This window comes from bacterium, from assembly GCA_017744355.1.
In the GTDB taxonomy this organism is placed as follows: Bacteria; Cyanobacteriota; Sericytochromatia; order S15B-MN24; family UBA4093; genus JAGIBK01.
Window position 1 is genome coordinate 102,672 of sequence record JAGIBK010000002.1, and the last position, 57,255, is coordinate 159,926.

Consider the following 57,255-nt stretch of genomic DNA (forward strand, 5'->3'; position numbering starts at 1 on the left):
CATGATCGCCCGGCGTCTCGCGTCATCTCAGCGGAAGGCGAGCCTATTTGAACAGGCTCCCTACGGTGTTCTTGAAGTGGTTCGCGAAGTCCTGGGGGTTCTTCAACGCATCGCCTACCGAGGCGAAGCTCTTGCCGAGCATCTTGAGATCGAAAGGGAGAAGGTCATAGACCACGCGCTCGGCAGTCGATTTACCGCCGGCGACCAGTTCGAGATCCAGGTCCGAGAGTTCGTCCTCGCTCATCTTGGCGGGCAAAGGGACGAGGATGGCGTTGGCGGGGATCTCGACGGGCATCAGCTTGATGAACGAAGGGATCTGAATCCCGAGCACCCGCGAGGCCACCTCGTTCGGGTTGGCGATGAACTCGGCCTTGAGGGCCTCGTCCTGCATCAGGGCCGTCACCAGCTCGGCCTGTAACTGTTCCAGCGTCTTTTCTTGCGACATGGGCTGCGTTTCCTCCGGTCAAAGTGAAACCTGCCATCTTTGAGGCCATGCTCAATGATGATAGGTTTGGTGCGCATGCCAAGCCAGGTCGCTTACACCTTCGGTGTGAGGCTGCTGACGTTCAGGGCACTCGTTAGACGGCTTCGAGCATCAGGCCCGGCTCGATGCTCTGGAGCAGGTTCTCGATGCCCATCAGGGTGCCGGTCAAGGAGCTGGGGCAGCTGCCGCAGGCGCCCTGGTAGTGGACCTTGAGGATCTTGCCCGCAAGCTCGATCACTTCGAGCCCGCCGCCGTCGGCGGCGAGCGCCGGACGCACCTTGGTGTCCAGGACCTCGTTGATGCGGGCGAGGCGCGTCTCGTCCCCTTCGGCCACGATGGCCTGGCGCGTAGCGTTGCTGGCATCGCTCGGCGATCGCTCGGAGCCCGCCGCGCGGATGGGCACGGCCAGCTCGCGCATCAGCTCGGACCAAGAGGCCTTGCCGTCCTGGGTCACGGTCAGCCACTTGTCCTGGTAGAAGACGTTGATGACGTGCGGGATGGCGAAGAGCTCCGAGGCCAAAGGATCGTTCGCCGCGGCGTCGGCGTTGTCGTAGGAGCGGGCGACGCCCGTAGTCAGCGCTTCCTTGAGCACGAACTTGATGGCGTTCGGGTTGGGCGTGGGCTCGATTTCGGCGATCTTGGGCATGGGGCTATCCTTTTAGTGAGCGGGGTCGGCGCTGCCTTCGGTCGAGACGTTCTCGGCGTTCGCGAAGGCCGCATGCAGCGTGTGCCAGGGCAGGACCGCGCACTTGACCCGCGAGGGCAGGGTGGCGATGCCCGAGAAGACGGTGAGGCGACCCAGGTGGTGGCCCGGGGTCTCGGCGGTGATCTTGCCCGTGGCCAGATCCCGGAATTCCTGGATCAGGTTCTCGGCCTCTTCGACGGTCTTACCCTTGATGTTGGTCGTCATCATCGAGGCCGAGGCCTTGCAGATGGCGCACGAGTCGCCGGTGAAGGCGATCTTCTCGATGCGATCGCCTTCCACGTCGAGGGTGAGCGTGATGTGGTCGCCGCAGACCGGGTTGTGGCCCTCGGCCTTGCGGTTGGGGTTCTCCACCGCGCCGAAGTTGCGGGGCTTCTTGTTGTGCTCCAGGATCACTTCCTGGTAGAGCTGCTTCTGGTCGGCCATTACCCGAAAATCCTCTGAACGGTCTTGATGCCTTCGATCAAGGCATCGACTTCCTCTGGGGTGTTGTAGAAGGCCAAGGAGGCGCGTGTCGTGGCAGGCACCCCCATCCGGATCATGACCGGCTGGGCACAGTGGTGGCCGGCGCGCACGGCAACGCCCTCGGAGTCGAGGATGGTCCCCACGTCGTGCGGGTGGACGCCCTCGATCACAAAGGAGATGACCGCCGCCTTGTCCTTGGCCGTACCGACGATCCGCACCCCTTCGAGCTCGGCGAAGCGCTCGGTGGCGTACGCCAGGAGCTGGTGCTCGTAGGCGCCGATCTTGTCCATGCCGATGCCTTCGAGGTAGTCGATGGCAGCACCCAGGCCGATCATGGGGGCGATTGCAGGGGTGCCCGCCTCGAACTTGAAGGGGATTTCGTTGTAGGTGGTCTTCTCGAACGAGACGCTGAGGATCATGTCCCCGCCGCCCATGAAGGGCTGCATCTTCACGAGCAGCGCGGCCTTGCCGTAGAGGATGCCGCTGCCGGTAGGGCCGCACATCTTGTGGCCCGAGAAGACGTAGAAGTCCGCGTCCAGGTCCTGGACGTCCACCTTCATGTGGGGGACGGCCTGAGCGCCGTCCACCAGCACCACAGCACCCGCTTCGTGGGCCATGGCGACCATCTCCTTGACCGGGTTGACGGTGCCCAGCGCGTTGGAAACGTGGGTGACGGCCACGAGCTTGGTCTTGGGCCCCAGGAGCTTCTGGTACTCGTCGAGCAACAACTCGCCGGCATCGTTCATGGGGATGACCTTGAGGACGCACCCCTTCTCCTGGCAGAGCATCTGCCAGGGCACGATGTTGGCGTGGTGCTCCATGGCCGAGACCAGGATCTCGTCGCCCTCCTTGATGAAGAGGCGGCCATAGCCGTGCATGACCAGGTTCACGCCCTCGGTCGCACCGCGCACGAAGACGATCTCGCGTTCGTCCTTGGCGTTGATGAAGCGCTGGGCCTTGCCCCGCACCGCCTCGTACTCGGCCGAGGCGGCCTCGCTGAGGGTGTGGACGCCCCGGTGGACGTTCGAATGCTCGCTCGTGTGATAGCGGTTGAGCCGGTCGATCACGGGCTGGGGCATCTGGCTCGAGGCCCCGTTGTCCAGGTAGACGAGGGGCTTGCCGTTGACCTCGCGCTTCAGGATCGGGAAGTCGGCGCGCACGCGCGCGACGTCGAAGGGCGCATCCTGAAGCTTGCGGGTGGTCGTGGTGGTCATGGGCTTACCTATTCGCTTTGGCTCGCGAGGAGCTGCTCCTGCACGAGGGTGCGCAGTTGCTCCTTGATCGAGGGGATGGGCACGTGCTCGAAGACCTCGGCGGCAAAGGCGTACACCAGGAGGCTCCGGGCGTCCGATTCGCTGAGGCCGCGGCTCTGGAGGTAGAAGACCTCCTCGGGATCGAGCTGGCCGACGGTGGCGCCGTGGGCGCACTTCACGTCATCGGCGAAGATCTCGAGCTGGGGCTTGGCGTCCACCCGGGCCTTGGGCGACAACAGCAGATTGCGGCTCGACTGGGCCGAGTTGGTCTGCTGGGCGTCCTTGCGGACCAGGATCTTGCCGTTGAAGACCGCGCGGGCCTTGTCGGCCACGATGCACTTGTGGATCTGGTTGCTCGTGCCGTGGGGCATGGCGTGGTCCAGGGTGCTGTGGGTATCGCCGAGCTGTTCGCCCGAGAGCAGCAACAGGCCGTGCATGCTCACGTCGGTGCCTTCGGCGGTCTGGACTGCCTTGGGCTCGTAGCGCGAGAAGACGCCGCCGAGGCTGATGGCGTGCGCGGCGTAGACCGCATCGCGGGCAAGCGTCGCCACGCTGCGGCCCAGGTGGTGGGTCTGCCTGTTCTCCCGCTGGAGTCGGACGTGCTTGAGGCGCGCACCGGCGGCCACCGAGAACTCGGTCGCCGTGTTGGTGAAGGCGGCGCCGTCGCCGAGGGCGACGTAGTCCTCGATGAGGGTCGCCTCGCTCATGGTCTCGAGGGTCACCTTGACGCGGGGAGAAGCCATGACGGGCGTCTCCTGCGGGACGGTGACGAACAAGAGGTGGATGGGCGAGGGCGCAAGCTGCGCGCGGGGAATCCGGATCGCGGTCGAGGCCGTCGCGAAGAGGGCGTTCAGGGCGTCGAAGGCATCGCCCTCGGTCTCTTCCCAGGTCTCGGAGGCGAACTCGATGGTATGGCCCAGGGCGCTCACGTCCGAGAGGTGCGGCGCGTGCAGGCCGTTGACGAAGACCATGCGGCTCGCCCGGGCCTCGGGCAGGATGAAGGGGGCGATGTCCTCGAGGGTGACCTCGGGGGCCTGGGTGGCCGGGGCGAAGGTCGCCTGCTTGAGGGTGGCGAGGTTCGTGAAGCGCCACTCCTCATCCTTGATGGTGGGCAAGGTGAGGGCCGAGAGGCGCTCGGTCAGCTCGGGCTTCAGGGCGATCAGGCTCGCCAGGAAGGCGTCTTGGACGCGCCCCAGCGTTTCCGAGCCTTGGGCAGCGGTGGTCGGCATGGCCTATACCGTCGCCTTCTGCTCGTCGCGGACCCAGTCGTAGCCGCGGCTCTCGAGCTCGAGGGCGAGCTCCTTGCCGCCGGTCTTGATGACCTGGCCGTCGGCGAACACGTGGACGAAGTCGGGCTCCACGTAGTTGAGCAGGCGCTGGTAGTGGGTGACCATCAGGACGGCGTTCTTCTCGTTGGAGAGCTGGTTGATGCCGTTCGAGACGATGCGCAGCGCGTCGATGTCGAGGCCCGAGTCGGTCTCGTCGAGGATGGCGAGCGTCGGCTCGAGCACCGCCATCTGGAGGATCTCGTTGCGCTTCTTCTCACCGCCCGAGAAGCCCTCGTTGACCGAGCGATCGAGGAACCCGGGGTCCATCTCGACGACCTTGATCTTCTCGCGGATGAAGTCGTCGAACTCGAGCGGATCCAGCTCGTCCTGGCCGCGGCTCTCGGCCACGGTGTTGTAGGCCAGGCGCAGGAAGGCGGCGTTCGAGACGCCCGGGATCTCGACCGGGTACTGGAACGACAGGAAGAGGCCCGCCTTGGCGCGCTCGTCGGCTTCGAGTTCGAGCAGGTTCTTGCCGCGGAAGAGGACCGTGCCGCCGGTGATCTCGTAGTCGGGGTGGCCCGCGAGCACCTTGGAGAGGGTGCTCTTGCCCGAGCCGTTCGGGCCCATGATCGCATGGACCTCGCCCTCGCGGATCGTCAGGTTGACGCCCTTGAGGATCTCGACCCCGGCCACGTTGGCCGTCAGGTCACGGACTTCGAGAATGACGTTGCTGTTGGGGACGATCATCCGACGCTACCTTCCAATTTGAGGCCCAGCAGCTTGGTCGCCTCGACGGCGAACTCCATGGGCAACTGGGTGAACACATCCTTGCAGAAGCCATTGATGATCATCGAGATGGCCTCTTCGGAACCGATGCCGCGCTGGGCGAAGTAGAAGAGCTGCTCCTCGCCGATCTTGGAGGTCGAGGCCTCGTGCTCCACCTTGCCCGTATGGTTCTGGACGTCGATATAGGGGAAGGTGTTGGCCTGGCACTCGTCGCCGATCAGCATCGAGTCGCACTGCGAGTAGTTGCGGGCACCCGAGGCGCCCGGGGCGATCTTGACCAGCCCGCGATAGCTGTTGTTGGACTTGCCGGCCGAGATGCCCTTGGAGATGATGGTGCTGCGGGTGTTCTTGCCGATGTGGAGCATCTTGGTGCCCGTGTCGGCCTGCTGCATGTGGTTGGTGAGCGCCACCGAGTAGAACTCGCCGACCGACCCTTCGCCCAAAAGCACGCAGCTCGGGTACTTCCAGGTGATGGCCGAGCCGGTCTCCACCTGGGTCCACGAGATCTTGGAGTTCTTGCCCTTGCACAGGCCGCGCTTGGTCACGAAGTTGTAGATGCCGCCGACGCCCTCTTCGTCACCCGCGTACCAGTTCTGCACGGTCGAGTACTTGATGTAGCTGTCGTCGAGCGCCACCAGCTCGACCACCGCCGCATGCAGCTGGTTGGTGTCGAACTTGGGGGCGGTGCAGCCTTCCAGGTAGCTGACTTCGGAGCCCTCTTCGCAGACGATGAGGGTCCGCTCGAACTGGCCCGACTCCTCGTTGTTGATGCGGAAGTAGGTGGACAGCTCCATGGGGCAGACGGTGTTCTTCGGGATGAAGACGAACGAGCCGTCGGTGAAGACCGCCGAGTTGAGCGCGGCGAAGAAGTTGTCGGTGTAGGGAACCACCGAGCCCAGGTACTTCTTGACCAGCTCGGGGTACTCCTGGACGGCCTCGGAGAAGGAGCAGAAGATGACGCCCGCTTCCTTGAGCTTCTCCTTGAAGGTGGTGGTGACCGAGACGCTGTCGAAGACCACGTCCACCGCCACGTTGGCGAGCTGCTTCTGCTCGGAGAGGGGAATCCCCAGCTTCTCGAAGGTGCGGACCAGCTCGGGGTCCACCTCGTCCATGCTGTTGAGCTTCTTCTTCTGCTTGGGGGCCGAGTAGTAGACGATGTCCTGATAGTCGATCGGACCGTACTCGAAGGTGGTCCAGTGGGGCTCGGTCATGGTCAGCCAGTGGCGGTACGCCTTGAGGCGGAACTCGAGCAGCCACTCGGGCTCGTTCTTCTTGGCCGAGATGGTGCGGATGACGTCTTCGTTCAGCCCCTTGGGCAGCGAGTCGGTCTCGATCTCGGTGACGAAGCCGTGCTTGTAAGGCTGATTGACGACGGCCTGAACGCTCATGAATTGCTCCTGAGTAAGAGGGTGAGCGAAATAAGACTAAAACGGTCTGATTTATCTTCTTTGAAGATACGCTTCCGAAGGGCTGGTGTCAAGCTGTATGGAGTCCTCCGGCGGGGTCGCAATGAGGCTCTATCGCTCACTTTCCGGGTAATCTTGCTTGCACGGCAAGGGCCCCGATCCACCGATCGGGGCCCTTCTCGTTGTGATGCCTAGCGCCCTTGGGCGATCAGGCGGGTGGCCTGCGCGGGCGGGGCGATCGCCGTCCGTGCGGTCCTGGGCTGCTCGGCTTGGCCGTCCTTGAAGAAGGCGATCGCATCGAGCAACTGCTGGGCCTGGGACTGGAGGTCGCCGGCGGCCTGGGCGATCTGGCTGGTGGCCGAGACGGACTCCTGGGTCGAGCTGGAGATGTCTTCGACGGCGCGCAGGATCATGTCGCCGCCCTTGCGCTGCTCGACGGTGGCATTCGAGACCTGTAGGGTCATGCGGTTCATGGCCTCGACGGAGCGCATGATCTGCTGAGAGGCGTTGGCCTGCTCGCGCGTGGCGATGGCGGTCTGGTCGGTGAGGGTGCTCATGTTGCCCACGGCCAGCGAGATCTGGCCCGCAGCGTGCGACTGCTCCTGGGTGGCCTGGGTGATGTGGGTCATGTGCGCGCCCACCCGGCCGATGGAGGCGACGATGGCTTCGAGCGAGTCCCCGGCGGTCGCCGCCAGGCGGCTGCCCGTCTGGATGGCTTCGTCACCTTGCTTGGTCGAGGCGATCGCCTGGGCGGTCTCGTGCTGGATCCCCTTGATGAGGCTTGCGATCTCGCCGGTGGCGCGGGCCGAGCGCTCGGCGAGCTTGCGGACCTCGTCGGCGACCACCGCGAAGCCGCGGCCGTGCTCCCCGGCGCGGGCCGCTTCGATGGCGGCGTTGAGGGCCAGGAGGTTGGTCTGCTCGGCGATGTCGTCGATCACTTCGATGATGTTGCCGATTTCGCTGGAGCTCTTGCCGAGCTCTTCGATCACGTGGAGCACCTCGTGCATGGTCTGCTGGATCTGGGTCATGCCCGTCACGGTCTGCTGGACCGACTGCGCGCCGCTCTGGGCGAGGCGGTTGGCTTCGTTGGCCTCCTGGTTGGCCTCGCTTACGCGGACGGCGACCTGCTGGATGCTCTGGGTCATCTCCTCGATCGAGGCCGAGGTCTCGGCGACGGCCGAGGCCAAATCGTCGGCGTTGCCCGCCACCTGCTGGACGCTCGCGGCCATCTCCTCGATCGAGCTGGAGGTGCTCGCCACGTTGTCGCTAAGGGTCTGGGCGTTGCCTGCAACCTGCTGGATGTTGGCCGCGATCTCCTCCATGGAGCTCGAAGTCTGCTCGGTGGCGGCCGCCTGGGCCTGCGAGGTCTTGGAGAGCTCTTCGGCGCCCGAGCTGATCTGGTCACTGCCGGCGGCCACCGACTGGGCACTTGCGCGCACGCCGCCGATGACCTGGCGGAGGTTCTCGATCATCGCGCGGAAGCTCTGGGCCATGTCGCCCAACTCGTCATTGCTCTTGATGTCGAGGCGCTGGTCCAGGTCGCCGTGGGCGATGCCTTCGGCCGCGTGGGCGACGGCGGTGAGGCCCTTCGAGAGCTGCCGGGAGATGAAGAGGGCGATGCCGGTGCCGAGGGCGATGGCGACGAGCAAGAGGGCGATGACGAGAAACTTGGCTTCGGCGAAGGTCTTCGCCGCGTCGTCGCGGGCTTTCTCGGCGAGGCGCTCCTTGCGCTTGGCGAGCTCGGTCATGTTGTCGTCGATGCGATCGACGATGGGCCGCATCTTGAGGCCGAGCTGGGTGGCCTCGGCGTCCCGGTTGGCCCGCGTGAGCGTATGGGCTTGGGACAAGTAGGGTTCGAGCTCGCGGACGAGCTCGACGGTCTCGCTTTGGATCCGGCGTGCCTCGTCGGTCACGATCAAGGACCGGTACTGCGTCAGCAGCTCCTTGAGGCGCGAGAGGTAGGTGTCCGACCGGGTGATGCGCTTCTCGATATCGGTCGCGTCATCCGAGAGGATGGCGTTCTTCTCGGAGCGGTCCAGGTAGATCAAGTTGAGGTTCGCTTCCTTGATGACCGAGAGGCCCATGGCCTGCCGCTCGTACATGTCGATCAAGAGGTCATTGACGGCGTTGAGCTTCGCGAGCGAGGCGAGCCCGACGATGGCCGTCAGCGCCAGGATGATGCCGAACCCGGACAGCAGCTTCGTGCCGATCTTCAATCGCATGGTGTCTCCTGAGGAAAGGGGGGCGGGAGGTAAGCTTGCTGTCAAGCAAGCGAGCAATGATTCTTATAGCAAATGGGCTCAAAGGCCCAATAGGGCAGAAGGTCCCGGGCCCCATAGGGCAGAAAGTCCCTACTTATGCGCCAAACCCCCTCTCGTACCTGACGAGAGGGGGGCATTGTACGAAAAGGCCCCTCGCGAGTTGCTCGCGAGGGGCCGAAGAAGCGGGTTCGTTAGATCTTGGGGACCAGGGCGAGACGGACGTGACCCTGCTTGATGTACTCGTAGGGCATGTAGAAGTAACCGCCGTCGGCCCAGTCCGAACCCCACGAGTTGCGGACGATGAGGACCTTCTTCTCGTTGTCGTAGCCGGCGGCGATGACCGCGTGGCCGCCCTGGAACTCATCCTTGCTGGTGGGCATCGGGAGCATGCCGTTCTTGCCGGTCTTGCCGATGCTGCTGTAGACGCGCATCGCGAGCACCACGGGCACCCCGTCCGCCAGGCCATTGCGGATGGCGCTGAGCTTGGTCACGCTCTTGTAGCCGGTCATGATGCGGTTCTTCTTGCCCTTGGTCTCGAGGGCGCTACCGGGCTGGCGCTCGAGGAACTCCTTGCGGGCGGCATCGTTCTTCTGCTTGGCGGCTTCGAGGTAGGGGAAGTCCTTCTCGGGGATGCTGCCGTAAGCGTCGAGCATCTTCATCGCGAATTCGGTGGGCACCCCGGTGTCCTGACCCTTGCCGCCGGTCTGGCGACGCGCCTGGTACCAGAGGTAAGCGGGAGCCTGGGCTTCGTAGCGGCCCTGCTTCTTGAGCAGGAACTCCTGCAGGCCCTTGATGGTGGCGAACGAGGTGCACGAACCGAACTGGCCCTGGTTGCCGACGGGGCTGAAGCCCGAGCGCAGGTCGACCTTGGAGGGCAGCGCCGCCTGGGTGGTGAAGGCTTCGTCCATCTCGACGCCGGGGTCGTTGGAGATGTCGGCGCCAAGCTGGTACTTCTTGGCCTTGGCGAGGGCGTCGACCTCGTCGCTACCGTTCTGGACCGAGAAGCCGGGGACGGTCGCGCAGCCGGCGAGGAGGAAGAGGCTCAGCAGGCTGCCGGCGGTCATCTTCGAGATCGTGCGCTTCATCATTGGGTTTCGTCCTTTCGATCCAGCCAGGGTTCGCTTGAGGGTTCAGATACTGTTATTTAGGTCCCGGGGGGAGGAAAGTTGCCCAAGGTTAGGTTAAATCAACGTCATGCTTTCGTTAGCTTAATCGGGCGGTGCCGACGGCTTATGGCATGCCCATGAAAGCGAGGCCGGGATCGATCCGGAAGATGCCGCCGACGCCGTACATCACGCCCTTGAAGGAAGCCACGCTCTTGGGGGATTCCTTGTCGAGGGTCGAGATGATCTGTTCGCTGGCCTTCTTCGGGAGGTTGCCGCCGAGTAGCTTCACCAGGAAGCTGCTGGAGTTGGCCTTGACCGTGCTGGCCGGCTGGGTGACCCAGACGATCCCCTCGCCGTCCATGCGGACCTGGAATTCGAAGGAGATCGCGATGTCCTGCCCCATTTGCTGGACCGTGCCGCTCACGACGATCTGCCCGGTCTGGGGCTGTGCCTGCAAGCGGAGTCCCTCGGGGAGGTTGGGCGTCACGTTCTTGGCGAACTCGCTGGTCACCATGGCGATGACCTGGCGTCGCATCTTTGCGCGCTCAGCCTCGAGGTTGGGGTCGGCGTTGGCCATGGTCCGCTGCGAGAGGTACTCGTCGATGATCTGGGCGGCGGTCTGGGGATAGGTCCGTTTGACCCAGAGGACGAAGGGGTTCTTGGCGAGATCGTCCTCCGCGCCGGTGCTCGCGCTCGCGTTCGCAGGGGGAACCGTCGACTGGTACTGCTTGGCGGTGCTCGCCGCAGTCGGTCTCTTGGCCGAACTGGTCGGCGGGGCACCGCAGCCGGCCAGCAGCGAGCCGGCGACCAGCAGCGCGAAGAGATGGCGAGTGTTGATGGCGAGTCTTCGCATGGTGTTCCCTCTCGGCCGACCATGGCATGTCCATGGGGCCTTGTAGGTATCATCACCAGCAGGCGAGAAATCTGAGTAAAGAGCTGCTTAAGAAATGATAAAAGTATGCCGATCAGGCCTGGCGCACCTGATCGCTGTCCGACGGCACGGGCGCCAGACGCCAGATCTCGGGGCGTAGCACGACGAGCCCGCCGGTGACCGCGAGGCTCCCGAGGGCCATGGTGGCCCCCGCCCAGCCGGTGCCGAACTGCGTGGCGATCGCGCCGACCAGCAGGGTGCCGAGCGGGATGAAGCCCCGGTCCATGAGGGCGATGCTCAGGATCCGGCCGCGCAGCGCATCGGGGATTGCCGCCTGGAGGGCGATCCGGCTCGTGGTGCGGTAGGTCTGGCTGGTGAGCCCCACCAGGAACATGGCGATCGCCGCGGGGACCCATCCCTTCGAGACCATGAAGAGGCCGAGCGAGAGGCCGAAACCCAGGAGCGAGACGATGAGCCACTTGCCGGCTGCCTGTTGGTCGCGAAGGAAGGCGAGCCTTCCCGAGCCCACCAGCGAGCCCACCGCCGAGACGGTGAGCAATCCGCCGAAGGCGGTCGGGCCCAGGCCCGTCAGGTCTCGCACGAACAGGGGCAGCATGGCGGTATAGGGGAAGCCGAAGACCATCGGGGCGATCGCAAGGATCAAGAGCGACTGTACCGTGGGCTGGGCGCGCACGAAGGCGAGGGCCTCCGCCATGGCGCCCTTGCTCTTGGTCGTGCGTGCGGTCTGAGGTGTGGCAGGGACGAAGGCCAGGCTCGCCAGCGCCACGAGGCTGCTGGCGGCGTTCAGGGCGAAGAGCCAGAGCGCCGGGGCGACAGCGAGCACGGCGCCAGCGATCGCAGGGCCGATCACTCGCGCGAGGTTCATCTGGGCCGCGTTGAGGGCGACGGCCTGCGCCTGGCGATCGCTGGGGGCGAGGTTCGGCAAGAGGGCGTTGCGCACGGGCGCGTCCATGGCGCTCAGGCAGGCGCGTACCGTCACCACCAGGGCGAAGGCCCAGAAGGCCGCGTGCTGGTGGATCATGAGCCCAAGCAGGACGGTGAGCGCCGCGCTGAGCACCTGGATCAGCATCAGCAGCCGTCGGCGGTCGTAGCGATCGGCCAGCACCCCAGCGGGCACGCTGAGGGCGAAGACGGGTGCCAGGCGGCAGACGTTGATCAGCGCCAGGTGCAGGGCGGAGTCGGTGAGCTGGAGGGTGGCCCAGTTGAGGGCCACCAGATCGAGCCAGTCGCCGATCCGTCCGACCAGGCTACCTGCCATGAAGGCGTGGTAGCCGCGGGCGTCAGCGGTCGAAGTCGGCGAGAGGGTTGGGGACGCTGACATAGCAGTAGCCTTCATGGTCGGGGCGCAGGCGCATGGTGGCGAGGGCCTTGTGGGCAACCACGCTTCGGTAGAGGGCCGCGCGGTCGGCTCGGACGGCCGGCGCGTCCTCGGGGGTGCGTTCGAGGGTGGCGAGCACCTGCGTGGTCACCTCGTGGACGACGCGCCAGAGGCGCGCTTCGCAGACGCCTGTGTGGGTGGCGAGCAGCAGCGCGATCTCTGCCAGGTGGTTCTGGTAGACGGTATTGAAGAGCTTGTTCTGCATCTCGCGCGCCTCGCGCGCCACCGTCACCGAGTCCGGGTAGAGGTCCGCCGTCAGGCCGTGCCGCGCGAGGCGCGGCGCGTAGAGCCGCAGGCCCCCCCAATCCCGGAACAGCATCCTGACCGGCCGGCCGCCCCTGAAGACCGGCACGCTGTTCTGTAGGTGCCCCTCCAGGCCGATGCCGTAACGGACCATGCAGGTAAGGTAACCGGGAAGGCAGACTTTCGCGTACTCGGCCATGAAGGCGATGGCCGCCTGATCCAGGCTGTCTGCGCCGGTGGTCGCGGCGAAGGCGCGCAGGATCTCGACGAGGACGGGCTCGCCGTTCAGGGGGGACTCGGCGTAGAGGGCCGAGCCGACCACGGCGATCTCACCCGGCGCGAGGAGGGCCTCCACCTCCTCGCGCCAGATGGCCGAGAGGTTGCGCAGCTTGAGGGTGCGCCGCTCGGGTGATGCTTCGCGCGGATCAGGCCGGAAGCTGACGCCTGCCGCCTCGCAGACAGGGACGAAATACTCGGCGATGGCGGGCTCCTTTTCGAGGATCGTGCGGATCAGCCGGGTGAGGCGCGGGGCGTTCTGGGTGCTCTGGACCGAGATCGAGCGCACCGTCGAGGTCATCTGGCTGTTGACCGCGACCTTGAGGGCGTAGGCCCTCGGGGCCTCGCAGGGTACGACCGTCCGGAAGGAGGTGGTGGCCCAGGCGGGGATGCGCGCCTGGGTAAGCAGGATCACACGCCCTGCCTCCAGGTCGTCGCCGTAGATCGCCTCCAGGGAGTGCTCGGCTTGCCATGGGTGGACGGGGACGAGCACGACATCGGCAGGCGCGAGCCCGTGCGTTTCGAGCTCGTCCCGGACCGCCGCCTCGAGTCCCGGGTGGCCCGCGTAGAGCAGCGCCTCGGGCGTGCCGCCGTCGAGGGTCGCCCATGCGGCGTGCTCGCGTCGGACGGCCGCCAGCCTGAGGGTGGGGGCGCCTTCGAACTCGGGCGAATAGCGCAGGACGTCCTCCGGGGCCATGTCCAGCTTGGTCTTGGCGCTGGGGTGCAGGTTGTGGCCCTCGACGCAGAGCTGCTCGAAGAAGAGGCTCGCGTTGAAGCCGGGTTCGGCGGCTTTGCGAGCCTGGACGTAGCCGAGGGTGTCGCGGGCCCCGAACGAGGCCTCCTGGATGGCTTTCTTGCGCGTTTCCCAGTGGGCGTAGGCGAGCGCCTGGTTGGCGCTCGCGTTTTCGAGCTCGCGGGCGAAGCCTTCCCAGTCTAGCTCGGGGGCCTGCGCGTGCGCAGCGACGGCTTCGAGCAGGGTACGGGCGTCGGGGTAGCGCTCGGCGAGCCGCTCATCCACCTCCACGCGGCCGAACCCGTGCTGTTCGGCGAGCGGCAGCCCAAGCTCCGCGGTGCCCGGGACCTCTTCTCGGACCAGGGCGGCGGCAAGGCGCAGGAGGGTCTTGCGACGTGCCTGCGGCAGAGCGGCCAGATAGGCGTCCTGGAGCTTGGGAGGCAGGGCGGCGCGGATCCGCGCCTCATCGGCCGAAAGGCCTGCGAGCGTAGTGATCTGCTCGATCATGCGCCCATCTCGCAGGCGTGCAGCGGGTTCGGCACCGGGGCGAAGGTGTAGCGGGTCACGTCACCCAAGAGTCGCATGGTCGCCATGGCCTTGAGGTCGACGGTGGGGGCGAAGAGGGCGGCCTCGTCGTCGGCGGCCTGTGCGGCGATCGCAGGATCCTCTTTGAGCGTGGCGAAGACCGCGCGGCAGACCGCGGCCACCGGCTGCCAGAGCGCCTCCTCGCTCACCCCTAGCGCGCGGTGGAGGGTCGCGATCACCTCGCCCAGGTGGTTCTGGAAGACGGGGTAGGTCAGCTTGTTTCGAAGGTCCTCCACGTCGGCGGTGACGGTCGCCGATCCGGGGTGGAAGGCGACCGATAGCCCCAGGCGTTCGAGCCGTTCGAGCAGCACCCGCACCCCGCCGAAGTCCCGCATGACAAGCCGAACGGGCGCGCCGTCCTTGAGGACCATCACGCTGTTCTGGAGGTGGCCCTCAAGGCTCACCCCGTAGCGGCTCAAGAGGGTCAAGAAGCCCGGGAGGGCGATCTCGGCGTAGCGCTGCACGAAGGCGATCGCCGCCACTTCGAGGCCCGTGAGTCCCTGGGCCCGGGCGACGGCCTCGACGGCCTCGACCACCACGGGCCGCGCCGAGAGGGGAGAGTGTGCAAGCAGGCTGGAGCCCGCCATGGCGATCTCGCCCGGACCCACGTGGTTCTCGGGGTTCTCCCGGAAGAGGGCGGCGAGGTTCTTGCTCGTCGTGTGGCGCGCCTCGTCCGAGAGGGCCGGATCGTGGTAGCAGATCCCGGCTGTTTCCTCGAGCACCACGAAGTCGCCTCCGAAGCCGCTCTCACGTTCTAGAATCGCCCCGAGCAGGGCCGAGAGGGCCGGGCCGTTGTGGATCGACTGGGGGGTGATGATCCGGACGGCGCCGGTGGTCTGGACGTTGACGCAGGTCTTGAGGTGGTGCTTGCCCTCGCCCCGGCGCTGGATGGGGGAGAGCGAGCGGAAGGACATGAGTGCCCGGGTGGGGATGGCGGGGATGTCGAGGGTGACGACGGCCTTCGAGGCGATGGCCTCGGCGTACAGGGCGCTCAGGGTCCGCTCATGCTGCCATGGATGCACGGGGATCAGCGCGTAGGCCTTGGGATCGAGGCCCTGCTCTGCTAGGGTGGCTTCGGCCGCCCGGACGTGTTCGGGCCACTCGGCGGCGAGCAGATCGGCGGGAGTCTTGCCCCTGGCGGTGGTCACGCAACTGCGGTCCTGCCGGACGGCCACCAGCCGCACGAGCGGCTCGGCCCCCCACTCGGGCGAGTACGTGATGACCTCGTCCGGCGTCAGTCCCATCTTGATCTTGGCGCCCGGATGCAGGGGGTGTCCGTCCACCACCCACTGCTCGAAGAAGGCGAGGGGGTTGAAGGTGGTGTCGAGCGCCTGTCGAGCATCGGCGAAGCGCAGGGAGTCGTGGATGCCGAGGGCCGAGGCTTCGGCTTCGAGGGCCCGGCGGCGCTCGGCGGCGCCGACGAGCGCCAGGGCGTAGTTGGCGGCGCTGTTCGCCAGCTCCTGCGAAAAGCGGATGAAGCGGTGCTCGTCGCTCGGCTCGCGCAGGATCGGCCGGACCAGCGTGAGGAGGGCCTCGGGGGTGTCGACGGTTTTTCGGCCCGAGGGGGAAAGGTGCGTAATGGCGCCTTCCAGGTCGAAGCGCCCCAGGCTCAGTCGGCGTGCGAGAGGTGCTTCGATCCACTGCGCGTCGTCCAGCGCGATGACCAGGCGCGCGTCCGCCTCGAAGTGAACCCGCGCGGGCGACACCAGCTGCTCGCGCACCAGGGCCTGCAGCAGGCGCTGTAGGATCCCCTGGCGCCCGACGGGCACCTGCGCGAGGAACGCCGGCGCCAGCGCGGGGCGGTGGGCGCACAGGTGGTCGAGGATGGCTTGCTCTTCACCCGACAGGGCGAAGTGCGGAGCGATCGTGAGTGCGTCGAGCATGGGCTTCAACTCCTGGCCCCGGGTCGGGGTGTTGCGATTATTGGCCGGAACGCTGCGAGCGGCTGCGTTCGCCTCATAGAAGAAGGAGGCCGATTTTCGTCAGGGACGTCGGCTGCATCTTTCGATGTGGCTAGCTTCCGACGGGCTGGGGTGCTTGCCGAGCAGCAGCCGTGCGCCGACGGGCGCGCCACTTCCCGAAAAACATCAGGGTGCCGGTCAGGCAGAGCACGGCGGGGAGCGGGCTGACGACCAGCGCCACCAGCCGGCCGATGGGGCCTGCGATCTCGCCGGTGTGGAGGGCGTAGTTGTAGGCGTAGAAGAGTTTCCAAGCAAGCGGCGCCTTGGCCGGATCGAGCACGCCCACGACTCGCGCGTCCTGCGCGTCCACGTAGACCCAGGTGTTGCCGTTCGGGTGAACGTCGCCCGGTTGCTTCATGATGACCCGGATGACCCCGCCCTTGCCTTTCGGGTAGCGGATCGAGGTAGGGCTGGCCCCGGGGAAGGTCGTCGCGGCGGCGTCGAGCACCGCCGCGACCGGTGCACCCGGGCCGAGTGCCTTAGCGGTGGCCTTGGGGGCTTCGGGCATGGGGCCCTGGTGGCCGGTCGCCCAGGCGTAGAAGGCCACGAAGCGGTCCTGATGGACGAAGGCGGCGCCGGTCCAGCTTGCGATCATCAGGAAGACGGCGGAGTAGAGGCCGAGCACCAGGTGCCACTCGCGGCTCACCCGCTGGTAAGGAGCCCCCGGCGGCAGCGCGACCTTGAATTTGGCCTGGGTGAGGCGCCGGGGCAGCCACAGGATCAGGCCGCTCGCGCTGAGGAAGAAGAGGGCGATCGAGGCCCACTCGACGATCTGGTTGCCCGTCTCACCGGCGAGCAGGTGCCGGTGCAGGTCGAGCACCCAGCCCATCAGATGGCCGTTGGTCGTGCGCTCACCCAACACCGTCCCCGTACCGGGATCGATGAAGACCTGGCGATCGCCCTTGAACTGGACGACGAGCGGGTCCGCCGCCGTCTTGGGAAGGTTGATGCGGGTGAGGGGTAGCTCCGGGTGCCGGGCGGCCGCCGTGGCGACCAGGTCCGGGGTGGGCTTGGGGGCAACCTGCGCGCTGACCTGGTACAGCCCAGGGTTGAGGGCCCGGTCGAGCTCGGCCCGGTAGACCAGGGCCGTCCCCGTCAGGCTCAGGACGGTGATGAACAGGCCGCAGACGAGGCCGAGCCAGAGGTGGAGGCGCAGAAGCCAGGGGCGCAGGGTCATTTTCAGCCCAACCCCACCTGTTGCTCGATCCCCTTGATCTGGGCGTTGAGGGCGAGCATCCGCGAGGCGGCGTCCTTGATGCGATCGCCGATCTCGAGCACCGCTTCCAGGTGGTGCGGCTCGTAGTGCCAGGCGTCGCATGCGAGCAGCCCGCGTCCGCAGGCGATGATGTTCAGCAGTTGGTACTCGTAGGCCTTGTTGAGGTCGACGAGGCGTGAAAGGCCGGGGGCGGTGGTCTCCTGCATGGCGGCATCCTCCCAGGGAAAGGGCAAGCGGTTCAATTTGATGATATTGCTAATCATTCTCAATTGCAAGTTCTGCGTTTAGCGAACCCTTGCCATGGTGCTTGCGCCTCAGGCGGTGGCGGGTTGGACCCGGCGCGTGCCCCACCACCACAGCCCCAGGGCCGCGATCGCAGGCAGCAGGGGCGCGAGCAGGAAGGGCGAGAGGCCCAGGGCCGCCGCGCGCGAGAGGGCGAAGGGGCCGGCGACGCTGCCCAGCGAGAAGACCGCGTAGAAGACCCCGAAGGCGCTGCCCCGCTTGCCATCGGGGGTTGCGGCCACCAGGGCCGCGAGCGAGGCCGGGAAGACCAGCCCGAAGCCCATTCCGTACACGGCCATGGCCGCGATCATCAGGGGGAGGCGGTCGAAGACGGACAGCAGCCCGCAGCCGACCCCCAGCAGGATCGCGCCGAGGGCCATGGTCCGGGGGGCGCCGAGCCGGCGCGAGAGGGTGCCCAGGGGCGAGACGAAGACGGCGATCGCCATGACGGCGAAGGTGCTGAACAGGGCCCCGGTCATGGCCCCTTTGAGGCCCAGCGCTTTGACGTGGGGCGGAAGGGCGAAGACGAGCCCCCCGTTCATGTACATGAGGAGGAAGGCGCCCAGATAGGCGATGAAGAGGCGGCGATCGCCAAGCAGCGCGACCAGGTCCTTGAGGCCCACGTCGTCCTCTGCCTCGGCCGTGCCTGCCTTGCGCAGGCCGACGGCGAGCACCAAGCCCAAGAGGGCGAGGAAGCCGCCGATGGCGCCGTAGGCCCCCGCGTGCCCCAGGACATCCGCGAGCCCTCCTGCCACGGGCGGCCCGATCATGGCCGAGAGGCCGATGGTGACCCCGGACTGGGCCATGCCCTTGCCGCGCTGCTCATCCGAGAGGTGCAGGCTCAAGAGGGCGTAGGCGGCGGGGGTGACCACCGAGAAGGCCAGGCCGTTGAGCATCAAGAGGGCGACGAGCGGGCCGATGCCGGTGACGGTGCTGCACAGGCCGATGGCCAGGGCGCCGACGAGGATGCCCGCGACCAGGACTTTCACCTTGTTGAAGCGATCCACCACCAGGCCGGAGAAGAGGTTGCCCCCCAGGTTGGCGATCGAGTAGGCGGAGACGGCGAGGGCCACCAAGCCGAGCGAGGGGCTGAGGCTCCGGGCGAAGACCGGGGTCAGGGCGACCTGCAAGAAGAGGTTGAGGAAGCTCGCGACGATGGCCAGGTAGATGAAGGGCAGGGGGGATCGGATAAGCGCCTCGCTTTCTCGCGGATGGATCGTTATCAGTATACCGCTAACCTGCCCCTGGAGCGGGTATCCCCCTTACACATCGCTTTCGAGCAAGGTGCGCGTGCGATCGACCGCCTCGCGCAGGCCGATGAGCGTCACCACGTCCCCGCATTCGAGCACGGTCTTGCCGCGCGGCACGCTGACGGCCCCCGCCCGACGGACCAGCGCCACCAGGCAATCCTTGGGCAGCTCCAGCTCGCGCAGCGAGAGGCCCGCGATCCGGGGATTGCCCACGGCGATTTCGACGACGCGATCCGCCTGGTCCGAGCCGCGCAGCAAGGGCAGCAGGCTCGGGCGCAGCAGCAGGCCGGTCATGGCATCCACCGTGGCCTCCTCGATCGAGAGGGGGCTGATGCCGCTCTCCTGGAACGCAGGCAGGTGCCGGGCCTCGTTGACCAGGGCGAGCAGGGAGACGGCAGGGGCCCGGGCCTTGAGGCCCTGAGCGACGAGCAGGTTCCGCGCGTCGCTCTCAGTCGCCACCACGACGGCCTTGCAGTTGGCAAGCTCGGTGGCGAGGGCCTCGTGCTTTTCAGGATCGCCATGGCTTGCGCTCAGGCCCGCCTCGCGGGCGTCCTGCGCCTCCTGGCGCTCGGATGCGATCAGGTGGACGGCCTCGCCCTCCTTCTGGAGCCTGAGGGCGAGCTTTCGGGCGACGGAGCTGCCGCCCACGATGAGGAGCTTCTTGGGCATGACGTTCAGGCGGGCGGCGATCCAGCCCGCGCATCCTCCTTCGATCAGCACGGTCAACAAGACGGTCAAGAAGACCAGGGCCCCCAGGGGCTCGGCACCGGCCATGCCCCACGCCTTCAGCTCGAGGGCCATCAGTGAGGCCATCGATGCGGCGACGATTCCGCGCGGCCCCAGCCATGCGATGAAGGCCCGCTCGCGCCAGCTCAGGGCGCTGGGCCAGGTCGCGAGCATCACCGCCACGGGCCGGACCACGAACATGAGGGCGAAGACGGTGGCCAGTCCGCCCCAGCCGAGGGCGACCAGGTTGGAGATGGGCATCCCCGCGGCCAGCAGGATGAAGACGAGGTTGAGCGCGACCAGCGTCAGGTCCCCCTTGAAGCGCCGGACGCTCTCTTCGCTGGGCAGGCCCATGCTGCCCACCATCAGCCCCGCGACGGCCACGGCTGCGATCCCCGACTCGTGAGCGAGGGCCTCGGCCACCGAGAAGGCGAGCAGCACCGCCGCGAGCACGCTGAGCCGGACGAGCTCCGCCGAGAGGTCGCCGCGACCGAGCCCACGCTTGAGGAGCCAGGCCGTGAGAGCGCCGACCGTGCCGCCGCAGGCCAGGTTGAGACCGAGCTGCATGAGCCCCTCGGCCACCCCGCCGGCAGAGCCCGTCAGAAAGCTGAAGACCGATGCCGTCAGCAGGACCCCGACTGCGTCCACCAGCACGCTCTCGGCCTCGAGGATGGTCTTGAGGCGCGGCAGGATCGCAAGCCGCTTGATGATCGGCGAGATGACCGTCGGGCCGGTCACGCTCACGATCGCCCCGAACAGGAAGGCGATCTTCCAGGGCAGGCCCGCCAGGAAGTGCGCAGCCGTCGCCGCAAGCCCCATGGTCACGACCGGTCCGATGGTGATGAGGCCGAGCACGGCCCGCGAGCTGTGCCGTAGCTGGCGCAGGTCGATGTGCAGGGCCCCTTCGAAGACGATGATGGCGACCGCGCAGGAGACCAAGAGACGCAACCCCTTGCCGTAGACCGTAGGGTCCACGAGCCCCAGCCCCGAGGTCCCGAGCCCCATGCCTGCGGCCAAGAGCAAGATGAGGGCGGGGATTCGCAGCCGCTGGGCGACGATCTGGGCCACGGCCCCGGTCGTTAGCACGATGGCGACGCTCAAGAGGGGGACCAGCGCGGGGAAGTGGGAAAGCCATGGCGTCAGCATGCGGGCCCCTCCGGCGAAGAGAGCAGCCGATCGACCAGCATCTGCTGGAAGACGTTGAGGGGGCGCTTCTCTGGCCGCAACAGGTAGTAGGGGAGGCTCAGCTTGAGCCCATCGAGCCGCACGACCTTGAGGCGCCCGGCTTCGAGCTCCACTTCGAGGCTGAGCAAGGGCACGATCCCCGCCCCGAGCCCCGCCATGACCGCGTGCTTGATCCCTTCGCTGCTGCTCAGCTCGAAGCGTGCGGAAAGGCGATCGGGTGCGAAGCCGGCTGCGGCGAGTTGCTGAGCGTAGCCCCGGCGCAGGGCGGCGTCGGGTTGCCGCAAGATGAGCGCCTCGCCGGCGAGCTCGTCCGGGTGGATGGTGCCGCGCTCGGCCCACGGGTGAGAGGGCGGAGCGATCACCACCAGCTCGTCCTCGAAGCAGCGCTCGGCGTGCCAGCCGCTTAGCTGCCCAGGTGCGGGCGGCGTCTCGACCACGGCCAGATCCAGCGCGCCCGTGCGCAGCCGGGGCCAGAGGCTCTCCCCTTCCATGACGTGAAGGCTGCTCTTGAGGGCCGGGTGGCGCTGGGTGAGTTCGCCCAGGATGCGCGGCAGGAGGTAAACCCCGGGAGTGGGCTCGGCGCCGAGCAACATCGAGCCCTGGGGGACGCCACGAAAGGCGTCGAGGGCATCGCTGACCCGGCGCGCCTCGCCGAGCAGGTGCTGGGCGTGGGGCACGAGGGCCTCGCCTGCTGGAGTGAGCGCGAGCCCGCGCCCGCGCCGTGCGAAGAGCGCAAGCCCCAGGTCCTCTTCCAGCTCGTGGATCTGCTGGCTGATCGCCGGTTGGGAGAGGCGCAGGCGCCGCGCGGCCTGGGTGTAGTTGAGGGTTTCGGCGGCGACGACGAAGGTGCGAAGCCGCTCCAGATCCAGCGGGGTGGCGAGTGGGTCATTGTAATTGCTTATTGAATTCATGAGATACCATCACTTTTTCTTATTTATACCCAAATCCCAGGCAGCTCGCCAGCTAGCCAGGGCCTCAGGCAACCGATTGACGATGGGGTGAGTGATTCGTAAAATTTCGTAATATTCGTTTGAAAGAAGGAGTCGCCATGTCGTCGCAGTTGGAAACCAAGCAAGGGGTCGAAGCCGGGTTCGTGACCTATCCCGGTACCAAGGGCCAGCTCCAGGGCTATCTGGCGCGCCCGAGCGGCAGCAAGTCTTATCCCGGCGTGATTTTGGTGCAGGAGTGGTGGGGGATCGAGCCCCACATTAAGCAATTGACCGAGCGCCTCGCCCGCGAGGGCTTCGTGGTGCTCGCGCCGGACCTGTATCACGGCCGGGTGGCTAAGGAGCCGAGCGATGCCGAGAAGGAAATGATGGCGCTCAACAAGCAGGCGGCCGTCCAGGAGATCACCCGCGCGATCGCCTATCTCCAGGGGCGCGACGACGTGAGTCCCAAGAAGCTCGGCATGACCGGCTTCTGCATGGGGGGCTTCCTCACCTGGCTCACGGCCGAGGCGACCAACGGTCAGCTGGCGGCGATCGCGCCCTTCTACGCGGGCTTCTACGAGCCGACCGTCGAGGACATCCGGCGGGTCTCGGCGCCGGTGCTCGCAGTCTGGGGCTCCGAGGACGCCTCGATCCCCGCCGAGGCGCGGGACCACATCGTGAACCTGCTCGAGCAAGAGGGCAAGACCTTCAAGGCCTTGGTGCTCGATGCGCCGCACGCCTTCATGAACGACACGCGGCCCCGCTACCGCAAGCAAGCCGCCGACGAGGCCTGGAAGGAGCTCCTCGCCTGGTTTGGTCACTACCTGCGCGCCTAGCGTTGCTCGCCATTTACCCTCGCCCGCTTCATTTTCGAGGCGGGCGTTTGAGGGTAGAAGCAGGCTAGCGGGATAATTTGGACGACGTAGCCATCAACGCAGCCCTTCGAGGAGGTGTCCCGCCGCTTCGAAAGGACCCTGCATGCTCCGAAAGATCCAGTCGAGCCTCGCGCTGAAGGTCACCTTCGCGCTGATCTCGGCCCTCGTCGTTCTGCTGGGTGGCTTCGCCGCCGTGATCATCCACCACACGGCGAGCACCATCCAGGCCAACCTCATCAACAAGGGCCGGGGCCTCGCGCGCGAGGGCGCCACCGTCACCGCCCAGCTCCTCGACGACGGAATCCGCGCCAAGGCCCTGACCATGGACGACGCCTTCGACGAGCACTACGTCGCGATCCCGGGCGTCGAGCCCAAGAAGTACCGCACGCGCTTCGACGCGTTCACCGACAAGGCCTTCCTGGCCTTCGAGGACACCTTCGTCAAGGACGAGGACATCCTCTTTGCTGCCGCAGCCGACCGCAACGGCTACATCCCCACCCACAACTCCAAGTTCGCCAAGCCCCTGACCGGAGATCCCGAGCAGGACAAAGTGGGCAACCGCACCAAGCGCCTCTTCAACGATCCGGTGGGCCTCAAGGCGGCCCAAAATACCCGCGAGGAGGTCCTCGTCCAGCTCTACCGGCGCGACACCGGCGAACTCATGTGGGACGTCTCCTCGCCCATCACGGTGCAAGGCCGCCACTGGGGCGCCTTCCGGGTGGGCTTCTCCAAGGCGCGGGTCGATGCCCTCATCAACGCCTTCATCTGGCAGATGGTGCTCGCTTCGGGCGTCATCCTGGTGGTGCTGAGCCTCTTGGTCTACTTCCTGCTGAGGCGATCGCTCGCGCCCCTCGGCGACATGGCCCGGGCCCTCGAAGGCATCGCCGTCGGCGAGCTGGATCAGCGCGTCGTGGTCGCGCGGCAGGACGAGATCGGCCGCATGGCCCAGGATTTCACCCGGATGGTCGCCTACCTCAACGAGGTCGCGGGCGTCGCTCAGGCGCTGAGCCGGGGCGACCTGAGCCGTAGCGTCGTGCCCAAGAGCGAGCGCGACCAGTTCGGCATGGCCATCTCCGCGATGGTCTCCGAGCTGCGAACCATCATCTTTCAGGTGCGCCACGCCGCTCACACCGTGGCTCAGGGGGCCGACGTGGCCAAGGGAGCGCTCTCCGAGGCTTCTGGTGCCATGGGCGAGATGTCGGGCAGCATCCGCCACGTCTCGGGCAACGCGCACGAGCTCGTGGCCTTCGTGGGCGAGGCGTCGTCCTCCATCGAGGAGATGATGGCCTCGATCCGCACGGTCGCAGGTAATACCGACAACCTGGAGGCCGCCGTCAACCAGACCTCGGCGAGCATCGAGCAGATGGCCTCCTCGATCCAGCAGGTCGCCCTCAACGTCAAGCAGGCCAATCAGGTCGCCGAGCAATCCGCCGAGGCCGCCGAGGGTGGCCGCCGGGCGGTGGGGCGCACCATCGACGGCATGAGCCGCGTCAACCAGGTCATGCACGAGGTGATCGTCTCGATCGAGAAGCTCGGCAAGAGCTCGACCGAGATCGGGGCCATCATCGCGGTGATCGATGACATCGCCGAGCAGACGAATCTACTGGCGCTCAACGCCGCCATCGAGGCAGCCCGCGCAGGCGAGCACGGCCGCGGCTTCGCGGTGGTCGCCGACGAGGTCCGCAAACTTGCCGAGCGCTCGGCCAAGGCCACCGGCGAGATCGCAGGCCTCATCAAGGGCATCCAGCGCGAGACCGACGATGCCGTCCGTTCGGCTCAGCACGGCGACGAGGCCTTGCAGGAGGGGACCCGGCTTGCGCAGGTGGCGGGCGAGACCCTGGAGGGGATGGTCGCCTCGGTCCGGGAGGTGTCCGAGCTCATGGCCCAGATCGCCCAGGCGACCGACGAGCAGAACCATGCAGCCGAGCAGATCACCGTGGCCGTCTCCAGCATGAACGCCCTGACCGCCGAGGTCACGGCCGCTACTCGCGAGCAGGCGATCGGCTCCGAGCAGATCGTCAAGGTGGTGGACGGCATGCACCGCCAGACCCAGGAGGTCTCCCAGGCGACCGCCGAGCAGATGAAGGCCGGCGACCAGGTCTTGCGCTCGGTCGAGCACATCCACCAGCTCTCGACCGGTCTGCACGGGGAGGCGCAAGCCTTGATCGAAGCGGTGGCCTTCTTCCAAGAGGGCGAGCCGGAGATCAGGCAACTGGTGGCCAAGGCGTAGCAAAAGGGGGCCGGGCGAATCTCGCCCGGCCCCCTTTCTTGAATGGATGCGCTAGCGCACGGCGTGCGCGGCTTCCTTGAGCACCTCGGAGAGGGTGGGGTGCGCGTGCATGGTGCGGGCGATATCCTCGGCGCTGCCGCCGAACTCCATCACCGAGACCGCCTCGGCAAGCAGTTCCGAGACGTTGGGGCCGATCATGTGGACGCCGAGGACCTTGTCGGTCTTGGCGTCGGCGATCACCTTGATGAACCCGCGGGTGTCGTTGTGACCCAGGGCGCGGCCGTTGAAGGCGAACTGGTAGCTGCCCTTCTTGTAGGCAGCCCCTTCGGCCTTGAGCTGCTCTTCGGTCTTACCGACCCACGCGATCTCGGGCGAGGTGTAGATCACCCAGGGGATCGCGTCGTAGTTGACGCTGCCAGCCTGGCCCGCCAGGCGCTCGACCAGCGCCACCGCCTCGGACTCGGCCTTGTGGGCGAGCATGGCCCCACCGATCACGTCGCCGATGGCGTAGATGCCGTCCAGGTTGGTGCGGTACTCCTGGGTCGCCACGAAGCCGCGCTCGTCGAGCTTGAGGCCGACGGCCTCGGCGCCGAGGCCCTTGGTGTTGGGCACGCGGCCGATCGAGACGATCAGCTTGTCGCACTCGAGGGTCTTCTGCTCGCCGTTCTCGGTGTAGCTCACCTTCACGCCGTTGCCCGAGGCGTCCACCTTGTCGATGGAGACGCCCAGATGCATGTCGAGACCCTGGCTGGTGAACTGCTTGAGGGCTTCCTTGGCCACCTGAGCATCGGCGGCGGCGAGGAAGGCGGGGGCGGCTTCCAGGATGGTCACCTGAGCGCCGAGGCGACGCCAGACGCTGCCCAGCTCGAGGCCGATGACGCCCGCGCCGATGACGCCGAGCTTCTTGGGCACTTCGCTGAAGGAGAGCGCACCCGCGTTCTCGACGATCTTGTCGCCGTCGAAGGGGGCGATGGGCAGGGCGCGGGGCGAGGAGCCGGTCGCAACGATTACGTTCTTGGCGCCGATCTCCTGATCGCCCACCGCGATCACCCAATGGTCGCCGTCCTTGCGGACCAGGCGGCCGAGGCTATGGAACGAGGTGACCTTGGCCTTGCGGAACATGCCGGCGATACCGCCCGAGAGCTTGGCGACGACCGATTCCTTGCGCGCGAGCATCTTGGTGACGTCGATCGAGGCGCCGGTGACGGAGATGCCGTGGTCGCCCAGGTCGTGTTGGATCTGCTCGTAGCGCTCGGAGGTATCGAGGAGGGCCTTGGAGGGGATGCAGCCCACGTTGAGGCAGGTGCCGCCGAGGCTGGGCTTGCCTTCCTTGTTCGAGCCGTCGTCGATGCAGGCGGTCTTGAAGCCGAGCTCGCCCGCGCGAATGGCCGCCACGTACCCGCCGGGGCCGCCGCCAATGACCACTACGTCGAAAATGTCCACGATGAAATTCCTCTTGTCGATGGGGTTGAAAAGGGCGTTCCCCCCTCGCCCCGAAGGGTGAGGGGGGAATTGAGGTTAGATCTTGAGCAGCAGACGGGCAGGATCCTCGAGCAGATTCTTGATCGTGACGAGGAACTGGACCGCCTCCTTGCCGTCGATGATGCGGTGATCGTACGACAGCGCCAGGTACATCATCGGGCGGATCACCACCTGGCCGTTCTCGGCCACGGGGCGCTCGATGATGTTGTGCATCCCGAGAATCGCGCTCTGGGGCTGGTTGACGATCGGCGTCGAGAGCATCGAGCCGAAGGTGCCGCCGTTGGTGATCGAGAAGGTGCCGCCCGTCATGTCGTCGAGGGTCAGCTTACCGGCGCGGGCCTTGTCGGCGAAGGCGCCGATCGCCTTCTCGATGTCGGCGAGGCTCATGCCGTCGGTGTCGCGCAGGATGGGCACGACCAGGCCGCGCTCGGAGGCCACCGCGATGCCGATGTCGAAGAAGCCGTGGTAGACGATGTCGTTGCCTTCGATCGAGGCGTTGATGACCGGGAACTGCTTGAGGGCCTCGGTCACCGCCGCCACGAAGAAGCTCATGAAGCCCAGCTTGATGCCGTACTTCTTGACGAACTGGTCCTGGTACTTCTTGCGAAGGTCCATGACCGGCTTCATGTTGACCTCGTTGAAGGTCGTCAGCAGCGCGGCGGTGTTCTGGACCTCCTTGAGGCGCTGGGCGATGCGGGCGCGGATGCGGGTCATGGGCACGCGCTGGCTGGGGCGCAGGCCCGCCGGCACGGCCACGGGAGCCGCGGGGACCACGGCGGCCTTGGGGGCCTCCACGTGGGCGATGACGTCGCCCTTGGTCACGCGACCGTCCTTGCCGGTGCCAGCGATCGCCTGGGCGTTGACGCCCGTCTCGGCGACCATCTTGCGGACGGCAGGGCTCAGCTCGGTGCTGACGGCCGGCGCGCCGGCAGCAGCCGGAGCAGCGCTCGCAGCAGGAGCCGCGGGAGCCTCGGCGGCGGCAGGGGCGCCAGCGGCAGCCTTCGCCTCGGTGTCGATGACCGCGAGCAGGTCGTTGGTCTCGACGGTATCGCCTTCCTTCTTGAGGATCTGGGTGATCACGCCATCCTGCTGGGCGGTCACTTCGAGCACGACCTTGTCGGTCTCGATGCCGATCAGCATGTCACCGCGCGAGACGTGATCGCCGACCTTCTTGTTCCAGTCGAGCAGGGTCCCTTCGCTGACCGATTCCGAGAATACGGGAACTTTGACCTCTAGAAGCATGATGTCTCCTGATGCTAGACCGAAGCCTTCGCGCCGAGCTGAGCGACCGGCTCGGGCATGAGGGCCTGGTTGATGATGGCTTGTTGCTGCTCGACGTGCTTGGAAGCGTAGCCGACCGCGGGCGAGGCCGAGCAGGGCCGGCTCGCGCAGGTCAGGGTCTGGCCCTGGGCCAGGCACGAACGCAGGTTGTCCTGGAACGAGTACCAAGCGCCCTGGTTGAGGGGCTCTTCCTGGGCCCAGACGACCGGAGCGTTGGGATACTTGGCGAGCTCGGCCTTGATCTGGGCTTCGGGGAAGGGGTACAGCTGCTCGAGGCGGATCAGCGCGACGTTGTTGAGGCCGTGCTGCTCGCGGGCCTCGACCAGCTCCCAGTACAGCTTGCCGCTGCACAGCACGACCCGGTTGATGCCGGTCGAGGGGCGATCGTCGCCGATCACTTCCTGGAAGCGGCCGGTGGCGAGCTCGTCGAGGGTCGAGACCGAGAGCTTGTGCCGGAGCATGCTCTTGGGCGACATGATGATGAGCGGCTTGCGGTAGGGGCGCAGCATCTGACGGCGCAGCATGTGGTACATCTGGGCCGGGGTGCTGGGCACGCAGACCTGGATGTTGTCCTCGGCGCAGAGCTGCATGTAGCGCTCGAGACGCGCCGACGAGTGCTCGGGACCCTGGCCCTCGTACCCGTGCGGCAGCATCATGACGAGGCCCGAGAGGCGCTGCCACTTGGTCTCGCCCGCGCTGATGAACTGGTCGATGACCGCCTGGGCGCCGTTGGCGAAGTCGCCGTACTGGGCCTCCCAGATGACCAGGGCATCGGGCTCGGTGCTGGTGTAGCCGTATTCGAAGGCGAGCACCGCTTCCTCGGACAGGGTCGAGTCGATGACCTCGAAACGCGCCTGACCGGAGCTGAGGTGCTGCAGGGGCACGTAGAGGTCGCCCTCGGGGATGGTCGTACCGCTGGTCTCGTGCAGCACCGCATGGCGGTGGAAGAACGTGCCGCGGCCGCTGTCCTGGCCGCTGATGCGGATCGGGTACCCGGCGGTGAGCAGGGTCGCGTAGGCGAGGTTCTCGGCCATACCCCAGTCGAGCGGGACCTTGCCTGCGAGCATGTCGCGGCGGCTCTGGATGATGCGGTCCACCCGCGAGTGCAGCTTGAAGCCCTCGGGGATGGTCGTGAGGCGATCGCCCAGGCGCTTGAGGTTGTCGAGGCTGGTGCCCGTGTCACCGGCAGCCGTCCAGGTCTGACCCACGTAGGGCTTCCAGTCGGCGGCGCGCTTCCAGGAGATGGTCGACTCGGTCGCCTCGGCGACGCGCTCGCCACGATCCAGCGCATCCCGGTAGGCGTCGGAGAGCGTCTTGGCCTCGCCGGCCTTGAGGCTGCCCTCGGCTTCGAGGCGCTTGACGTAGGTCGAGAGCACGCCGGGGTGCTTGTCGATGAGCTGGTACATCATCGGCTGAGTGGCGCGGGGCTCGTCCGACTCGTTGTGGCCGTAACGCCGCCAGCAGACCAGGTCGATGAAGACGTCCTTCTGGAAGGCGTTGCGGTAGTCGAGGGCGAGCTCCATGGCGAAGGCCGCCGCCTCGGGGTCGTCCCCGTTGACGTGGAAGACCGGCGCGTCGATGAACTTCGCGATATCGGTGCAGTACCGGCTGGAGCGGGCATCGCGCGGATCGCTGATGCTGAAGCCCACCTGGTTATTGATCACCACGTGGAGGCTGCCGCCGGTGGCGTAGCCACGCAGCTGCGAGAGGTTGAGGGTCTCTGCCACGACGCCCTGGCCGGCCACCGCCGCATCACCGTGGATGAGGATGGGCAGCACGCGGGTGCGCTGGGTGTCACCGAGGCGGTCTTCGCGAGCGCGGACCGAACCCTCGACCACCGGGCCGATGATTTCGAGGTGAGAGGGGTTGAAGGCCAGCGAGAGGTGGACCTCACCGCCCTCGGTCTTGATGTCCGAGGAGAAACCCAGGTGGTACTTGACGTCACCCGAGAAGGCGGGGGCGTAGACCTTCTTGCCTTCGAACTCGGCGAACAGCTCGCTCGCCTTCTTGCCGAAGATGTTGATCAGGACGTTGAGGCGGCCGCGGTGGGCCATGCCGATCACGACCTCCTTGGTGCCGGTCTTGCCGGCGTGGTGGAGGCCCCGATCGAGCAGCGGGATGAGCGAGTCGCCCCCTTCGAGGGAGAAGCGCTTCTGGCCGACGTAGCGCATGTGGAGGTACTTTTCGAGGCCTTCGGCCGCGACGACCTTGTCCAGGATGGCGCGCTTGGTCTTGGCATCGTAGTGGCCCTTGCCACCGGCCTGCTCGATCCGCTGCTGGAGCCACTCGCGCTCGACGCGGGGCAGGTAGCGGTACTCAAAGCCGATGGGGCCGCAGTAGGTCTCGCGCTGGATGGCGAGCACCTCGCGCAGGGTGCCCTTCAGGTCGCCGTTGGTGACGGGGCTATCGAGCACGGCCTCGCTCAGGCCGTAGTACGAGAGCTCCAGCTCGGGCACGGGGGCCTTGGGGCGCAGGGGCAGCGGGTTGAAGTTCGCCGCCAGGTGCCCCAGGTTGCGGTAGGCGTTGATCAGGGCGCTGACGCCGTGCGGCAGCGGCTCGCACTCGGTCGCCACGACTTGGCGGCGGGGCCCTTGCTGGGCCATTTCAGCAAAAGAGCGCTGAATCGCCGAGTGAGCGGTATCAGGGCCGCTTCCAGGGGTCTTCAGCGCATCGAAGTACTGGCGCCATTCGGGGTCGATCGAGGCGGGGTCGTGAAGGTAGTCCTCGTAGAGGCCTTCAAGGAATCCGGCGTTACCGCCGAACATCAGGGTTTGGTCGGACGGAGTGGTGTCGTTCGATTGCATCTCTCTCACACGAGGCAGGCTGATAGTGGGGACATTGCCGCGATCCGCGGTAGAAGGGCGAGAACAACGCCCAGTCCTGCCTCTTTTCCTCATTCCTCTTTCCATTCTACGCCACGCGAGCGATTCGTGGTATCCCCATGGCGCGATCCTTGACGGTAAAAAGCGAACGACCGTATACTACCCCCTCGTTCCGTCCGAGATCGGGGGAAGACCGGTGTGATTCCGGCGCTGTCCCGCAACGGTATGGGGTCCTGCCCCGAGCCCGATTACCCGATCCCGGCGTCTAGTCCGTCCTGCTCTTCGAGGCAAAGAGCCAGCACGATCGGCGTTTCGGCCTTTCTCTCGTGTTGCTTTTTGCCCTCATCTCGAATGAGGGCTTTTTTCATGCGCATTCGCCGCTGGGCGCTCTTGCCCTGCGTCATGCTGGTCGCCATGCCGGCCCTGGCCGCCGAAACGCTCGAACTGACACCGGTGACGGTGCGCGCGGCGCGTCCGCGCTTCCCCGAGCAGCCCCAGGCCGTCACGCTCATCGACAGGGCCAAGATCGAGGCCTCTGGCGCAAGTAATCTGGCCCAACTGCTGCGCCACGAGGGAGGCCTCTCGATTCGCGAATACGGCCCCGTTGGCCAGCTTTCGACCGCCACCATGCGCGGGTCGCTCGGCGAGGGCGTTCTGGTTCTCCGAGATGGGATCAAGCTCAACAGTCCGACCCTGGGGGGCGCGGATCTCTCGACCATCCCCCTGATCGGAGTGGAACGGGTTGAGATCCTCTCAGGCGGGGCTTCCGGCCTGTTCGGCTCCGAGGCGGTGGGTGGGGTCATCAACTTGATCTCCGGCCAGGCCCCGTCAAGCCGTCTGGAGGCAGGCGCCGGCAGCTGGGGACAGCGCTTCGTGCGGGCCGAGACCGGTGGGGTTGTCGGCGACACCACCCTCAGGGCTGCGATCAACCGGCAGGGTGCCGACAACGCCTACCCGTACTATGACGCGATCCGACGCGAGGAGAAGAGTCGCCTGAATGCCGGGCTCGATGCGCTCGGTGTTTCGATCGGGGCGAGGCACAATTGGCTGGATGATGTCCTGAGCGCCGACCTGTCTCTCTCGGACCAGCAGAAGGGGGTCCCGGGTCCCATCAACGTGCCTTCCGCCAAGGCTGCTCAGCGCGATCAAGACGCGCTGGCCGCCATTCGCTGGGAGCGTTTCTGGCAGGACGGCCCCCGGCAGCTCACATCCCTCTCGCATCGTCACAACCTCCTGGACTACAGCGATCCGCTCGCGGGGGGAGGCATGGACTCAGAGACGATCGTGGACACGACCGATCTGCAGACGCAACTTGAGTGGACGGGAGAATTCAACGTCGCAAGCTGGGGACTCGGGGTGACCCAGGATGCGCTGGGCAGCAGCAACCTCGGCGCTCGCGCGCGCACCTCGCTGGTCACTTTCGTGCACGACACCTGGTCCATCAGCGATCGCTTCACCTTGCATGGGAACTTGCGCCTCGATCACAACTCCACCTTCGGCCTGAACACCAGTCCTCGCGTGGGAGGCACTTTCGCACTCTCGAGTGACGCGCGTTTGCGTTTCGCGGCAGGGCAGGCTTACCGGGCGCCCACCTTCAACGACCTCTACTGGCCGTCCGGCGGCAATCCAACGCTGCGCCCCGAGATCACCCGACTCTTCGAGGTGGGGGCGGACCTCGCCCGCGGCAAGGCCCTCTCGGGGGCCGTGACCGCCTTTCTCAATCAGGGCACGGACACGATCATGTGGCTGCCGGGGGCCAACGGGATGTGGAGCCCGAGCAACATCGGGCGGACCGAGACCCTGGGCCTCGAGTTGAAGGCGGCGCTCAGTCCCCTGGATGCCTTGAAATTCGAGGGCAGCGGGACCTGGCTCTCAGCGCGGGACCTCGCAACGGCGGGGGCAGGCGCAGGCAAGTTCCTGATGTATCGCCCGGACCTCTTCGGCCGCCTGGAAGCGACCTGGCGCCCATTCGAGCCCCTCGCGCTGAGCGCCGGCTGGGATTACACGGGCAAGCGCTATACCACCGCCGCGAACACCGAGTTCCTGGAGCCCGTTGGCCTGTGGTCTGCCCGGGCGAGCTACGCCGCGACGCGGCACGACACGCTGAGCGTCCGGGGCGAGAACCTTTCGAACGCTTATTACGAACTGCAACCCAACTACCCGATGCCCGGGGCCAGCGTTATGGCTTCATGGGCGCATTCTTTCTAAGAGAGGAATCAATGAAGAAGATCGTCGCGTTTGCCGCGCTTTCCCTGGCGCTGGCGGCTTGCACTGCCCCCAAGCCCAACGAGGTCCCCGTCACGACGGCTCCTGTGACCCAGAAGGGCTTCTACATGTTCGTCATGAACGGTCTTGGGAAGACCATCGACCGCGTCAACCTCAAGACCCGCGAAGTCACCCTGGGCGTCTTGAAGACCGGCGAGGTGCCGAACCAGCTATTTACCGTGGGGGAGAGCACCTACCTCGTCAACGCCCAGGACGCCACCATCGATGTCTTAGACCTCAAGGGAGGCTCCAAGAAGGACACGATGGTGCTTCGAGTGGGCAGTTGGCCCCAGTGGTTGGCCTTTGGCGCTGATGGCAAGGGCGTGGTCGCTCACTATAACGCCTTCGGGAGCAAGGAGCTGGCCTGGATGGATTTCGGCGCCAAGACCCTCGAGGCGACGGCCAGCGCTGCCGAGCTGGCCTGGACCTCCACCGGGTGCGTGATCGCGAACGGAAAGGTCTACGCTCCCGCCAAGGTTGCCGAATGGGGGCAGCCGAGCACCTCATCCGGCTGCTACGTCTTCGACTACGCGACGCATGCGCTCTTGAAGACCATCTCGCTCGAAGCGACGGATGACCCCACCGAGATCTCGCTGAGCCCGAACGGGAAGGTGGAGCTCGGCGTCAATACGGGAGTCGTCGTCATCGATCCGGCTACTGATGCCGTCGTGAAGCGCCTCGATTTCAAAACCCCCGTCACCACCATGCGCTATGCCAGCGCGACCAAGGCGTATGCCACGACCGAAAAGGGGCTCGTGAGCTACAATCCCACGACCTATGAGATCCTTCGCGACAAGGATCATGCCATCGCGTCGGTCGCGTCGATGTTCGGTTCGTTCCGGATTTTCAATAACGCGGCCTACATCCCCAACATGGCCTCTAACTCGATCCAGGTCATCGACCTGCTCACCGAAACCGCCTCGGGTTCCGACATCCCGGTAGGCTCTGGCCCTCAGGATGTGGCGTTCGTGACGGTCGACGAGTAAGCCCTCGTGAAAATAGGCGCTGCTTTTGCGGCGCCTATTTTTGTGAACCCCTTCTATTTATTTCGTAACGATGCTTTACTAAGCTATATTGATGTAATCGAGCGAATGCTTTGCATTCCAGCCTGCTAGTCCCCCTGCTCGCGCAGCGTTGCGCCAACCCATGACCGAGGCAGACGACGTTGACTGGCCTTGACTCACGCGAACCGGCCCGAGAGCTTCCCGCCGCGTTATACCGGTATTGGCCGGTCGTGCTGGTTGCGTGCCTCGGGCTGGCCGTCTCGATCGCGGCCTATTTCGGGGTGCGCGAGCGCGAGCAGGAGCGCCAACGCCACCGTCTCGAACAGCAATCGAGCGGAGTCGCCACCAGCCTCATCAGCAATCTGACCGATTACCTGGAGGTGCTCCACTCCGTTCGGGCCTTCTACGATGCGAACCCCAGGGTCGATCGCGCACAGTTTCGGACCTTCGCCACCACCACCTTGGCCCGTCACCCCGGGATCAAGGCCCTCGAATGGGTGCCCCGGGTGCCTGGGGCCGAGCGTCAGGCCTTCGAAGCGCGGGCCCGGGCGGAGGGCCTCGCCGCCTTCCGGATCACCGAGCGGGATGCTGCGGGGCGCCTGGTGCCAGCCGCCGAGCGCAGCGAGTACTATCCGGTCTACTTCGTCGAGCCCCAGGCCGAGAACGCGCAGGCCTTGGGCCATTCGCCCCAGATCGCGACGCGTCAGCAGGCCCTTGCCCAGGCGCGCGACGCCGGCAATGTGGTTGCAACCGAACGTTTCTCCTTGATCCAAGATCGCTCGAACGGGGCTGGAGTGGTCGCCTTCTTGCCCGTCTATCGCGGCGGCGGCGTCCCCGATACGATCGCCGAGCGCCGCGAGCGCTTGATGGGCTTCGTGGAAGGCGTGTTCCGGGTCGACGACATCGTGACCGCCACCCTGCGGGGAGTAGAGCCGAAGGCCCTCAACTTTCACCTCTACGACGACTCCGCTGCAGACCCGGCGCGCTTCTTGGTCGGCTACGCGGACGGACGCCCGCTGCGCGCCCCTGCCACCGTGAGCGCCAAGCCCTGGTCGCTCGGCTTCGACTTCGGGAGCAGGCGCTGGTCGTTCATGTTCTACCCGGCGTTCGGCGCCGTGGCCGGGGGCCTCTTCCCGTGGACGGTCCTGCTCGCGGGCTTCCTCTTCACGGGCTTGAGCGGCGGCTATCTCTTCAGCCTCCTGAGCCGGAAGGCGGACATCGAGCGTGAGGTCATCGAACGGACCACCGAGAACCAGCGCGCCTTTGAGGAGATCTCCCGGCGCACCCTGGAGCTGCAGCAGGCTCAGGAGCTCGATCGCCTCAAGACCAACTTCGTCAGCGCCGTCTCCCACGACCTGCGCGCGCCGTTGACCTCGATCCTGGGCTACGCGGAGTTTCTGGAAGAAGAGATCGGGGGCCCCTTGAGCCCCGCGCAGCGCGGCTTCGTGGAGCAGATCGGCAAGGGGACGCACCGCATGGAGCACCTGCTGGACGACTTGCTGGACTTTGCGCGGATCGACGCGGGCACCTTCGTGCTGCGCGTGCAGCCGGTGGATCTCGGCGCGCAGATCCGCGAGATCGCCGAAAGCCTCACGCCCCAGCTGGCCGACGCGCACCTGGCCCTGGAGGTCGCGGTGCCCCCGACGCCCTTGCTCGCGGCCCTCGACGCGCAGCGCATCGAGCGGGTGTTCATCAACCTCCTGAACAACGCCATCAAGTTCACCCCGGCCGAGGGGACCATCCGGGTCCGAGCCATGCGCTCACCCGATGGGCTACGCTGCGAGGTGGAGGACACGGGGATCGGGATCGCCCCCGAGGACTTGCCACGCCTGTTCCAGCCCTTCTCCCAGATCGAGAATGGCCTGCACCGTGGCGGCGCAGGCCTCGGCCTGAGCATCAGCAAGACGATCGTCGAGGCCCACGGCGGCTCGATCGAGGTCAGCAGCAAGCCCGGCCAGGGCAGCCTCTTCGTGCTGCGCTTCCCCGAAACGGCCGAGAGGGCGGCCGAAACCACCCTCTCGAACTGAACCTGGTTTTGTTCGCTACGCTTAGCGCTTGGTGCTGCCGGCCGGGAGGCTCAGCTGCGGAACGCGCTTGAGCGCGGGGGCCGTACCGCTGTTATCGCTGACAAAGAACGCGACGGTCTCTTCCAGGATCTGCGCCTGCTGCCGCAGGTCGGTCGCCGCGCTGGAGACCTCCTCGGTGGCGGCAGAAGCCTGCTGAGAGCTGCGGTTGAGGCTCTCGACGGCCAGCACGACTTGGTCGGCGCCCTGGCGCTGCTCGCTGGTGGCGTAGGTGACCGTGTGGGTCAGCTCGTTCATCTCAGCCACCGCGCCGGTCACCTGGTCGTTGATACCGGCCATCTGCTCGGCCGCAGCCACGATCTGGGAGCTGGCCCGGGCCTGTTCGTTGGTCGCCGCCGAGACCTCGCTCAAGAGGCTCGAGACCTGGTGCGAGGCGTCCTTGATCTTGGCGAGCGCCTCGCTGGTGTGGCTCGCGAGCTGCATGCCCTCGCTGACCTTGGCGGCGCCCTGCTCGGTGGCGCCCACCGCCTGGGTGGTCTCCTTCTGGATGCCCTTGATGAGGTCCCCGATCTCGCGGGTGGCCTTGGCCGACCGTTCGGCGAGCTTGCGGACCTCGTCGGCGACCACCGCGAAGCCGCGGCCCGCCTCACCCGCACGGGCCGCCTCGATGGCAGCGTTGAGCGCGAGCAGGTTGGTTTGCTCGGCGATGTCGTCGATCACCTCGATGATCGCCCCGATCTCGCCCGAGCGCTGGTCGAGCATCCGGATGGTGTCGAGGATCCCTGCCATGGTCTCGTTGATGGCCTGCATGCCGCCGATGGTCTTGGCGACCGCGGCCTCGCCGGCGTTTGCCGCCTCGCTGCTCTGGAAGGCGACCTGGTTGGCGTGACCCACGTTGCCGGCCACCTGCTGGATGCTCGCGGCGAGCTCCGAGATGGAGCTCGAGGTCTGGGTGACGGCCGCGGCGAGCTCGTCCGACTGTCCACGCACCAGGTTCACCTTGGTGCCGAGACGCTGGACGCTGTTGTCCACCGACTGGAGGTTGGCGGCCATCTCCTCCATCGCCGCGGAGGTCTCCTCGGCGCTCGAGGCCTGGACCGAGGTGGTTTCGCCGAGGCGGGCGCTGGCTGAGTCGATCTGGACGGCACCGGCGCTGACCGAACCCGCGGCGGTGCGCACGCGGTCCACCACCTCGCGCAGGTTGGTGACCATTTTGGCGATCGCGTTGCCGAACTGGTCGCGATCGCTCTTGGGCGCGATGCTGCGGGTGAGGTCGCCCCGGCTCATGGCTTCGGCCACGCCCGCGACCTCCTTGAGGTAGGTCATCATCGACTCGAAGGTGCGGGCCATGTCGCCCAGTTCGTCCTGGCTCTGGACGTTGAGACGCTGGTCCAGCTCGCCCTTGGCGATGCCCTCGGCGGCGGCGGCCACCTGGGCGAGGTTGCGGGCGATCTGGCGCGAGAGGGCAAGGGCGATCCCGAGGCCCGACGCGACCGAGAGCGCCAGGGCGATGAGGGTCATGGTCAGGGCCCCCTGGAAGTCGCGCTGGGCCTTCTCGGTGGTCTCCTTGGCGAGGCGCTCGTTGCGCTTGACCATCTTGTCGACCCCCTCGTCGAAGGCCGTATAGACGGGCAGGGCTTCCTGCTTGATGACGCGGTAGGACTCGACGTTGCGGTTGGCGCGGCTCAGGACGAGAGCCTTTTCCAGCAGTACCAGGTACGCCTCGTAGTTCCGCTTGGCCTCTTCGTAGAGGGCGCGGTCCGCATCGGAGCGGATCAACTTCTCGTAGTGGGCGAAGTTGTCGGTGAAGTAGCGCTTGTTCTGCGCGATCAACCCTTCGACCTTCGCGATCTCCGCTTCTTCGGTTTCAAGCAGGTGGCGGTTGGCGTAGCGCTGGAGGGCCGAGACATTCTTGTTCATGTAGCCGAGGAGGGTCGCCTTGGGCAGCCGGTACTCGGCGACTTCTTTGAGGTTGTCGTTCATGGTGCCCAGTTGCATGAGGGAGAAAACCCCAAGGCCGAGCGTCAGCAAGCTCGTCGCCAGAAAACCACCCAGCAGCTTCTTCCCAATGGTCAATCGCATGAGCTCTCCTTCGAAAACCGGGCAAAGAGGACATTTGCGATTCAACTATGGACGAGAGCCCGGCCGTAGGGACCATGGTCCCAAGTTGGGACGGGCTTTGTTATACAAATATGAACCAGTGGGGGTGTGGGCTTAAACCTGCTCGATGCGCCGCAAGGGCAGGCGCCATTCGAGGATGACCGAAGCGATGCGCAGCCCGCAGACCACCGCCAGAAGGCTGAAGAGGTAAACGGGCGTGGTCGGCAGGCCCATGGCGATCGCCGCGCCCGCGAGCATGGCCCAGACCACGTACAGGCTCGTGTTCTGGAAGACCATGGGGCGCCTGCGGGCGAGGACGTCGCGGATGAGGCCTCCGCCGGTGCCGGTCATGACCGCCGCCAGGATGACGGCCAGGTGCGACAGGTGAACCTCGACCGCGTAGAGGGCCCCCTGGATGGCGAAGGCCGCGAGTCCCACCGCGTCCAGGTACATGGCCAGCCGCAGCCACCGGCGGATCCAGCGGCGCGGCAGCAGGTAGGTCGCGATGATCGAGGCGATCGCCACGTAGTGCAGGGTGGTCTGGGCCCAGAAGCCCTCGAGCGGGATACCGAGCAACAGGTTCCGCACGATCCCGCCTCCGAAGGAGGCCGTCATCCCAAGGAAGAGCACCCCGATCACGTCGTAGTCCTCCTCCATGGCGACGACGGCGCCGCTGGTGGCGAAGGCGATGGTGCCGATGACGTTCAAGATTTCCCAGACCATGAGGCCATCATAACCGTCTATCGGCGCCATTTCCAGGCTTTTTTAACGTGCTGATAACCGAATTTTCGAGCGAACGGGGGATAACCATGGAGTGTCCCGTCCTAGGAGCCTGCGATGCAACCGATCAACGCCGGACAGCCCCCAAAGCCCGTGATTGCGGCCGTTTCCGTCCCTGCGCCCACCGCCCCGGCGGTGCGGCCGCCGAAGGCCGAGCTCAAGGCGCAGCGCCTCGGCGCGATCGACGAGTTCTTGATCGTGTCAGGCGCTCATGGCGAAGGCCCGGCGATCAGCGCCAAGGACGGGCAGAAGCTCGGCGCGCTGGTCGATGCCCTCAAGGCGGCCCAGGGCAAGGCGGAAGCCGACCCCGTCACCCGGGTCTCCAAGGAACTCGGCTATCACGTCGACGTCACGAACGAGGCCAAGCCCAAGTACGAGCGCCCAGAAGAGCTCGCCCGCGACCAGGCCGAGAGCAAGGCCCAGAGCAAGCGCGCCGACATCGCCCCGGGCGTCATGCTCCAGCGCAAGTCCAACGGCGGTCAGTACGGTATCCGCCAGCTCCGCGCGGACTCGCCGTTCGAGCGGGATATTCCCGTCACCGGCTTGCAGAAGACCGACAAGACCTGGTCCGTCCCCACCATCGAGAACCCGAAGGCCAAGGACGGGAAGTTCGACCCCTTCGACTACATGCCGAACATCGTCTTCGCGAGCAAGGAGGACTCCTTCCCCGTCCTGCCGGATCTCGACGGTGACGGCAAGACCAAGACCGACGCCGACCACTACGATCACGGGGTGATCGGTGGCAAGCAAGCCCTCACCGGCGCCTTCACGGTGGCGAAGAAGGGCGAGTACACGGTCATGACCTACAGCTTCTACGAGGTGGACAACAAGTTCACCAACTACCACCGAGGCGACTCGAGCACGGTCTCGGTCTACATGAAGCCCGACAAGGCAGGGAAGCTCAAGCCCGAGTACCTCTACACCTCGTGGCACTATGCCGGCCATATGACCGCCTGGGACGATCTCAAGAAGGGGCCCGACGGCCGCCCGGTCGTGCTGGTCGAGCGCGGGAGCCACGCGGTCCATCCCTTCGGCAAGAAGGAAGAGCTGCCCGCCAAGGGCCTTTGGATCAACGGGGACGGCAGCACCGCCCTCAACGGCAAGCCCCTTGAGAACCGGCTGGGCTTCGTGAGCCCTCAGACCAATATCGAGGGGGCGCGGCAGCTCGACCTGAGCGACGCGAAGGACCTGGCGACCATGGACACCTATTTCGCCAAGTACCCCGAGCGGACCCACCCCATCCACCCGATCCTCTTCCAGAAGCTCGGTGATCTGAAGTAATTCAAGCCATCGCCTCGCTGCCGATGGCCTCGTTGCCCTGGACGAAGCGGACCAGTCGCGCCAGGTAGCTCGATAAGGGTGGTACGGCCAGACCGCTGCCATGCAAGGCCGCCTGCACCTGGGTCGTGTCGTAGTGGGTCGGGTGGGCGAAGTAGTCCACGGCGGCCGAGGGGATTTCCATCAGCCGATAGAGGCCCGGGACGCGGTCGATGGCCTTCTTGGCGAGCCCCGGATCGAGCGGCACCCGCAGAATCTTGCGCCCGGTGGCGCGCTCCAGCGCGCGCAAGAGCGCATCCACGCTCAGGGCGTTCGGGTCGGCCAACTGGTAGATGCCCCCGACGGTCTCGGGCCGACCTGAAAGGTGCGCGATCGCCTCGATCACGAAGTCGCGCGGCACCACGTTGAGCCGGATCCTCCGCGGGTCGGCCACGACCGGCACCAGGGCGAGCCCTTTCTGGCGCAGGATCCAGCGGATCAGGAAGTAGGGGCCGTCGTACTTCTGGGTGGCGCCGGTGCGGCTGTCGCCGACCACGATGGCGGGCCGGTACACCGTCGCGGGCAGCCCGCCTTGCATCCGGCGCTGAACCTCCACCTCGGCCAGGAACTTGGTCTCCTCGTAGAAGTTGTTGAAGGCCTGCCCCACATCCAGATCCGTCTCCCGGAAATGGCCGTCGTGCCGCCCGCTCACGTAGCAGGTGCTCACGTAGTGCATGCGTGAAAGCCCCGGACAGCCCTCGGCCCAGTCCAGGAGGTGACGGGTCCCTTCCACGTTCACCTGCATGGCCGGCTCGCGCGGGACGCTCAGATCGTAGATCGCCGCCAGGTGGTAGATTTCGACCGTCTCGCGCTTGAGCGTCGCATCGAGGCCCAGCCCGGGCGCCCTGAGATCCCCGGCTTCGAGCAGGATGCGGCCTTCAAGCTCCGGGTGCCGGGCCTCGAGCTGGGCCTTGCGCGCGAGGGCCTGGTTCACGAACTTGGGCTGGATGAGGCAGGTGGCTGTGAGCTCGGGCGCGCGCAAAAGGACCCGCGGCAGCAGCTCGGAGCCCAGAAAGCCGGGAAAGCCGGTGAAGAGGACGGTGGGCAAGTGAAGCGCTACTCCTTCTCGAGCTTGAGCGAGGCCGAGTTGGCGCAGTAGCGCAGGTGGGTGGGGGCTGGGCCGTCGTTGAAGACGTGGCCCACGTGCGCGCCGCAGTGGCTGCACATGACCTCGGTGCGCACCATGCCGTGGCTGCGATCGACCGCCTCTTCGATGCTGTCGCCCTCGACGGGCGCGTAGAAGCTCGGCCAGCCGCAGCCCGCATCGAACTTGGTGTTGGAGCTGAAGAGGGAGGCGCCGCAGGCGGCGCAGTGGTAGATCCCTTGCTCGGTGGTGTCCCAGTAGGCGCCGGTGAAGGGGCGCTCGGTGCCTTTCTGGCGCATGACGTGGTACTGCTCGGGGGTGAGCTGCGCGCGCCACTCGGCGTCGGTCTTCTCGACGGGATAATGCTTGGTCGATTCCGCCATGTCCGTTCTCCTTCCCGTGGGGTGCTGCTCTCAGTTTACGAGATTGGCGTGATTTGGGAAGGCTGCTTCGCGTGCTGCTCGGCGGCGATCATCTCGGCCGTGCGGCAGCCGGCCTCCAGGGCCCCCGCGATGCTGCTCTGGACCAGGATCTCGCTGGCGAGGTAGAGCCCTTCTTCCAGCTTGGGGTCGGGGAGCTGCGAGAGGCACTCGGGCGTTTCTCTGAACTGGGCGTAGGGGATCCGGTCGATGCGCAGCGCCTCCCAGTCCTTGAAGTCGTGCCGGGGGAAGATGTCCGCGAGCTCCTTTCGGCAGCGATCGACCAGCGCCCCGTCGCTCGCCTCGGGATCGCCGAGCACCTGCACCAGGCTCAGCTGAGATCCCACTGGGGCGCAGGCGGGGTTGATCCGCGAGGCGGGCGCCAGCTGGTTGACGGTGCGCGAGGGGGTGGCGTTCAGGAGGATCGACGGGGCGTCGTAGAGCGGCGTCGGATGCTTGAAGGCCAAGTTGACCATCCCGTGGCCCAAGAGGCCGAATTGCCGGCGACTGAGGCGCTGCAACTCGGGAAGGGCCGTGGCGAGGACCACGCGTTCGGCGGCGAGGCGCTCGCCGTTTGCAAGCGACACCATGAAGCTGCCGTCTCTTTGCCTCTGGAGTGCCTTCACCCGGGTGCGCAGGCGCAGCGCACCCGTCGGCAGCCGCGAAGCCAGCTGATCGGGGATCGCTTGCATGCCAAGGGCCGGGATGCTCGCGCCTCGCAGCGCCATCATTTTCCAGTAGTAGCGGAAGAGGCTCGCGTCGGTCGCCAGGACCGGGTCGAAGAAGGTCCCCGAGAAGAAGGGATCGAGGAAGTGAGAAACGAAGCCTGCCGAGAAGCCGTAGCGCCGCCAGTAGGTCCCGGTCTCGATCCCCATGGGCTGGACCAAGTGGGCATCTGGGAGGCTCGCCACATCGAGGGTGAGCTTGGCGAGGAGCCACTGGTCCCGGCGAGTGAACCACGGCAGCCGCAGCGTGGCGAGCACCGCCTGAGCGTCGAGCGGATCGAGCAGGAAGTCGTCGATGCGCACACCGTCCCAGACGCGTGCGCCCGGCGTGAGGGGACGCAGCTGGAGCGCGTCGAGGTCGAGCAGTTCGCGGGCGATGGGGTAGGCGGGGAACAAGACCTGGAACCCCGCGTCGATGATGAAGCCGTCTTGCCGGTGGCTGCCGATCCGGCCGCCCACCCGGGAGGTGGCCTCCAGCACGAGCACCTCCAGCCCTTGAGCGACGAGCGCGTTGGCGCAGGACAGCCCCGCAAGCCCCGCTCCGACCACGATGGTTCGTCCCATTCGCTTGCCTCCTTTAATCCCCGAGCGGCTCCATTCTGGGACCCAGAGGCGAGCGGAGCCGCCCCGGGGGCCCCAAAAAAGATCGTCCGATCTCGCGCTTGAAGCTTGCTCGCTTTCTCGTATGCTGCCTTCGTCCCATACAGGCAAGCGGAGGATTTTTCGATGCACCAGCCTTCCCCTGTAAAGTCCCAGCCGACGGCAGCGGCGGCGAACCAGGCGCACCGGCGCTTCCCACATCCCGGCAGCCCGACGTCCCCGATTCGCTTGCATGCCCGCTATGCCAACTTCATCGGTGGCACCTGGATCGCCCCCATCGAGGGGCGCTACTTCACGAATGCGAGCCCCGTGACCGGCCAGGTCTACTGTGAGGTGCCGCGCTCGAGCGCCCGTGACGTGGACCTGGCCCTCGATGCCGCCCACCAAGCGTTTCCCGCTTGGTCGCGCTTCTCGGCCACGGAGCGCGCCCAGATCCTCAGCGCCATCGCCGATCGGATGGAGGCGCACCTGGAGGAGCTCGCGGTCATCGAGACCTGGGACAACGGCAAGCCGATCCGCGAGACGCTCGCAGCCGATCTACCGCTTGCCATCGACCACTTCCGCTACTTCGCCGGCTGCTTGCGGGCCCGCGAGGGGGCGCTCTCCGAGCTCGATCCGCAGACGGTCGTCTACCACTTCCACGAGCCCCTGGGGGTGGTGGGCCAGATCATCCCGTGGAATTTCCCCCTCCTGATGGCCGCCTGGAAGCTCGCCCCGGCGCTCGCAGCGGGCAACTGCGTGGTCCTCAAGCCCGCCGAGCAGACCCCTGTGAGCATCCTTCACCTGTTGGAGCGGATCGCGGACCTCTTGCCCCCGGGCGTGGTCAACGTGGTCAACGGCTTCGGTCCCGAGGCGGGGGCCGCCCTCGCCCAGAGCCCTCGGATCGCCAAGCTCGCCTTCACCGGCGAGACGGCCACGGGCCGCTTCATCATGCATCAGGCGGCCGAACGCCTCATCCCCGTGACCCTGGAGCTCGGCGGCAAGTCCCCCAACCTGTTTCTCCCCGACGTGCTCGCCTATGACGACGCCTTCGCCGAGAAGTGCCTCGAGGGCTTCGCCATGTTCGCCCTCAACCAGGGCGAGGTCTGCACCTGCCCGTCACGGGCGCTGATCCACGAGGCGATCTTCGAGCCCTTCCTGGACCGGGCGATCGCTCGGGTCCGGTCGATCCGCCCGGGGGATCCGCTCGACACCACCACCATGATCGGCGCTCAGGTCTCGGCCGAGCAACTCGATCGCATCCTACACTACGTGGAGATCGGGCGTCGCGAGGGCGCGGTGCTGCTGACCGGGGGCGAGCCCCCCACCATGCCGGGGGCCCTCGCGGGGGGCCACTACATGACGCCTACCGTCTTCTTTGGCGACAACGCCATGCGCCTTTTCCAGGAGGAAGTCTTCGGCCCGGTGCTCGCCGTGACCCGCTTCAGGGATCTCGACGAGGCCCTGGCGATCGCCAACGACACCCGCTACGGCCTGGGGGCCGGTGTCTGGACCCGGGACCAGGGGGCGGCCTACCGCCTCTCGCGCGGCATCCGCGCCGGGCGGGTCTGGGTCAACAACTACCACGCCTATCCGGCCCATGCGGCCTTCGGTGGGTACAAAGAGTCAGGCATCGGCCGCGAGACCCACCGGATGGCTCTCGACCACTACCAGCAGGTCAAGAGCGTCCTGGTGAGCTACGACTCGCAGCCGATGGGCCTCTTCTAAACGCCACGGGGGGAGAGCAGCGGGGGCTGGTCGGCTTCGAGCCAACCGCCCCAGCTGCTTTCCCCGTCCGCTTAGCACCGGGAGCAGAATCGATGCCGCAATTCCCCGCCGAACAATCCGCCGAAGGCAACTTCGTTCGCCAAGTGGACGCTTTCCGCGACTGGGTCAGAGCCGACGGGAACTCGCCCTACCCGGTCGAGGCGGGGCGCTACCACCTCTACGTCTCCCATGCGTGCCCCTGGGCCCACCGCACGGTCATCGCGCGGCGGCTCATGGGCCTCGGAGCGGCCATCGGCCTGACGGCGGTCGACCCGATCCGCGACGAGCGGGGTTGGGCCTTCCGAGAGGGGGACGGCTACTCGCGCGATCCCATCAACGGCTTCGACTTCCTGAGCGAGGCCTACCACGCGACCGATTCCGCCTTCCGCGGCCGCTACACCGTCCCAGTCCTGTGGGACAAGCAGCATCGTCGCATCGTCAGCAACTCGGACGACGACATCATGCGCATGTTCGAGACCGAGTTCGCCGCCCTCGCCACCGCTCAGCCCGACCTCTACCCCGCCGCCCACCGCGCCGAGATCGACGAGCTGAACGACTGGATCTACGAGACGATCAACAACGGCGTCTACAAGGCGGGCTTCGCCACCACCCAGGCCGCCTACGAGCGGCCCGCCTACCGTCTCTTCGAAGCCCTCGACACCCTCGATGTGCGCCTCGCCTCGCGGCGCTACCTGATCGCCGATCACCCGGTCGAGACCGATTGGCGCCTCTTCACCACGCTCGTTCGCTTCGATGCGGTCTACTTCGGCCACTTCAAGTGCAACCTGCGCCGGATCGTGGACTACCCGCACCTCTCGGGCTACCTGCGGGACCTGTACCAGGTGCCGGGCATCGCCGAGACCGTCAAGCTGGACCAGATCAAGCGGCACTACTACGTCACCCACGACGACATCAACCCGACGCGGATCGTCCCCATCGGGCCGTTGCTCGATTTCTCGGCGCCCCATGGGCGCGAGGCCTTGCCGTAGCAGGTTGGCGCCGATGCGCCGCTTCAGGCGCGGTTCAGCGCGGCCACCGCTTCGGAGATGGCGGGGGGCCAATCGGGGTGCAGGTGCTTGCGCATCTTCTCGATGAGCGCCTGGCGGTGCCGCTCCAGGGCGGCGGGCGCGTCGATGCAGCGTTCGAGGTTCGCGACGATCCCAAAGACGTCCAGGCGCCCGATCTTCAGGCGTGAGGCCTGGTCCAAGAGGCGCGCCGGCTCGCGCAGGGCCAGGGAGATCGTCTCCAGGCCGAAATAGAGGCTGTAGCCGAGGAAGAGCCGGATCGGCCGGTCCGAGACCGGCATCCGCTCCAGGTACTCGTGCGCGCGGCGGGCGTGGTGCAGCACCGAGAGCATCACGGGACTGAGGGCTTCGAGGGGGGACTGGGCCGCGTTCGGTTCGAGCAGGGTCGCGGGCGTCAGCTTCGCGGCTTGCAGGGCGTCGAGGGGGATGAACAGGCGCCCTTCGGCGAAGTCGTTGCGGACGTCCTTGAGGATGTTGATCTTCTGGAGGTACTGCCCGAAAGACTCGGCCCGCTCGAGCAACTCGAAGTAAGCGTTCTTGGCCAGGTCGGTGGAGTGCAGGTAGAACAGCTCAGTCAGCATGAAACCGACGGTCCCTGCCACGTAGTGGCAATAGCGGTGGAGCTGGTCCATGCTCGGCAGGGCCGCCACCTGCTTGCGGTGCGAGTCGAAGACCTGCTGCATCTCGACCATGCCGACGGCCATCTCGTGGACGCAGCGTACGAGGATGGGCTTCACCTCGGCCGGCAGGGATTCGAAGCTTTCGAGCACTTCGGGCAGGTGCCGCATGAGCAGCACGTCGTGCTCGGAGCTGCCGCTGAGGCGATGCTCGGCCACCATCAGGTGCCAATCATGGGGCAAGGGGTCGATGCCCTCGATCCCGCGGCGCAGGCTCCCAATCAGCTCGGCTTTTTCCGCGAGCGAGAGGTTCGGTTCGTCCTCGATGGTATCGAGCAGGCGGCAGAGCAGGTAGCCCACGCAGATGGCCTTGCTCAGCGGCTCGGGCAGGATGGCGATCGAGAGGGCGAAGGTGCGGGAGACCTTGGGCAGGAGCCAGAAGCAAGTGTCCCATGCATGTTTGGTAGAGGCGGCGGTCGACATCGGGTACTCCATGAGGACGAGGAATCCCTTTGTATACCATACCGCTCGCCTGGAATCCAGCTTGCCCCGAAAGGCTGGAAACCCGTCAGGGCGCCGCGGCGCTCCCGATCCGGAACGCTTCGAGGGCATTGTCTTCTGCCGCCTGCGAGAGGGGAATGAACATGTTGACCTGCAACTGATCCAGCTGCCGGTTGTAGTCCTTGATGGCCTCGGCTGCTTCTTCGGTTGTGAAGAGGGGGCGCGACACCTTGTCCATCCAGACCCAGCTCGTGATCAGGCTGCTCACCACGCCTGCGATGGTCAAGCCGTTCGCGACGGCGGTGTAGGTGCTCGGGACGGCCAGGGGGTCGCGGTAGAACGGATCGTTCGCCGTAAGCCCCAGGCCGAGCCCCAGCACCCCGAACGAGCCCAGGGTGGCCAGGCCCCATTGGTTGCGCGCGGTCTCCTTGGTGGCGACGCTCGAGGTGAAGTAGGGGGCCGCCTTGCTCTGGGTGATCAAGGAGATGAAGCGCTCGTTCGAGATGGGTAGGTCGCCCTTGGTGATGAAGGTGCGGTGCTCGACGAAGTGGGTGACGTAGGGCATGCGCCAGCCCCAGTGCCGCCGCCGGCCCAGGTGCAGCACGGACCAGTGCTCTTCCTCTTGGCGCAGGTAGAGGCGTTCATCCGAGAGGTCGGCTGCCCGTGGGGCCGCGAGCGCGGGGAGCGCGAGCAACTGGCTCGCGACGAGGGCCATGAGGATTGAACGTCGCATGGGGTCTTCCTTTCAGCTCCTGCTATATAGGACGGCGCGACGGCTCAAAAGGTTTCATGGCCTCGCCTTGAGCCCCTACTGCTCGGCTGAGACCACGATGTCGAAGGTGGCGCGGGGCGTCTCGTCCGGCAAGAAGCTCGCGGGGTGGTAGCGCTCCGCCGAGACACGATAGGTGCCGGCCGAAGGCAGGGTGACCGAGACCGTCGCGAGCTTGGAGCCGTAGTCGTCCGTGCAGGCGATATCCTGGTTCGAGCGCTTGCTCTCGCGCATGGCGCTCAGCACCACGGACCGGGAGGCCTCATCCACGGTCGCCGTCAGCTCTTTGAAGCGATCGCACGAGCTGCTGCCGATGATCACGCGGGCCGTGAGCACCACCGGCGTGCCGGCCATGGCGCTCTGCGGCCCATCGACCAGGGAGATCTGGGTGGGGTTGGCCTCGTACCAGAAAGTGGGCTCGGACGTGGGCTGGGGATCGGCCCCTAGCAAGGGAAAGCCCTTGCACCCGACCATGGCCAAGACGAGCAGAGCAAGAGAGGCGTAAAGGCGTGTGCGTGGCATGGCGATCCCTTTCGTGTGGCGGGCAAGACCAAGATAGTCTATTCGCTCCGGGATCACATCGGCGATCACATCAAGGTCGCTGCGCTTTCTGGAGGCGCTGTACCAGCCGCTCGAAGGCGTTCGCGAAGGCGGCGCGATCCTTGTTGCCGTAGGTCTTGGGCCCGCCCAGTTCCAGCCCTTCGGCCCTCAACGAGTTCATCAGCGTCCAGCGCGCCTTGTACTCGCCGATGCTCGCAGCGTCGAAGACCTCGCCGCGATGCCCGAGGGCCAGGCTGCCCTTGGCGACCACCTCGGCGGCCAAGGGGATATCCGCCGTGATGACGAGGTCATCGCGCGTCGCCTCCGTGGCGATCCAGCGATCCGCCTGATCGGGCCCTTCGGGGACGATCACCGGGGTCACGCCCGGCTCGTTTCCGAAGGCCATGGGGCGGTTGCTGACCAGGATCATCGGCACCTGGAGGCGCAAGGCAGCGCGCTGGATCAAATCCTTCACGGGGCAGGCATCCCCGTCGACGATGAGGCGCATGGCGGGCCCTCCTTCGTGCCATTCTCTCGGTCATGAGGCTTTTTCACCCACTCAAGCCCGATCACCAACGATAGCCGACCAAGTTCCAGTAGCGCAACCAGAGCACTTGAAGGCAAGCCGAGAGCGTAGCGAGCCCATACAGCGCACGAACTGCCACAGGCCAGCCTTCCTGCGTCATCGCACCACCCAGACCCAGGACGAGGCCCAGTGCGAGCGCAACCAGCAGCAGGGGCAAGGTCAGGATGCCGCGGATCCAGGCGTTGATGCCAAAGCCGTACGCAGGAAAGCCCCCGCCGACGTTGCCGATCAGGAAAATGCTCGGCAGGAGCATGACGCCGAACAGGGCGCTCAGGCTCGAATGGAGCACCAAGAGGATCCCCGAAGGTCCGAGTGGCACGTGTCCCAGGAGGGCGAGGGATCCGAGGACGATGAGGGAAATCATCGCGCTCAGCAGGAACGCCGCGAAGTAAGCGAACTGCCAAGGAGCGGCCTCGTACCGAGGGAGGCGGCTGAATCCGCCCTGGTAGCGCATGCTGGAGCACAGCGTCTCCACTTCCCCCTTCGCATCCAAGCCGAAAGCGATCCGCGCCTTGCCGTCCGTGCGCTCGAAGACGTTCTCTCCGACGGGCTCCCAGCGGGTCGTGCCCTCGAAGCCGCCGTAGACGTCGCCGGCTCCGAGGGCCGTGACCGTCAGGCCTCCCGCGCGATCCGCCCGCACTCGGACCTGGCCCACCAGGAGGCTTTGCAGCTTGCTGAACGTGTCGCGGTTGTACTGGAGGTAGCGGTAGACTCCCTCGAATCGCCGGCAATCTGTGCCAGGTACTGTACGGGGTGCCTTCGCCTCGCGCCCGGTCGGCCAGAGATGGTCGAAGAGCGCGTCGGCGAGGGCAAGGCGTGCTTCTTCGTCCCCCGCCACGGCGTAGAAGATGCCGAGCTCTGCTTCGGGCACGAGGTACATGCGGCTCCAGACCGCTGCGGAGTCGCCATCGCGCCGCAGCACCCGATGCCCGTTGCGCATCTCTTCGAAGAAGCCGTAGGTGATCCCCGGCAGCTCCGGATGGGCCTGAAAGCGCCTTTCGCGCATGGCTCGGACGGTCTGCTCAGCGAGCAGGCGCCGCCCCTGGTAGCTGCCGGCGCCCGTCATCGCGATCAAGTAGGCGGCCATATCAAGGGCGCCGGCATGCATGCCGCCTGCGGGGGCCATCTTGGCATAGACGTGCGGGGCCTCTTGGTAGCGCCCCTTCCCGTCCCTCACGCATTCGCGGATGCAGCGCTCGGTGAGCTGGCTCGGTGCCGGTTGCTCGAAGGTGCTGCTGCTCATGCCGAGAGGGGCGAAGACGTGCTCGTGGACGTACTGATGAAACGGTAGGCCGCTCACTTGCTCCACGACCAGGCCGAGCAGGCCGCTGGCCCAGTTTCCGTAGGTGAGGTGCTTGCCCGGAGGAAGCACCCGGCGAGGCATGCGGGTCTTGAAGAAGTCGGCGAGGTCGTTCAGCCCCTCGGAGGCTGTGGCGACGATGCCGAGGTTGCATTCCTGGAAGCCCTCCGTGTGCGAGAGGAGGTGCCCGATGGTGACGGGTGAGGCATCGGACGCCTGGAGCTCATAACCCGGCAGATAGGTGGCGACGTCCGTGTTCAGATCGAGGAGGCCCCGCTCGACCAGTTGCATGACCGCGGTGGCCGTGAAGGCCTTGGCGATCGAGGCGACTGGCACGACGGTCGTTTCGATCGCAAGCGGCACATGCGCGATCGGGTCGGACTCGCCGAAGCCCTTGGCGAGCAGGATCTCGCCTTGATGGACGACCACGATCGCGGCGCCATAGAGCCCATGGGCAGCGCGTGCGGCGAAGAACGAGTCGAGGTGAGTTGAGAGGCCGCTCAAAATCGGTTGCTGAGGGGACTCGAGAACGGGAGCGCTCATCGCGGGATCCTTCTGCTTGAAAGAGGGGGGCATCGACGGTGCTAGCTGCCGACCGCGCGGGCGTGCGGGCGTAGCCCCGCCTCCAGGAAGAGGCGCAATGCGGCGATTTGCTGCTCAGCGTGGGGCTGGCTGGGGGGCTGGAAGACCGCGTGGATCATCAAGCCATCCGAGAAGGCCATCAGAGCCTCGGTGATGGTCTCGGCGGGTAGGACCGGATCCAGCTCGCGCTTCTCGATGCCGCTGCGGATGAGTTCGAGCAGGGCGTCGAAAATGCGGGAATGCCGCACCCGCAGGTAGTCCCAGCGGGTGCGGCCCCGCGTCAAGAAGTACTCGTAAACCGCTGCCACCAGGGCGTCCGAGGCGCTCCCCAGCGAAGTCGTCAGCTCGGCCAGGAGCCCCTCGATGCCGCTCCAAGCATCTGGGCTTGCGATCGTCAGTGCCTGCAAACCCTCTGCATTTTGCTGGTCGAGCTGGTCGAGCATCGCCTGGAACAGCTCGTCCTTGCCCGGGAAGTAGGAGTAGACCCCCCCGCGGCTCAAGCCGGCATCTGTGATGACGTCCTGCATGGTGGTCTGTTCGAAGCCTTGCTGGGAAAAAACCCGGACCGCAGCGTCCAGGATCTGCTGGCGCCGCTGCGCTTTGTGTTGCTGGGTGACCTTCGGCGACATGGGGGCTCTCCTGAAGCGCTAAAAACGACAGCGACATCGGTGTCGTTTTTAGTTTAAGCGACATGCGTGTCGAATTGCAAGCACCTGTGTTTCGCGAAGAATGGGGAAGCCGTGAGCGGCTAGCTTGAATAGATAAAAAACGAGAGAGGGTCGATCAGCTCGATCGACCCTCTCTCGTTTTTAGGCGCGCCTGACAAGACTCGAACTTGTGACCCCTCACTTCGGAGGCGAGTGCTCTATCCACTGAGCTACAGGCGCATGTCCCGATCGGGACACCCCAGTATAGCGCACGGGGACGACCGGGGGCAAGGGGCCTTTCGAAATGCGGTACACTGGTCGCGTCACCGCTGTCACGAGAGGAGCATAGGGATCATGACGACCGACCGGCAAGAACAGGCCACCTTCGGCGGCGGGTGCTTCTGGTGCCTCGAGGCTGCCCTCAATGAGTTGAAGGGAATCACCTCCGTCGTTTCGGGATACGCGGGAGGTCAGAAGGAGAACCCCACCTACCAAGAGGTCTGCACGGGCCGGACCGGCCACGCCGAGGTGGTCCAGATCACCTACGACCCGACCGTCATCACCTACCGTGACCTGCTCGGCGTCTTCTTCACCCTGCACGATCCGACCAGTCTCAACCGCCAGGGGGCCGACGTGGGGACCCAGTACCGATCCGTCATCTTTCCCCACTCGCCTGAGCAAGAGGCCATCGCCCGCGAAATGATGGCGGCGCTGACAGCTTCTCACGTCTACGAAGCGCCCATCGTGACGACCATCGAGCCGCTCGTGCACTTCTACCCGGCCGAGGAGTACCACCAGAACTACTTCGCGCGCAATCCGGAACAGCCCTATTGCCAGTTGGTGGTCGCGGGCAAGGTCGCCAAGGTGCGCGCCGCCTTCTTCGAGCGCCTCAAGCGCGCCTGAGAACGCGACGAGGGCCGGACCATTCGGTCCGGCCCTCGTGCGAAAGGGGTTTAGAGAAGGGGCTTGATGTCCTTCATGAAGGCGGCCTTGATGCCTTCTTCGGTCTGGGCGGGCAAGCCGACGTACTTCTTCACGATGCGGCCCTCGCGGTCGATGACGAAGGTGGTGGGGATGCCGCGGATCCCGCCGTAGGCGCTCGCAACCTCGTCGTTGCCGATCACGACGGGGTAGTTCATCTTGTTGTCCTTGACGAAGGGGGAAACGACCTTGTCGCCCTCGCGATCGAGCGAGATGCCAATGATCTCGACGCCCTTGCCCTTCATCTCGTCGTACATCTCGATGAAGTGCGGGATCTCGGCGCGGCAGGGCGGGCACCAGGTGGCCCAGAAGTTCACGATGCGCACCTTGCCCTTGAAGTCGGACAGGCGCACGGTCTTGCCGTCGCCCGAGCGCGGCAGGGCGAAGTCGGCGGCCTTTGCCTGGGCGGCGATGGCCGGGGCTTCGGCTGCGGGGAAGAAGCGGGGGGCTACGATCGCGCCGAGCGCGACCAGGCCAAGGGCGATCGGGAGCATCGCTTTCAACTTCGCCATGGTGGTGGTTTCTCCTCTGTTTAGGACTGAGCGGTCGCTTCCCTCAAAGCTACCGGAGCCCGCAAGATTCCGCAAGCGTCCCTTGCTTGAACCTTTTAGGGGCGCCGGTCCTTTCCTTACTTGAGCATCAGGTTGAAAGTCGCCTGGTCGCGCTTCCCGTCCGCCGTGATTCCGAAGTTGACGATCCACCAGCCGCCCATCTGGAACTTCATCCCTTCGACGCGGTAGTCCCCGTTGCCGAGGTTCTGGGTCACTTCGGGCCGGGTGGGCAGGCCGTGGCCGTGCTGGGGCATGTCGCCGTCGACCGTGATCGTCGCGCCGTCGATCGGCTTGCCTTCCGGGGTCTCGAGGTGGATCGTCCACTGGTGGAGCTTGGAGATCGGGATGAGGGCGGGGTCGGTCTTGTAGGAGAGGCGGAAGGCGCCATTCTCGGTGGCCCTGGCCGTCGAGTAGTCCAGGTCGCTCGGCACGCCCTTCATCATGGACATGCAGCCGCCCGTGAACAGGGCGATCGCGCCGAGGGCGCCCAGCCACTGCCGCTTCGACATCACTTGCTTGATCGTGGTCCGTTGCATTGCGTGGGGTCCTTTCATCGTGTGAGGTGCTAACCTTGCGGGGCAGCCAAGAGCTCAGCGGGGGTAGAAAGTGGGCCGTCGAGGGCCCGCAGGAAGCGCTCGAGCTGGTCGCGCTCCTTGGAAGAGAGGTGCAGGGGCGTCAGTTCGCTATGCCCCTGCGGCGCTTTCGGCGCCTGCTCGTAGTGCGCGATCACTTGTTGCAGGGTGTCGAACTGGCCGGCGTGCATGTATGGGGCCGATCGGGCCACGTTTCGCAGCGACGGGGGCTTGAAGGCCCTGAGGTTCTGGTGGTCGCCGGTCTTCAGAAAGCGCAGGTGAGCTTGATCGGCACTTTGCTGCGTATCGCTGAAGGGGCTCTTGGCATTGAACTCGTCCGCCAGGACCTGGAGGGCCCCCTGTGCGCGGCCTGTGTCGGCGCTCAACTCGCTTCTCGCCGGCACCCCGGTGTTGTGGAACTCGTTGTTGGTGAAGAGCGGGCCGCTGTGGCAGGTGATGCACTGCGCCTTGCCGACGAACAAGCGAAGCCCCTGGACCTCGTCCTCCGAGAGCGCGCCGCGCATCGCCTCGCGATCGTCTCGTTGCAAGGCTTGGACGTATTGGTCGAAGCGAGAGGCGCCCGGCACGAGCTTTCGCTCGTAGGCTTCGATCGCCTTGCCCAGGTTGGCGAAGGCCCGCGTGACGGCGTCGCGATCCTCGGCCCGCATCTGCGCCCAGTTCGCCTTCGCCGTCGGGTCTTCCACCGGTCCCGCCGCTTCGGGGAAGCGCGACGTGTCCGAAAGATCGGGCAAGGGCCCGAAGAGGGCTTCGTACTCGGAGCCATACGCGGTAGCGGCCAGGCGGACGACCTGCATCCGGTTGGTGCCGTGCTCCAACGGGTTCTCGAGGGGGCCCAGGGCCTGGCTCCAGAGGCTGTCCTTGCGCCCATCCCAGAACTGCCACTGGCTGTAGGCCGTGCCGACGACGGTCATGGTCTTGCGACTGGTCGTGCCGATCCCTTGCGCCAAGGGGAGCCCGTCGGTGAAGTTCTTCTCGGGTTGATGACAGGTGGCGCACGAGACGTTGCCGTTACGACTCAGCCGTCGATCGAAGAAGAGCTTGTGCCCCAACGCGCTCGCTTCTGAATTCTGGGCGTAGCGATTCGACGGATTCGGCGGCGGAGAGGCGAGGTTGCCGATCCAGAGGCTCTTCAAGGCCTCTTTCTCCTCGGGGGTCCATGCATCGGGCTGCCAGGCCGGACACGCGGCAAGGAGCGGCGTGGCGGCCGCGACGGTCAAGAGCAGCAAGCGGCGAAGGGGCTTGTTCATCAGAAAGGACCATCCTCTAGGACGTGAGTGCGGTGATCGGAGGCGCGATGGGGCCATTAAAGACCTTCTAGCCGGCTGGAAGGTCAACGCCTCGCGGTAATTATTTACGTTCGCTCCTGATGACCGCTGGGCCGCTTCACTCCTCGTCGATCGCCTGGTGCGCCGGGAGACGTTCGAGGTCCCCTGGCTTCCAGCATTGGTCGAAGAAAGCTTGCTCTGGGCCATAGAGGTGCAGGACCACCACGAAGCCGCGCCCGGGCTGGGTCCGAAGCCAGTTGGAAGCGCCCGCTTCAGGCGGGCGAGGGCCGAAGAAGACGTCGAACGAGCCGTCTTGGTTCTGCTCGCGGCCTTCCCGTGAGCGGATGATCGCAGGGGCATCCCCATGGTCGAGCATGGTGCCGTCGGCGACGTGGTGCACTGAGACCGCCCAGCCGTCCGCAGCCGGTACCTCGGGCGGCAAGTGCAGGCGATAGCTTTGATCGCCGCTCAGCAATGCGCCGTCGGCGTCGTGCATCGCGAAGGGGCACTTGCTGCCCCGCCCGAGCGTGGGCGTTGCCAGCATGGGAGCCGACAAGGCCGCGGTCAGGTAGAAGTAGCTGCGGGCGTCGATCGCCGTGTGATCCAGGGCCTGGAACAGCGCGTCGACACTCGAATGAAGATCGAGCCATTGGCGATCGGGAAAGTAGCGCTCATCCGTGAAGCACCCCCGCGTGCGCATCGCGAGGATCATCTTCGGTGCAAGCTCGGCTGCTCGGGTGAGGAGCCGCTGTCGGCGCTCATCCGGTTGAAACGGCTTGCCTCGCTTGATGCCGATCGAGGCCATCATGCCGCGCAGCAGCCCATCGACCATCTCGACCGGCTCATCTTCGATAAAACGCGCAAGCTTCTCGAAGATGCTGAAGTCCCGGGGGGTGCGCAGGTCCAGCGGCGTCTCGGTCGCAGCGGGAAAGCGCATGGGGCGCCGAGCCTGGTCGCGTCCGAGCAGCGGGAAGATCCGGATTCCATTCAAGGCCTGTACCGGCATGAGTTCGGCACCCGCATGCAAGAAGAGCCCCACCCCGTAGGTGGCAGCGCGCAGAACCCGGTAGCCCTGAGGGATGTGTCCTTGATAGGCGGGGGGCAGCACGAGGTACAGGCCGCCTTTTCCCTCGTTCGCGCTGCTCGGCCCGAAGTCGCTGAGGGGGCGTTGCCAGAAGTCCGTGAGCGTTCCTTGCACCCGCGGCGGGACTTGCAGGACCAGGGGGCCCTCGCGTTTCAGGTCCAGGAAGCCCATCCCCTGGATGCTCCCGGCCTGCGCCTGTCCTAGTTTGGTTGAAGCCCCCGTGCCCTGCGGCCACAGCGGGAGGATCTCGAAGCCTTGCCCAAAAGCGCCTTGCAGGGCATCGCGCATGCTGAGCATGTGGAGGGCCGGCAGCGAGAGCAGGAAGATCTGGGTCGCCCGTTGAAAGATCAACGCTTCGTAGAGCTGCGTTTCGGTGTCCGCCGTGGGAAAGTCATGCTGAAAGGGCAGGGAGGAGAGCGCATCCCAATAGCCCTGAGGTTCGGCCGCCATCGAGACTCGGAGACGATCTGCTTTTTCGCTCTGCCTGGCCATCGCAACCTCCTGATATGAAGGGTTCGGGGCCATCTTAGGATCCGATGGCCCGAGCGTCACGCGGCGTTCGGCGTATCGGTATCTCGAGGGGCACTGGGCCTATCGAGACGGCAAAATTACCGTAGCCAAAGCGTTTTCAAGTCTCGACACCATCCCATACGCTCAGGTCATTTCAACAGACCTCGACGGCTGATCCATGAGGAGGTGCGCCATGGCGGAGAAGGGCGGGGACAAGCTAGCAGGACGCTCGACGAGAAGCCCGGGCTTGAGGGATGAGAGCAAAGCCGGCGTCGAAGGCGCGCGCGAAGGGGAAACTTTCAGGGGCGAAATCGCGGGGGCGGACGCCTCTCGCAAGACGAGGCGCCCCCGCTCCGACGTGGCCCCCGAGAATCTGACGCCGGAATCTGGCAATCTGAGCCCAGGGCCAGGCGAATTGAACGACTAGCAGATAGTCCGAGGGCAAAGCTCAGCGGGGCGGCGTTCCGATCGGCCTGGTATCCGCGTCTGAACGCTCGGTGGATTTCTGCTCCTCGAGCCCTTCCACCGGCCCCGTTCGCCCCAGTGCATCGGGCTTGGGCTCCTCGGCTTCGAAGATGTCACCGAGAGGCGGGTTATCCGTCCTGGGATTGCGGGCTACTTCAACATTTCCTTGGCTCCCTACCGGGTTGTTTCGCAGGCCGGCCATGTCGTTCTCCTTCGCTCGGGCACCAGGCTTCCGTGCCAGTGGGTGATTTTGACGCGATCACAGGTTCATTCTCGATCCGATTGGCGTCATCGCAAGCGGCAAGAATGGCTCATGGGGATTCTGGACGCGGCCAAGACTGATAAGACTTCTTGGCTGTTTTGCACGTGGAGAAGGCCTTATCCCCTCCCTTATGATGCTTGCTCGCTTGAGGGGTCTATGACGAAACCAGATGCCGCCCGCTATGCCCTCGTCTGCCTGACGATCGTGACGGTTTTGCTCTCGGTCGTGTTCGTGGGCTTGGCGCTTGGCGCCGTCCTGCTCTACCCGCAGGCGGTTCGCTACGCCCAGCGCATGCACCAGGAGCTCGCGACGACCCGGGCGGAAACCCAGGAGCTCCGGCGCCACTTGCAAGCTTTGCATGCGAGTGAGGAGCGTCTGTCGCAAGAGGCCGCCCGACGCCAGCTGAGCTTAGGGCGCGAGCTGGACGCGCAAGCCAAGCAGAGCCTCGCGCAACTCAAGACACTCGAGGGGCATCGTAAGCGCCTGGATGCCGAGCCCGGCGCGAACCCGCTCGCCAAGCTCGACACCCTCATCGGCCTGACGCGGTTGTTGGCGGATGAGCTGCTGCTCCTCAATCGACACCTGCTTCTCTCTCAGCAAGAGCTGGCGGTCGGGATCCGGCCTTCGCCTGCTCCTTCTAGCAAGCGATGAGCTTGGCCCGCGCCTGCTCGCGATGACCTGCTCTCGGCCATTGGAGGCCTGCGGGGCCCGTGCTAAAGTGCCCGCACCTCGTTTCGGACGGGGTGAAAGGACGGGAAGCATGCGCCTGTTTCACTTGAATTGTGGGACTTGGTGTCCGGCCACGCAGCCTTTGATCAACGGCACCGGGACCATG

General features: G+C 66.2%; 48 protein-coding genes, 1 tRNA gene and 1 riboswitch (1 of these 50 cut by a window edge). Of the genes, 11 read left to right on the top strand and 38 right to left on the bottom strand.

Annotated features, from left to right (window positions below):
- Positions 1-43 precede the first annotated feature (43 nt).
- The 18 genes from J7643_06010 to J7643_06095 form a co-directional block, all read right to left on the bottom strand.
- Positions 44-445, bottom strand: a complete 402-nt coding sequence (locus J7643_06010; protein MBO9540131.1) for a hypothetical protein — start codon at positions 443-445, stop codon at positions 44-46.
- Positions 446-578: 133 nt separating this feature from the next.
- Positions 579-1,130, bottom strand: a complete 552-nt coding sequence (locus J7643_06015) for a NifU family protein (protein MBO9540132.1) — start codon at positions 1,128-1,130, stop codon at positions 579-581.
- Between the two features lie 12 nt (positions 1,131-1,142).
- Positions 1,143-1,613 (bottom strand): SUF system NifU family Fe-S cluster assembly protein, encoded by a 471-nt coding sequence (locus tag J7643_06020; protein MBO9540133.1) that lies wholly within the window; start codon positions 1,611-1,613, stop codon positions 1,143-1,145.
- Complete coding sequence (locus J7643_06025; protein MBO9540134.1) at positions 1,613-2,866, bottom strand: cysteine desulfurase; 1,254 nt, start codon at positions 2,864-2,866, stop codon at positions 1,613-1,615. The genes J7643_06020 and J7643_06025 overlap by 1 nt, the downstream gene beginning before the upstream one ends.
- Before the next feature lie 8 nt (positions 2,867-2,874).
- Complete coding sequence (gene sufD, locus J7643_06030; protein MBO9540135.1) at positions 2,875-4,134, bottom strand: Fe-S cluster assembly protein SufD; 1,260 nt, start codon at positions 4,132-4,134, stop codon at positions 2,875-2,877.
- A 3-nt stretch (positions 4,135-4,137) separates the two neighbouring features.
- Positions 4,138-4,920, bottom strand: coding sequence for a Fe-S cluster assembly ATPase SufC (gene sufC / locus J7643_06035; GenBank protein ID MBO9540136.1), 783 nt, complete (start codon positions 4,918-4,920; stop codon positions 4,138-4,140).
- Positions 4,917-6,347 carry a Fe-S cluster assembly protein SufB gene (gene sufB / locus J7643_06040; GenBank protein ID MBO9540137.1) on the bottom strand — a complete coding sequence of 477 codons (1,431 nt, stop codon included), beginning with the start codon at positions 6,345-6,347 and terminating at the stop codon, positions 4,917-4,919. The genes sufC and sufB overlap by 4 nt, the downstream gene beginning before the upstream one ends.
- A gap of 209 nt (positions 6,348-6,556) precedes the next feature.
- A complete protein-coding gene (locus J7643_06045; GenBank protein ID MBO9540138.1) occupies positions 6,557-8,587 on the bottom strand; it encodes an MCP four helix bundle domain-containing protein in 2,031 nt (676 codons plus the stop codon).
- Positions 8,588-8,817: 230 nt separating this feature from the next.
- Positions 8,818-9,714, bottom strand: a complete 897-nt coding sequence (locus tag J7643_06050; GenBank protein ID MBO9540139.1) for a C1 family peptidase — start codon at positions 9,712-9,714, stop codon at positions 8,818-8,820.
- A 142-nt stretch (positions 9,715-9,856) separates the two neighbouring features.
- On the bottom strand, positions 9,857-10,585 hold the full coding sequence (locus tag J7643_06055) for a hypothetical protein (protein ID MBO9540140.1): 729 nt from the start codon (positions 10,583-10,585) through the stop codon (positions 9,857-9,859).
- Between the two features lie 112 nt (positions 10,586-10,697).
- On the bottom strand, positions 10,698-11,945 hold the full coding sequence (locus J7643_06060) for an MFS transporter (GenBank protein ID MBO9540141.1): 1,248 nt from the start codon (positions 11,943-11,945) through the stop codon (positions 10,698-10,700).
- A complete protein-coding gene (locus J7643_06065; GenBank protein MBO9540142.1) occupies positions 11,905-13,761 on the bottom strand; it encodes an IucA/IucC family protein in 1,857 nt (618 codons plus the stop codon). The genes J7643_06060 and J7643_06065 overlap by 41 nt, the downstream gene beginning before the upstream one ends.
- On the bottom strand, positions 13,758-15,722 hold the full coding sequence (locus tag J7643_06070) for a hypothetical protein (protein ID MBO9540143.1): 1,965 nt from the start codon (positions 15,720-15,722) through the stop codon (positions 13,758-13,760). Before J7643_06070 ends, J7643_06065 begins: the two co-directional genes overlap by 4 nt.
- 130 nt (positions 15,723-15,852) lie before the next feature.
- Complete coding sequence (locus J7643_06075) at positions 15,853-16,977, bottom strand: PepSY domain-containing protein (GenBank protein ID MBO9540144.1); 1,125 nt, start codon at positions 16,975-16,977, stop codon at positions 15,853-15,855.
- A gap of 2 nt (positions 16,978-16,979) precedes the next feature.
- On the bottom strand, positions 16,980-17,222 hold the full coding sequence (locus J7643_06080; protein ID MBO9540145.1) for a hypothetical protein: 243 nt from the start codon (positions 17,220-17,222) through the stop codon (positions 16,980-16,982).
- A gap of 108 nt (positions 17,223-17,330) precedes the next feature.
- A complete protein-coding gene (locus J7643_06085) occupies positions 17,331-18,428 on the bottom strand; it encodes an MFS transporter (GenBank protein MBO9540146.1) in 1,098 nt (365 codons plus the stop codon).
- 132 nt (positions 18,429-18,560) lie between these two features.
- Positions 18,561-20,420: a cation:proton antiporter gene (locus J7643_06090; GenBank protein ID MBO9540147.1), complete on the bottom strand. Its 1,860-nt coding sequence runs from the start codon at positions 20,418-20,420 to the stop codon at positions 18,561-18,563.
- Positions 20,414-21,370 (bottom strand): LysR family transcriptional regulator, encoded by a 957-nt coding sequence (locus J7643_06095; protein MBO9540148.1) that lies wholly within the window; start codon positions 21,368-21,370, stop codon positions 20,414-20,416. Before J7643_06095 ends, J7643_06090 begins: the two co-directional genes overlap by 7 nt.
- 137 nt (positions 21,371-21,507) lie before the next feature.
- On the opposite strand from J7643_06095, the gene J7643_06100 reads away from it, so the two are divergent.
- Together J7643_06100 and J7643_06105 are read left to right on the top strand one after the other, a co-directional pair.
- Entirely contained in the window at positions 21,508-22,224 is a 717-nt protein-coding gene (locus J7643_06100) for a dienelactone hydrolase family protein (GenBank protein MBO9540149.1), read from the top strand.
- 142 nt (positions 22,225-22,366) lie between these two features.
- Positions 22,367-24,493: a HAMP domain-containing protein gene (locus tag J7643_06105; GenBank protein MBO9540150.1), complete on the top strand. Its 2,127-nt coding sequence runs from the start codon at positions 22,367-22,369 to the stop codon at positions 24,491-24,493.
- A 51-nt stretch (positions 24,494-24,544) separates the two neighbouring features.
- Here the strand turns inward: J7643_06105 and lpdA are convergent, their stop codons facing one another.
- The 3 genes from lpdA to J7643_06120 all read right to left on the bottom strand — a co-directional run bounded on the left by lpdA (position 24,545) and on the right by J7643_06120 (position 30,060).
- Positions 24,545-25,936 carry a dihydrolipoyl dehydrogenase gene (gene lpdA, locus J7643_06110; GenBank protein MBO9540151.1) on the bottom strand — a complete coding sequence of 464 codons (1,392 nt, stop codon included), beginning with the start codon at positions 25,934-25,936 and terminating at the stop codon, positions 24,545-24,547.
- A 75-nt stretch (positions 25,937-26,011) separates the two neighbouring features.
- Complete coding sequence (gene odhB, locus J7643_06115) at positions 26,012-27,217, bottom strand: 2-oxoglutarate dehydrogenase complex dihydrolipoyllysine-residue succinyltransferase (GenBank protein MBO9540152.1); 1,206 nt, start codon at positions 27,215-27,217, stop codon at positions 26,012-26,014.
- A 14-nt stretch (positions 27,218-27,231) separates the two neighbouring features.
- On the bottom strand, positions 27,232-30,060 hold the full coding sequence (locus J7643_06120; GenBank protein ID MBO9540153.1) for a 2-oxoglutarate dehydrogenase E1 component: 2,829 nt from the start codon (positions 30,058-30,060) through the stop codon (positions 27,232-27,234).
- A 203-nt stretch (positions 30,061-30,263) separates the two neighbouring features.
- Positions 30,264-30,332: riboswitch (cobalamin riboswitch) on the top strand.
- A gap of 112 nt (positions 30,333-30,444) precedes the next feature.
- Here J7643_06120 and J7643_06125 point away from each other — a divergent pair.
- The 3 genes from J7643_06125 to J7643_06135 all read left to right on the top strand — a co-directional run bounded on the left by J7643_06125 (position 30,445) and on the right by J7643_06135 (position 35,374).
- The gene (locus J7643_06125; protein MBO9540154.1) at positions 30,445-32,286 is read left to right on the top strand and encodes a TonB-dependent receptor; all 1,842 of its coding nucleotides are present in this window, start codon (positions 30,445-30,447) and stop codon (positions 32,284-32,286) included.
- Between the two features lie 11 nt (positions 32,287-32,297).
- Positions 32,298-33,329 (top strand): hypothetical protein, encoded by a 1,032-nt coding sequence (locus tag J7643_06130; protein ID MBO9540155.1) that lies wholly within the window; start codon positions 32,298-32,300, stop codon positions 33,327-33,329.
- Positions 33,330-33,577: 248 nt separating this feature from the next.
- On the top strand, positions 33,578-35,374 hold the full coding sequence (locus J7643_06135; GenBank protein ID MBO9540156.1) for a CHASE domain-containing protein: 1,797 nt from the start codon (positions 33,578-33,580) through the stop codon (positions 35,372-35,374).
- Positions 35,375-35,395: 21 nt separating this feature from the next.
- On the opposite strand, the gene J7643_06140 is transcribed toward J7643_06135, so the two are convergent.
- Together J7643_06140 and J7643_06145 are read right to left on the bottom strand one after the other, a co-directional pair.
- A complete protein-coding gene (locus J7643_06140) occupies positions 35,396-37,453 on the bottom strand; it encodes an MCP four helix bundle domain-containing protein (GenBank protein MBO9540157.1) in 2,058 nt (685 codons plus the stop codon).
- Positions 37,454-37,585: 132 nt separating this feature from the next.
- The gene (locus J7643_06145) at positions 37,586-38,194 is read right to left on the bottom strand and encodes a trimeric intracellular cation channel family protein (GenBank protein ID MBO9540158.1); all 609 of its coding nucleotides are present in this window, start codon (positions 38,192-38,194) and stop codon (positions 37,586-37,588) included.
- Between the two features lie 114 nt (positions 38,195-38,308).
- On the opposite strand from J7643_06145, the gene J7643_06150 reads away from it, so the two are divergent.
- Entirely contained in the window at positions 38,309-39,532 is a 1,224-nt protein-coding gene (locus J7643_06150) for a hypothetical protein (protein ID MBO9540159.1), read from the top strand.
- A gap of 1 nt (position 39,533) precedes the next feature.
- Here J7643_06150 and J7643_06155 read toward each other — a convergent pair whose 3' ends face one another.
- From J7643_06155 to J7643_06165, 3 genes are read right to left on the bottom strand one after another with little or no spacing between them, the layout of a single operon-like run.
- On the bottom strand, positions 39,534-40,616 hold the full coding sequence (locus J7643_06155) for an SDR family oxidoreductase (GenBank protein ID MBO9540160.1): 1,083 nt from the start codon (positions 40,614-40,616) through the stop codon (positions 39,534-39,536).
- A gap of 8 nt (positions 40,617-40,624) precedes the next feature.
- Complete coding sequence (gene msrB, locus J7643_06160) at positions 40,625-41,035, bottom strand: peptide-methionine (R)-S-oxide reductase MsrB (protein MBO9540161.1); 411 nt, start codon at positions 41,033-41,035, stop codon at positions 40,625-40,627.
- Positions 41,036-41,070: 35 nt separating this feature from the next.
- A complete protein-coding gene (locus tag J7643_06165; protein MBO9540162.1) occupies positions 41,071-42,360 on the bottom strand; it encodes an FAD-dependent oxidoreductase in 1,290 nt (429 codons plus the stop codon).
- Between the two features lie 162 nt (positions 42,361-42,522).
- Between J7643_06165 and J7643_06170 the strand changes: the two genes are divergently transcribed.
- Positions 42,523-44,103 carry an aldehyde dehydrogenase gene (locus tag J7643_06170; GenBank protein MBO9540163.1) on the top strand — a complete coding sequence of 527 codons (1,581 nt, stop codon included), beginning with the start codon at positions 42,523-42,525 and terminating at the stop codon, positions 44,101-44,103.
- 92 nt (positions 44,104-44,195) lie between these two features.
- Positions 44,196-45,131: a glutathione S-transferase family protein gene (locus J7643_06175; protein ID MBO9540164.1), complete on the top strand. Its 936-nt coding sequence runs from the start codon at positions 44,196-44,198 to the stop codon at positions 45,129-45,131.
- A gap of 23 nt (positions 45,132-45,154) precedes the next feature.
- On the opposite strand, the gene J7643_06180 is transcribed toward J7643_06175, so the two are convergent.
- The 7 genes from J7643_06180 to J7643_06210 all read right to left on the bottom strand — a co-directional run bounded on the left by J7643_06180 (position 45,155) and on the right by J7643_06210 (position 50,949).
- Positions 45,155-46,267, bottom strand: coding sequence for a squalene/phytoene synthase family protein (locus J7643_06180; protein MBO9540165.1), 1,113 nt, complete (start codon positions 46,265-46,267; stop codon positions 45,155-45,157).
- 85 nt (positions 46,268-46,352) lie between these two features.
- Positions 46,353-47,018 carry a hypothetical protein gene (locus tag J7643_06185; protein ID MBO9540166.1) on the bottom strand — a complete coding sequence of 222 codons (666 nt, stop codon included), beginning with the start codon at positions 47,016-47,018 and terminating at the stop codon, positions 46,353-46,355.
- Positions 47,019-47,093: 75 nt separating this feature from the next.
- Positions 47,094-47,576 carry a hypothetical protein gene (locus tag J7643_06190; GenBank protein ID MBO9540167.1) on the bottom strand — a complete coding sequence of 161 codons (483 nt, stop codon included), beginning with the start codon at positions 47,574-47,576 and terminating at the stop codon, positions 47,094-47,096.
- A 70-nt stretch (positions 47,577-47,646) separates the two neighbouring features.
- Positions 47,647-48,102 carry a YaiI/YqxD family protein gene (locus J7643_06195; protein MBO9540168.1) on the bottom strand — a complete coding sequence of 152 codons (456 nt, stop codon included), beginning with the start codon at positions 48,100-48,102 and terminating at the stop codon, positions 47,647-47,649.
- Positions 48,103-48,163: 61 nt separating this feature from the next.
- Positions 48,164-50,023, bottom strand: coding sequence for a serine hydrolase (locus J7643_06200; protein ID MBO9540169.1), 1,860 nt, complete (start codon positions 50,021-50,023; stop codon positions 48,164-48,166).
- A gap of 41 nt (positions 50,024-50,064) precedes the next feature.
- Positions 50,065-50,691 (bottom strand): TetR/AcrR family transcriptional regulator, encoded by a 627-nt coding sequence (locus J7643_06205; GenBank protein ID MBO9540170.1) that lies wholly within the window; start codon positions 50,689-50,691, stop codon positions 50,065-50,067.
- A 185-nt stretch (positions 50,692-50,876) separates the two neighbouring features.
- Positions 50,877-50,949: transfer RNA gene (locus tag J7643_06210), tRNA-Arg, on the bottom strand.
- Positions 50,950-51,063: 114 nt separating this feature from the next.
- Here J7643_06210 and msrA point away from each other — a divergent pair.
- Entirely contained in the window at positions 51,064-51,612 is a 549-nt protein-coding gene (gene msrA, locus J7643_06215) for a peptide-methionine (S)-S-oxide reductase MsrA (protein MBO9540171.1), read from the top strand.
- 50 nt (positions 51,613-51,662) lie between these two features.
- Here the strand turns inward: msrA and J7643_06220 are convergent, their stop codons facing one another.
- The 5 genes from J7643_06220 to J7643_06240 form a co-directional block, all read right to left on the bottom strand.
- The gene (locus J7643_06220) at positions 51,663-52,202 is read right to left on the bottom strand and encodes a TlpA family protein disulfide reductase (protein ID MBO9540172.1); all 540 of its coding nucleotides are present in this window, start codon (positions 52,200-52,202) and stop codon (positions 51,663-51,665) included.
- Between the two features lie 116 nt (positions 52,203-52,318).
- Entirely contained in the window at positions 52,319-52,777 is a 459-nt protein-coding gene (locus tag J7643_06225) for a FixH family protein (GenBank protein MBO9540173.1), read from the bottom strand.
- A 29-nt stretch (positions 52,778-52,806) separates the two neighbouring features.
- Entirely contained in the window at positions 52,807-54,081 is a 1,275-nt protein-coding gene (locus J7643_06230; GenBank protein MBO9540174.1) for a cytochrome-c peroxidase, read from the bottom strand.
- A 136-nt stretch (positions 54,082-54,217) separates the two neighbouring features.
- On the bottom strand, positions 54,218-55,633 hold the full coding sequence (locus J7643_06235) for a DUF1254 domain-containing protein (GenBank protein MBO9540175.1): 1,416 nt from the start codon (positions 55,631-55,633) through the stop codon (positions 54,218-54,220).
- A gap of 508 nt (positions 55,634-56,141) precedes the next feature.
- Positions 56,142-56,360, bottom strand: coding sequence for a hypothetical protein (locus tag J7643_06240; protein ID MBO9540176.1), 219 nt, complete (start codon positions 56,358-56,360; stop codon positions 56,142-56,144).
- Between the two features lie 216 nt (positions 56,361-56,576).
- On the opposite strand from J7643_06240, the gene J7643_06245 reads away from it, so the two are divergent.
- Positions 56,577-57,071 carry a hypothetical protein gene (locus J7643_06245; protein ID MBO9540177.1) on the top strand — a complete coding sequence of 165 codons (495 nt, stop codon included), beginning with the start codon at positions 56,577-56,579 and terminating at the stop codon, positions 57,069-57,071.
- Positions 57,072-57,180: 109 nt separating this feature from the next.
- Positions 57,181-57,255, top strand: the start of a protein-coding gene (locus tag J7643_06250) for an MBL fold metallo-hydrolase (protein ID MBO9540178.1). The gene runs 771 nt beyond the window's last position; 75 of the gene's 846 nt are visible here — the first part of the coding sequence; it begins with the start codon at positions 57,181-57,183; the stop codon falls past the right edge of the window.

Bases quoted from the DNA above. Each gene is read 5' to 3' on its own strand.
- J7643_06010 (MBO9540131.1), bottom strand. From the start codon at position 445: ATGTCGCAAGAAAAGACGCTGGAACAGTTACAGGCCGAGCTGGTGACG.
- J7643_06015 (MBO9540132.1), bottom strand. From the start codon at position 1,130: ATGCCCAAGATCGCCGAAATCGAGCCCACGCCCAACCCGAACGCCATC.
- J7643_06020 (MBO9540133.1), bottom strand. From the start codon at position 1,613: ATGGCCGACCAGAAGCAGCTCTACCAGGAAGTGATCCTGGAGCACAAC.
- J7643_06025 (MBO9540134.1), bottom strand. From the start codon at position 2,866: ATGACCACCACGACCACCCGCAAGCTTCAGGATGCGCCCTTCGACGTC.
- sufD (MBO9540135.1), bottom strand. From the start codon at position 4,134: ATGCCGACCACCGCTGCCCAAGGCTCGGAAACGCTGGGGCGCGTCCAA.
- sufC (MBO9540136.1), bottom strand. From the start codon at position 4,920: ATGATCGTCCCCAACAGCAACGTCATTCTCGAAGTCCGTGACCTGACG.
- sufB (MBO9540137.1), bottom strand. From the start codon at position 6,347: ATGAGCGTTCAGGCCGTCGTCAATCAGCCTTACAAGCACGGCTTCGTC.
- J7643_06045 (MBO9540138.1), bottom strand. From the start codon at position 8,587: ATGCGATTGAAGATCGGCACGAAGCTGCTGTCCGGGTTCGGCATCATC.
- J7643_06050 (MBO9540139.1), bottom strand. From the start codon at position 9,714: ATGATGAAGCGCACGATCTCGAAGATGACCGCCGGCAGCCTGCTGAGC.
- J7643_06055 (MBO9540140.1), bottom strand. From the start codon at position 10,585: ATGCGAAGACTCGCCATCAACACTCGCCATCTCTTCGCGCTGCTGGTC.
- J7643_06060 (MBO9540141.1), bottom strand. From the start codon at position 11,945: ATGTCAGCGTCCCCAACCCTCTCGCCGACTTCGACCGCTGACGCCCGC.
- J7643_06065 (MBO9540142.1), bottom strand. From the start codon at position 13,761: ATGATCGAGCAGATCACTACGCTCGCAGGCCTTTCGGCCGATGAGGCG.
- J7643_06070 (MBO9540143.1), bottom strand. From the start codon at position 15,722: ATGCTCGACGCACTCACGATCGCTCCGCACTTCGCCCTGTCGGGTGAA.
- J7643_06075 (MBO9540144.1), bottom strand. From the start codon at position 16,977: ATGACCCTGCGCCCCTGGCTTCTGCGCCTCCACCTCTGGCTCGGCCTC.
- J7643_06080 (MBO9540145.1), bottom strand. From the start codon at position 17,222: ATGCAGGAGACCACCGCCCCCGGCCTTTCACGCCTCGTCGACCTCAAC.
- J7643_06090 (MBO9540147.1), bottom strand. From the start codon at position 20,420: ATGCTGACGCCATGGCTTTCCCACTTCCCCGCGCTGGTCCCCCTCTTG.
- J7643_06095 (MBO9540148.1), bottom strand. From the start codon at position 21,370: ATGAATTCAATAAGCAATTACAATGACCCACTCGCCACCCCGCTGGAT.
- J7643_06100 (MBO9540149.1), top strand. From the start codon at position 21,508: ATGTCGTCGCAGTTGGAAACCAAGCAAGGGGTCGAAGCCGGGTTCGTG.
- J7643_06105 (MBO9540150.1), top strand. From the start codon at position 22,367: ATGCTCCGAAAGATCCAGTCGAGCCTCGCGCTGAAGGTCACCTTCGCG.
- odhB (MBO9540152.1), bottom strand. From the start codon at position 27,217: ATGCTTCTAGAGGTCAAAGTTCCCGTATTCTCGGAATCGGTCAGCGAA.
- J7643_06120 (MBO9540153.1), bottom strand. From the start codon at position 30,060: ATGCAATCGAACGACACCACTCCGTCCGACCAAACCCTGATGTTCGGC.
- J7643_06125 (MBO9540154.1), top strand. From the start codon at position 30,445: ATGCGCATTCGCCGCTGGGCGCTCTTGCCCTGCGTCATGCTGGTCGCC.
- J7643_06130 (MBO9540155.1), top strand. From the start codon at position 32,298: ATGAAGAAGATCGTCGCGTTTGCCGCGCTTTCCCTGGCGCTGGCGGCT.
- J7643_06140 (MBO9540157.1), bottom strand. From the start codon at position 37,453: ATGCGATTGACCATTGGGAAGAAGCTGCTGGGTGGTTTTCTGGCGACG.
- J7643_06145 (MBO9540158.1), bottom strand. From the start codon at position 38,194: ATGGTCTGGGAAATCTTGAACGTCATCGGCACCATCGCCTTCGCCACC.
- J7643_06150 (MBO9540159.1), top strand. From the start codon at position 38,309: ATGCAACCGATCAACGCCGGACAGCCCCCAAAGCCCGTGATTGCGGCC.
- msrB (MBO9540161.1), bottom strand. From the start codon at position 41,035: ATGGCGGAATCGACCAAGCATTATCCCGTCGAGAAGACCGACGCCGAG.
- J7643_06165 (MBO9540162.1), bottom strand. From the start codon at position 42,360: ATGGGACGAACCATCGTGGTCGGAGCGGGGCTTGCGGGGCTGTCCTGC.
- J7643_06170 (MBO9540163.1), top strand. From the start codon at position 42,523: ATGCACCAGCCTTCCCCTGTAAAGTCCCAGCCGACGGCAGCGGCGGCG.
- J7643_06175 (MBO9540164.1), top strand. From the start codon at position 44,196: ATGCCGCAATTCCCCGCCGAACAATCCGCCGAAGGCAACTTCGTTCGC.
- J7643_06180 (MBO9540165.1), bottom strand. From the start codon at position 46,267: ATGTCGACCGCCGCCTCTACCAAACATGCATGGGACACTTGCTTCTGG.
- J7643_06185 (MBO9540166.1), bottom strand. From the start codon at position 47,018: ATGCGACGTTCAATCCTCATGGCCCTCGTCGCGAGCCAGTTGCTCGCG.
- J7643_06190 (MBO9540167.1), bottom strand. From the start codon at position 47,576: ATGCCACGCACACGCCTTTACGCCTCTCTTGCTCTGCTCGTCTTGGCC.
- J7643_06195 (MBO9540168.1), bottom strand. From the start codon at position 48,102: ATGCGCCTCATCGTCGACGGGGATGCCTGCCCCGTGAAGGATTTGATC.
- J7643_06200 (MBO9540169.1), bottom strand. From the start codon at position 50,023: ATGAGCGCTCCCGTTCTCGAGTCCCCTCAGCAACCGATTTTGAGCGGC.
- J7643_06205 (MBO9540170.1), bottom strand. From the start codon at position 50,691: ATGTCGCCGAAGGTCACCCAGCAACACAAAGCGCAGCGGCGCCAGCAG.
- msrA (MBO9540171.1), top strand. From the start codon at position 51,064: ATGACGACCGACCGGCAAGAACAGGCCACCTTCGGCGGCGGGTGCTTC.
- J7643_06220 (MBO9540172.1), bottom strand. From the start codon at position 52,202: ATGGCGAAGTTGAAAGCGATGCTCCCGATCGCCCTTGGCCTGGTCGCG.
- J7643_06225 (MBO9540173.1), bottom strand. From the start codon at position 52,777: ATGCAACGGACCACGATCAAGCAAGTGATGTCGAAGCGGCAGTGGCTG.
- J7643_06230 (MBO9540174.1), bottom strand. From the start codon at position 54,081: ATGAACAAGCCCCTTCGCCGCTTGCTGCTCTTGACCGTCGCGGCCGCC.
- J7643_06235 (MBO9540175.1), bottom strand. From the start codon at position 55,633: ATGGCGGCCGAACCTCAGGGCTATTGGGATGCGCTCTCCTCCCTGCCC.
- J7643_06240 (MBO9540176.1), bottom strand. From the start codon at position 56,360: ATGGCCGGCCTGCGAAACAACCCGGTAGGGAGCCAAGGAAATGTTGAA.
- J7643_06245 (MBO9540177.1), top strand. From the start codon at position 56,577: ATGACGAAACCAGATGCCGCCCGCTATGCCCTCGTCTGCCTGACGATC.